The following is a 41,205-nucleotide window of genomic DNA, read 5'->3' on the forward strand; positions in this document are numbered from 1 at the left end:
TCTGCCAAGTGATCAGAATCTGCCTGCAACGCGTCACCCACTACAACAAGTCACCATATAGAGCCGATCTGATCGAACCATGGCAAATGAAAATCAGGCTGGTATAAAAAAATGGGGGAATGCCAGAATGATTTTCCCTTGACATTTTCCTGCCCCAATGGCCTTTGGCATTTTGAGAAGAAAACCATTGAAAAGGAGACAAGATGCTTACCATCGACTGGAAGGAAAGGCTGAAAAAGGACACGGCCGAATATCTGGAAAAGAAGCTGCCAAAAAACGATTTTGACTTTGAAATAATCTTCATCGCCTATCCGGAACGGGTCAATGGCAAGATACCTCCCGAAGTGATCGTGCACGTGGCCAACAGCATCGTGCAGAAGCTGGGCAAGAACCACGAAAAATACCTTCCCTTCTACAAGTATCTTTGGGATAAGAAAGGCGAGAACGGCAGAACGGCCTTCATCGCCATCATGGCCAAGCTGGCCGGGAAAAAACCGGCGGTGTACCTGCCCCTGGTGCAGAGCGCCGTGAACAACGCCCAGGACGCGCAGCTGGCCTCCCTGCTGGAAAAGGTGATGCTGCCCCTGATGCGCAAACAGCCGGACAAGTATCTGGCTTACGCCTACGACTGGGCACGCTCCGGCAAGGAACTGGTGCGCAAGCAGGCTGTGAACCTGCTAATCAAGCTTTTAAGAAAGAATCCCGAACTGGGCGGGGAGGTGGTGCAGCATTTCATCAACCAGTGGCTGCAGCCCCTCGGAGACCTCGCCTCGACCCATGTGGCGCTGCTCAAGGCGGTTTACAAGCTGGACGGGGAACTGTATCTGGACGTCTGGCGCCAGCACGTTCACAGCCGCGATCCCCAAAGCGCGGAGATCCTCTGCGCCTCCCTGCAGGGTTACCATCCGGAGATCGAGGCGATTGTGGATCCCTGGACCAAAAGCGGCAACGCCAGGCTGAAAAAGGCCGCTGTGGCCGCTCAGCGCGTATTGCAAAAGAAGAAGACAGCCTGAATGGATTTGAGCATACTGATCACCCCCGCGGGCATGGAAGCCATCCAGCGCCGCATCCAAACGCTGATGGGCGAACGCCCGGAAGTGGTGAAGGCGATCGTGATCGCCAGGGAATTCGGCGATCTGAGCGAAAACGCTGAATACAAGGCGGCAAGGGAAAAACAGCGCCAGATCGACGGCGAGATCGACCACCTGCGCCGGCGCTGCGCGCACCTGAAAGTGATCGACATCGACGCCATCCCCAAGGACAAGGTGCGCTTCGGCTGCGTCTGCCACACCCGCGACAACGGCAGCGGCGAGGAGATCACCTTCCAGATCGTGGGCGTGGACGAGCTCAATTTCCACGACCGGGAAGGCATCCAGCCGGTTTCGGTGCTTTCGCCGATCGGCCAAGCGCTGCTGGGCAAGCAGGCTGGCGAAATTGCCGTGGTGAAAGCCCCGATGGGCGACCGGGCCCTAAAGATCCTGAAAATATCCTGACAAGCATAAACGGAGTATTGATGAAAGCAAAGAAAGAGACAACCAAAAACGCCCTGATCTATGAGCGGAAGAACTTCTGGAAAGAGGCTCCCGCCGCGCAGATCAAAGCGGCCCTGGCCTTCGCCGGACCCTACAAGGATTTTCTGAACAAAGCCAAAACCGAGCGCGAAACCGTGCTCTGGACGGAAGCGCTGCTCAAGGCGCACAAATTCCAGCCGATATCCGCCGCCAAGGCCGGGAAACGCGTCTATTCCATCTTCCGCGGCAAGACCATCGCCATGGCCGTGATCGGCAGCGAGCCCGTGGGCAACGGCGTGAACATGGTGGCCGCGCACGTGGACGCCCCCAGGGTGGACCTCAAGCAAAACCCTCTCTACGAGGATAAAAACAGCGACATGGCCTGCATGCGCACCCACTACTACGGCGGGATCAAGAAATACCAGTGGGTTTCCACCCCGCTGGCGCTGCACGGCATCATCGTGAAGGCCGACGGCTCCCTGCTGAAAGTAAGCCTGGGCGAGGCAGAGGACGAACCGGTCTTCATCATCCCGGACCTGCTGCCCCATCTGGCCCGCAAGGAGCAGTACACGAAGAATCTCGCCGAAGCGATCGACGCCTCGAAGATGAACCTGATCTTCAGCGGCATGCAGGAACCGAACGGCGAGGAAAAGGAAGCCCTCAAAGCCTACGCGCTGAAGCTTTTGAACCAGAAATACGGGATCAGCGAGCGGGACTTCATCTCCGCCGAACTGCAGCTAGTGCCAGCCACTCCCGCCCGGGACGCGGGCTTGGACGCTTCGATGGTGGTGGGCTACGGCCAGGACGACCGCATCTGCGCCTACGCCGGCCTGCAGGCCATGCTGGCCAATCTGGACGCCAAACCCAAACGCACCATGGTGGTTTATTTTTCGGACAAGGAAGAGGTGGGCAGCCAGGGCAACACCGGCGCCCATTCCGTCTTCATCCAGGATTTCGTGGCCTCCCTGCTGCGGCACAACGGCGAAAAGGACAGCAGCTCGAACCTGCGCCAGACCTTCATGAACTCCATGATCCTCTCCGGCGACGTCACCGCGGCCGTGGACCCCAACTATCCGAACGTGCACGAGCGCCAGAACGCCGTGCTCTTCAACCACGGCATCGGCATCTCCAAATTCACCGGCAGCGGCGGCAAATACAGCTGCAACGACGCCAACGCGGAATTCACCGCCAAGGTGATCCGCATCTTCGCGGAAGCCGGGGTTTTCTGGCAGATGGGCGAGCTGGGCAAGGTGGATGAAGGCGGCGGCGGCACCATCGCCTACATTCTGGCAAACCTGGGCGCGGAAGTGATCGACTGCGGCACCGGCCTGATGGGCATGCACTCGCTCTACGAGCTGTGCAGCAAGGCCGACCTCTGGTCCACCTACGCCGGATACAAAGCTTTTTTGACAGCGAAATAAAACACTATCTCAAAGGAGGAAAAGATGAGAAAAATGTTATTCGCGCTGCTGATCGTGATGCTGGCCTTGTCAGCCTGCGTAAGCAACAAGACCTACAAGGCGCAACAAGCCAAGGTCCAGATTCTGGAGGCCCGGCAGAACAATCAGGATGCCGAACTGGAAATGGCGCGTAAAGACATCATCAACAACCGGGAGAAGCTGGACCAACTGGTCATCCGGGTCAACGGCGTGGACGAGCAACTGCTGGTGCTGGAGCCGATGCAGGACGAGATCGTGACTTCGGCCACGGCCCTGGTGAACCTGCAGGGTGAGGTGGCAGCCATCAACACCCAGCTGAATGAGGCCATCGCGGCCAACGCCAAGCTGGAGCAAAAGCTCACCGCTCTCACCACCGATACCAACGACACCTTCGACGCCTATTCGGATTACCTGAAACAGATGAAGGACTCCCAAACCGGATTCGCCACCAAAGCCGAAGTTGCGCAGTTGGCCGAGGAAAGCACCCAACTGGCCCAGGTTTTGGATGACCTGACCACCGAAGTGGAATCCATCGCCCTCTATCTGGACGAACAGGACGCCATCCTGGAACAACTGGGAGAATTTGCCGAGGACCAGGCCACCTTCAACCAGAACATCGCCCTCGAGAACGAATCCCTGATGGACTTCCAGGCCACCCAGACCGCCCTGAACGAAGAACAGGCCAGGCTCAACGCCGATCAGCTCGCCCTGGTGGACGGCCAGCACAAGAGCGCTGCCCAGGAAAAGGAAGAGCTCTGGACCGAGATCACCCGCATCCGCGGCGAACTCACCACTTCCCAGGAAGAGCTCTACACCATCCGCCAGGCCCTGAGTTCCGACGTGGACGAACTGAAGCAGAACGACGCGGAAGTGCTGACCGAAATGAGCGATCTGCGCGACCGGGTTTACACCGTGAACAGCGACCTCACCAGCCTCACCACGGACCTGCAGGCAGTGATCGTGAAAGAGCGGGCCGCGGCTGAAAAACGCCGTCTGGAAGCCCTCAGAAAGCAGTACAAGGCCGCCCTCACAGAATACAACAAACGCCGGCACGAAAACTCCATCGTGCTGTTCGAGGAGTTCCTGAAAGCAAATCCGGATTGCGAACTCAGCCCCAACGCCTACTACTGGATCGGCGAGAACTATTACAGCGCCGGCAATTTCCCCAAAGCGCTGCGCCAGTTCCAGGAAGTGGTTGACCGCTACCCGGGCCACGCCAAAGCTTGGGACGCCCAGCTGAAGATCGGTCTCACCTATTTTCAGATGAAAGATTACGAATCCACCTACAACGAACTGATGGTGATCAAGAATTACAATCCTGCCTACCCTCAGATGAAGATCGTGGACAAGTATCTGAAGAAGATCTGAACCCACTATGCGAATGATCCTGGTCCTGTTGCTGGCGCTTGCGTGCCTCCACCTCGCGGCGGAGGAGCAATATGCCAGCGCGGAACCGGAATTCATCAGCGAGCGGATCGTGGAACTGATCGACGTTTCCCGGCCGCTCATCCTGAACATTCAAGCCGGGGACCTCACTCCCCGGCTTGACTTTCTGATCCGTGGTCTGCTGCTCTCCCAGGGAGCGGATCTGCGGGAAAGCGATCCCCTGGCGGGATCGGCCTTCTCCGCCGTGGAGGGAGACAGCCTGGACGGCCTTGCCCCCTTCGCGCTGCAAAGCCTCAATCTGGTTAGCATCGGCCTGGAACTTGGCGGCACCACGGTCGAGTATAAGAATTTTCTCTCTTACCGCAGCGAACGGTATCCCCTCTACACGTTCCAGGTGAAGCAGATCAGCTTGCCAGGCTACAAACTGCTGCATATCGACGAACTCAGCTTCACCGGCAGCGAACACGGCAGCGCCGGCCCGTCACTTTCCAGCCTCAAATGGTTCGAACCTGTGCTGGCCACCACCGCCCTGGCCTCGCTGATCTATCTGCTCTGGACGATCGAATAAGGAATCCGCATGAAATTTCCCCTTGCCCTGATGATCCTGATCTTGTTGCTGACTGCCTGCGCGCAAAACCAAACCACGCTCACCACCGAAGAAAAACTGGCCAAGGCCGACGAGCTTTATGAACTGGGCAAATACGCCCGCGCCGCCGACCTCTATGGCGAGGTTTACTTCGAGCGCCAGTCAGCTTCTTCGGCCCGCGCCCTGCTGCGCCAGGCCGATTGCCTCTTCAAGACCAACAAGTTTGCCGAAGCCCGCCTTCTCTATCAGGAGTTTTCGGATTCCTTTCCCACCCATCCCGATGTTCCCACCGCCGTTTTCAGATACGCCGTCTGCCTGTTCGAGGAATCCCTCGGCCCCCAGTATGACCAGACCGAAACCCTGCAGTCCATCGACGCCTTCCGCCGGTTCATCGACAAATATCCAAACAGCGATCGCTACGCCGACGCCATCGGCTACATTCAGAAAGCCCAGTACAAGCTGATCGAAAAGAAATACCTGACCGGCTACATCTACTACAGGATGAAGGACTACAGCTCCGCCCTGATGTACTTCAGGGAGGTCACCGAGCTCGGCAACACCGACCGGCTGGACCGCGAAGCCCTGTATTATTCGGCCCTTTTGCTCTACAAACAGAACCTGCAGGACCAAGCCAGGACCGAGCATGACCGGCTGGTGGCCAAATATCCCGGCTCGAAGGAAGCGAAGAAACTGGCCAAGTACTTGCCATGATCCGCCAGGCCTTGCTCGGAGGCAGCTTCGACCCCGTTCACAACGGACATCTGCACATCGCCCGGGAAATCCTCCGCAGCGGCAGCGCCGAGAGCGTGGTTTTTTTGCCCAACGCCCGCCACAACTTCAAGCGGGACAGCGTGTTGCTGGATTATGAACGGCGCCGGGAGCTGGTGGCCGCCGTGCTGGAGCCGGGCATGGAAGTCTGGGACGATGACGCCCAAGGCAGCGGCTATACTTCCGACCTGCTCAAACGACTTTACCAAAAGCATCCGGACCGCTGCTTCCTTTGGGTGATCGGCTCTGACAATCTGGCCGGACTGCCTCGCTGGCACGACTTCAACTGGCTGAAAGGCCAGGTGCGGTTCCTCATCATCCCCCGTCCGGGCTATCCCGCCGCTGAGGCAGTGCTGAAAAGGATCCGCCGCAAAACCCTGAAGATCACGCCCAGCGAGGTTTCCTCGACCCTTGTCCGGGCCCGGATCAAAACCGGAGAGAGCATCACGGACCTCGTGCCGCAGCGGATCGCGGAACGCGTGAAGCAGCTTTACCTGCCGCTTGTGGCCAGCCATGACAGCTAAGAAAAACATCCCAAAAGAGGAGAAATCCCGCTGGCTGGACCGGGTTCCCCTGGCCGCCAAACAGAGCTTGGGCGAGGAGATCGCCAACAGCATCACCCACGGCACCGGGGTGGGCCTCAGCATTGCCGCGCTGGTGATCCTGCTCGTGTTCGCCGCCCGCCAGGGTGATACCTGGAAGACGGTTTCGTTCAGCATTTATGGCGCCACCCTGATCATCCTCTACCTGGCCTCAACCCTCTACCACGCCATCCCGCATCCAGGTTTCAAACGCTTTTTCCGCGTCCTCGACCACTGTTCCATTTTCCTGTTGATCGCGGGCACCTACACCCCCGTGACCATCGGTGTGATGCGCGGGGCCTGGGGCTGGACGCTGTTCGGTGTGATCTGGGCTTTGGCCATCGTGGGGATCAACCTGAAGGTCTTCGCCCTGGACCGCAGGAAAAAACTCTCCCTGCTGATCTATCTGCTGATGGGCTGGATGATCGTGATCGCCGTGAAACCACTGCTGAGCGTCCTGGAACCCGCCTCCCTGGTCTGGCTGCTCATTGGCGGCGCCTGCTATACTCTGGGCATCATCTTCTTTGTGCTCAAAAAGATGCCCTACGCCCACAGCGTCTGGCATCTCTTCGTGCTGGGGGGCAGCGTCTGCCACTTCTTCGCCATGCTCAAGCTGGTGGCCTGAGCGGAAACATCTAAAGCCACATAAAAATTGGCTCTCATCCAAACTGAGTGGAAACAGCCCGTGAGGGCGACAGAATGATAGCGAGGGTGTGGAGGCGCGGCTTCAGCCGCGACGGAACCCCTCGTACACCGTGCAGATCAAACCTGATTTTCAAGGCCACCAACCCACCCCGAAACGCGGTGCGCTTCGGAGTGGGTTGGTGGCAATTTTCATTAATCCTCGTGCTGTCGCGCAACGAGGGGCTTACGCGCCCTCGCCATGACCTGTCGCCCTCCGGGCTGCCTTATGGTTGATCACTTCCACCCACTCGGCTTGAAGAGAGCCAAAAATTAGGGTGAAAGCCAGTACCTGGCCTTCACCCCGTTTTACTGCTTCTTATTGCAGGATATAATGTTACAGAACTGAAACAGAGCCCTTGAGTTCCCGCAGGCTGATCTTCTGCATCCTGTCGGGGGCGTTGGGATCGGTCTTCACGCGGCCTTGCCCGAACTGCCACCACTGGTGGTCAGCCTTCCCCGGCACACAAAGGTTGAAGGGCTGGGAAGTGTGGTCCAGCGGATCGTTTCCTCCCACCATGGCCCGCGATACCAGCACAAAAACGTCACCTGGGGCCAGGTCCAGCTCAGCCAGCGGGATCACCTGCGTGTACACGCTCTCGCATTGGCTCAAAGTGGCTTTGTACCTGAATTTCTCCGGCTGGGGCAGGCCTTGCCAGTCGGCAGGGATCTCCGCCTCGGAACGGGCAATGTTCAGATCCAGCCCCGCCAGTTGCCAGTTTTCGGAAAGATAGTAAGAAACATAGAGGTTTTGGGCATCGTTGGCCACAAAGATGTAGCCGGGTTCCACCCTGCTCCCCTCCCAGGCAGGAAGATCGATCAAGTCGCCAGATACGGCGCCCTTTACGTCAACTGTCTGAACCGCTTCGTTCTCCGCAGGTTGGGAAACATCCAAAGCGGTGATCTTGTTACCTTCCTGGCAGGCGGTGAGTACCACCAAGGCCAGGACCATCAGCAGGCTTGTCTTTATCGCGTTGTTCATTTTAATCTCCTATGAAAATGGTATGCTATGGCTATAATAATCAGGGGCTCGAGGGAGGCAAATAATATTTCAATGTTTGGGTGATTATTTTTGTAAGCCGGGTCAGCCTGCCAGGCTTATCTATCTCATATTCAAAATGTTAGAGTTCATTGCGCAAACAAGGGCACAGGATTATAGATCAGTGGGGTAGATCAGAAACATTCTTGCGGAGCCCCTCCGGGTGTAATCCTCAGGCTTTGCCGCGCTTTCAAGTATAGGTGCCTTGATCTTTGCAAGATCATTGTGATATCGCGAGATATTCACTGCGCAAACCCCATGTCCCGCCCTGAGCCCTTTCCCCTCCGCCTCTTCTCCGCCTCCCGCATACTTCCCGCCTGACAGGGGGGAAGTATGCGGGAGGCGGAGAAGAGGCGCATCGGAAGTGTGATGAGGGCGGGGCCTGGCCGATCTGCCGGAAAAGTGACGCGGCAACTCCGCACACATCCTCTTGTATAGTGGGTAACGGTTCCGGGCATGAGAAACGAGGCCTCCCTCCACTCCTTTACAAGGCGCAAAAAACCCGCCAGAGGTGGCGGGTTCGAATTCTGGCGGTTTGGTAAAGGAATCTTACTGGTTGAACCAGCTTTCCTTGATCTGCGGCCGGGTACTGGCATTGGGGTCCTCGACGGTGTAGGAATCCCCTTCCACGTCGTAACTGATCTTGACGCCCTCTTTGCCGAATTGCTCGGTTGTGGTCATCACCACCGAGCCGCTTTCCGACCAGTCGAAAGTGTACTCTTCGGTTTTGAGTTTGGCGGGATCCATGTTCAACTCATCGAGGGCAAGGGGCCAGGCGCCAAAGGGATCGTTGGCCTTGTACTGTTTAGCGTTTGCTGCAATTTCCATGAAGGCCGGTTTCAATTCCACGATTTTCTGCTGCATGGCCAGTTCCAGTTCTTTGTCGCGTTTCTGCTGTTGCATTCCAAAGATGAAGATGAAGACCACCCCTGCCAGCAGCAGGAACATTAGGATCTCCACGAGGCCCAGTTTGTGGCGGGGCTTATCGGCTTCCGTTTGGCTAAGCTGGGGTTTGCGCTCGGGTTTCAGCGCGGGTTTGGTCACTTCGGCCTGTTTATCTTTGATCTCTTTATCGGGCATGGTTTCCTCCCTGGTAATTATCGTTTTTTTCATCATTTCCAGATGGCGTATTTTGTCAAAGCTTTTGTTACAAGCCCCAGAATTTGAATGACCTCTGGAGCATGAGTTCGTGGGACAGCTGCTCGTCCCAAGGCACATATTTGAAGGTGTAGGCCAGGCGAAACTGCACCGGCAGATACCAGCGCAGCGAGGCTTCGTGCGAGACCACGATCTCGGTGCGGTTTTGCAGATCGGTGGCTTCCTGCAATCCCAGGGCGTAGTCTAGGAAGAACTTGCGGCCCAGGTATTTGCTCATGTAGATGGAAAGGTTGTTCAACAAGATGGAAGAGCTGAATTGGGAGATGTTGCCGGCGAACTGGTTAAGGTCGGTGTAGCCGGCCAGCTGATTGGGATTGGTGGTGTATTCGGTGAAGAGGTTTTCGATGAAGCCGGCGCGGATACTGAAATCGTCTAGTCGCAGCAGGCGGCGGATGTTGTTTTCCAGCGGATAGAGCAGCGGCGAAAGCAGCGAGGTGTTCAGGTTTTCCGAGATCAGGCCGAGCGCCTCGTCTTGCAGCAGATTTCCCTGCTGGGTGGTGGAAAGCTGTTCGGAACTGGCGTTGTAACGCATGCGGCTGAGGATGCTGGACGCGTTGTCGTCGTCGGGGTTGTCGCTGTCAAGCGTGAATTTGACGCGTTTGAAGATCGACTGGCTGGGGTTTTCCTTGTCTGTATCAACGTTGAGGGTAACGATGGTGCCGTCGGCCGTTTCGTGGGTGAGAACGCCTTCGATGACCACCATTTTTTGCGCGCCGGTGATGCTGAAATCCAGCTCTTCCATGGTGAACTTGGTGCCGAAGAAATCCATCGTGCCCTGTTCGGAGGTGATGGTGGATTCCTGGGGTCGCCAGATGCTGCCGTCGAAAAGGATATGCATGTAGCCGCCGGGCATGAGCACAAAGCTGGTGGGATAGGTGGCGTACTTGACGTTGTCCTGCACGAGCACCTTGAGGTCCAGGTTGAAGGGCAGAGAGATGGGCTCTCCCCGGGGTTCGGAATCCACGCCCAGTGTGCCGCGGAAGCTGTAAATGAGGTTTAGAAGGTTATTGGTTCTGGGCGGATAGACGATGCTGGCTTCGCTCACGAGCGCCTCGGCCGTGATCAGCATATCGTCGAATGGGCCTGTAACGGTCGCGTATTCAGCATTCTGGCCCCGCAGCACGATCCGCGACCGGCTGCGCGGAGTGGTGATATCCGGCACGTAGAGCAGGGCTCCGGGTTCATCCACTTTCACCAGCAGGGTGCCCAGATCGAGCATGGCGGCCTTGAGATGCGCTTCGGGATCGTCGTCAAAGTGGTTGGTGGCGTGCAGCACCCCGTTGCCCATCTGGGCAGTCAGGTTCTGGATCAGCACCCGGTTTTCCTCGATGTCCGCCCTAAGCTCAATGTTGCGGATCTCCTCCGGCTGCTCGTTCAAGACCAGCCGGCCTTCGCTGACGCGCAGCTTTCCGCTCTGCACCATCAACTGGTCATCGAGGGTCCTGATGCTGCATTCCAGGCTGGCCTTTCCGCTGGCATCGCGCACATACTCATAACTGTTGTCCAGCCATTCGAACAGCAAGCCCTCCGCGCGCAGGTCGAGGGTGTGGTTGCCTTCGTAAATGCTGCGGTTCAGCAGGTTGTAATCCAAAGCCCCGGAACCGCTTAAACTGCCGAACTCGGTGGTGTGGACGTAGAGGGTGTCCACGATCAGCAGGTTTTTGGTTTGGGCCACCGAGACGAGCACGTCATCCAGATCGGCGATATCGGGGATCGTAAACCGCGAAGACAGCAATCTGGCATCAAAGGACAGCTCGCGCTCCCTGGTGAGCACATCCGCGATGAAGAGACCGACGTTGCCGGATATCGAACCCTCCGCCGGTGGCGCATACATCAGTTCCGCCATCTTCAGTTCGGTGGCCAGGGCGTTCAAACGCAGATTCCAACCCTGGTCGAGTACGGCATCACCGGCCAGATCGACCAGCCGAGTGGTCTCGTTGCTGATCTTGCCCAGAACATTCACCTGGCGCGGGTCCCCCAGCAGCGTAAGCTCAGCCGACAGGGGCCTCAACCCGGGGATCTTGACCTCCCCGACGCTCAGCATTGCGTCCAGATTATCGTTTCCCCGGCTGGAATAATTGGCAGTGAGGTTCACGCCGCTGATCTGCGGCAACTGCAAGTTGGGGAAAAAAGTGGTGAGCATCTCGCTGCCGATGTCGGCCAAGACCACTTGGAACTGCATGATCTGATTGTCCTTGAGGTCCATCTCACCGCTGGCCATGATCTGATCGTTGAGTTTGAAAGAGCTTATCTTCAGGGCCTGAGCGTGGATCCCGGCCACCAAATCCAGGGTGAAAGGCTGTCCGTTAAGATTGGCAAATGGCGCGTCCAGCACCAGATCGCCCTGTTTGGTTTTTAGGTCGTAAGACGCTACCACATCGAGGTCCGCGTTGAGGTTCATCCCCTTGGTGAAATTAACCGACAAAGCAGAGGAAAGCACGGCCTTGGATCCCGTGAGAAAAGCGGAAATCCCGCCGCTGAGCACAGGTTCGTACTGCTCGATGCTCTTATCCGGATAGGCGGAGGCCAGCCGCACCGAGTTGAGATCGGCTTCCAGCAGGAAGTTTGAATCGTTTACATCTCCCACCAGGCTTAGATCGATGCCCAGGGGCGAGTTTAGCTCCGCGTCCACCAGGAAGTTCTGGCCGGTCTCGGTGATCAGCGGAACGAGGTTCGCGTAGCCGGAAAGACCGCGGTAGTCCAGCTTGTCCTGGGCGAAGTCCAGATCGTGGACCAGGGCCCGGACTTCCGGCACAGGGCCGTAGAAATTCAGTTCCAGATCGGCGGAGGCGGTTACTTTTAGTTCAGCCGGGCCAAGTCGCACCGGCTCTGTGTCCAGTTTACCCAGCAGTTGCCTGTCTTTGGGGCTGAAAGTTCCTGTCAGGTCCACCCTCTGGTTCTGCCAGATCGCGTCCCGCAGGGCCAGATCGACCATCTCGCTTTTGTATGAGGCTGTAAGCGCCAGGTTTTGCACGGTTTGCCCGGAAAAGGAAATCTGGTTCGAACCCGCCACCAGTTGCAGGACGGGGTCGGACAAGGTTCCCTCCGCGTTCAGAGTGCCGTCAACCCAACCGCTGAAACTCGCCCCCAGCATGGCAAGATCAAGCCGGAGGTCCAGTTGGCTGGGGTCTATGATCGTTTCTCCGAAAAGGTCGCGGGCGCGGATGTCGCCGCCGATGCTGCTGGATCCGACCATGCTCTGGGCGAGGCTGGCGTTCAACCTGCTGCCGTCGGTGGTGAGGTCCAGCAGCGGTATGTTCACTGGATACTGCTGCCAAACGAACGCGGATGCTTCTTTAACGGTCAGGTGTGCGTTCAAGACCGGGTTCGCGCCTTTGCCCGGTTGCGAAAAATTCGCCACCAAGTCCAGCTTGCCGCGGAAATCGCGGATCAAGGAATGGCTCAGGTAAAGGGGTTCAAAGTTCCGCAATTCCGCCCGGGAAGAAACGATCCGGCCCTTATCCAGAACGCCTTTCAGGCTTAGGGTGCCCCCGCTTGAGGTGGCGGCGGACAGGCTGAGGTTGGAAACATCGGTGTTGAGCACTGTCAGATTCAGCCTGCTGAGTTCCTCGAGCGCTGTGAGCATACCATCTTCGCCCAGCTGGAGCGGGATGTTCACATCCGCCTGCAACCGGGAGTTGGTGATGATCAGATCGTTGAAAATGGGTTTGAGGTCCGGGATCTCGAACTTCTTTTTGGCTTTTTTGGCCTTGGGCGCCACGGCCAGCCGCACGTCGGCTTGGTCTATCTCGATGTGGTCCATCAGGTTGCGCATCTTGAACCCGGAGAAGATGAAGCGCAGCAGGTTGAAGCGCACCCGGGCGTTGTCCACCGTGAAACTTAAGGAGCTGTCCGCCGCGGCGAAAGTGATCTTTTCAGCGTAAACCTGCTGGTCGCTGATCGTGAAGGAGCCGATCCTGAAATCTCCTTTCAATGCTTTTCCCGCTTCGTTTTCCACTATCCCCTTAACCCTTCCCTGGGCGTCAAAGACGTACCAGGCCACAAAAAACAGGGTGTTGATGACCAGCAGGACAACTATGAAGCTTAGAAATTTGCGGGAACGTCGCATGGGGTCAGATCAGCTTGCCGTCCCTCAGCTCGTAGGTTTTGGGACTTTGTTTGGCCAATTCACGATCGTGGGTGACGATCACGAAAGTTTGTTTCAGCTCGCGGTTGAGTTGTTGGAAAAGGTCCCAAACCTCCGCGCTGTGCTGGGGATCGAGATTGCCGGTGGGTTCGTCCGCCAAAACGATGCGGGGACGGTTGATCAGGGCACGGGCCAGAGCCAGGCGCTGCTGTTCGCCGCCGCTGAGTTGGTTGGGATAGTGGTTGCCCCGGTCCGATAAGCTCAATATTTCCAGCAAGTTGTCGGCTTCCTCCCTTACTTTTTGCTTCGCCGTTCCGGCGATCAGCATGGGCAGGGCAACGTTTTCGCGGGCATTAAGGTCCTCGATCAGGTAGTGAAACTGAAAAACGAAACCGATGTCCCGGTTGCGTATCTGATGGGCGTTGGCGTGCCGGGCGGAGACTTCGGCCCCGTTGATGAACACCTTCCCGCTATCGGGATCGTCCAGCAGTCCCAGAATATGGAGCAGCGTGCTCTTGCCGCAGCCGGATTTCCCCGTGATGCAGACCAGTTCGCCGTCTTCCACTTCCAGGCCGGCATCGATGAGCACGCGGATGTCCTGGCCTTTGTCGGCGTAGGTTTTATGCAGCGAGTAACCAGCAAGACAGATCAATTCTCACCTCCTAGGTATTGCGCAGCAGGTCGATAGTGCGCATCCGGTCGATCCTGCGCAGGGGGATCCGCACGCAGAGGGTCACCAGCAGCGCGGCAACTGCAAAGATCAGGACCTGGTTGAAGGGCGACACGTAAAGCTCGAGCCGGTCGATGAAGTAAACATCTCCCTTGAGTTTATAGATGTTTTGCCTTACGATCAGCCAAGAAAGCAGAAACCCGAACAGCTGCCCCAAAATCACCGAGGCGAGGCAGACCAAAGTAATCTGGTAGCCCAGGATGTTGCGCACCGTGCCAGCTCCAGCCCCCAGGGCCTTGAGCACCGCGATCTCGTTGCGTTTGTCCAGGATCAGGGTCAGTACGCCGCTGATCACGTTTATCCCGGCGATCAGCACCAGAAAGCTGAACACGATGAAGATCAGCCATTTCTGCATCTTCACCATGCTCAACAGGGTGGTGTTCACCACCGGTGCCGCGTAAACGGCGGGACCGATCAACTGGTCGTATTCCGCGGCCAGGCGCTGGGCGTCATCCGCGAAAGCGTTGCCAAGATGCAGTTCGATGTTGCTGAACCCTGAGGCCAGGCCGGAAAGAGCGCGCAGGTCGGCCAGGCTGCCGATCATGAGGCTGCGGTCGTATTCGTAAAAACCCGAGTTGTAGATGCCTGTGACTTTTAGTGAACGCTGGTTGGGATACATGCCCAGCGGAGTGATCAGATCGAGGCGCGGAAAGGATACCAGCACAGTGTCTTCCAAAGCCAGGCCAAGGTCACGGGCCAGATAATGCCCCAGTATCACTTCTCCCGGGGCCACTTGAGCGGAACCCTGGGCCACATATTTGGCATGGATCGCGGCCTCCCCCTTCCCCGTGGCGTAGGCTTGCATCATGCCACCCCGGGCCTTGCCGCCATTTTGGGCCATAAGGTTGCTGCTCAGCACCGGCACGGCTGATCTGATCTCCGGGCGCGGAGACAGTTTTTCGAGGGTGGCGGTGGCCAGCGAATCCGGCAGCGATCCGGCCCCGGCCCCATATACGCGGATGTGGGCGAAAGAATCGAGCAGCACCGATTTCAGGGCCCGTTCGTAACCCTCGAAGAGGTTCAGCGCCGCAGTGAGGATACCCACGGAGATCACTATGCCCAGGATCATGAACAGGAAGCTGAAACGGAGAAGATTCCTCTTGGGATCGCTTATGTAGCGCCCGATGAAGAGCCGTTCAGCAGGATTCACGCAGTTCCTCCGCGCTGACGTTCACGGTCTTTTCCACCGAAACGGGCAATCCCCGCAGGGGCGAGATGCGGTTGACGATGAGCTCAGAGATCAGGCCCAGCGAGATGAACTGCAGGCCACCCAGGATCAGGGTGATACCCAGGAACAGCGGCAGCCGGTTGGAGATCGGCTGACCGTAGAAGATCTTAAGAACAGCCATCCAGAGCATGATCGCCGTACCCAGCAAGGTGGATAATAGTCCTGCCCGGCCAAACAGGTAGAGCGGGCTTTTCACGTATTGGGTGACCATCTTCACGGTGAGTAGATCGAAAAAGCCGCGCAGATAGCGTTCCAGGCCATATTTGGAACGGCCGAACTCCCTTTTGCGGTGCTCCACCGGGATCTCGGTGATGCGGTAGCCGAGGGAGTTGGCCAGGGCGGGGATGTAGCGATGCATTTCCCCATACAGGTTCAGCTCTTTCACCACCTCGCTGCGGTAGGCCTTGAAACCGCAGTTGTAATCCTTGAGTTTGAGGCGGAAAGTGCGTGCGGTTACAAAGTTGAAGAACCGGGAGGGGATCACCTTGTGCAGGGGATCGTGGCGTTTCTGTTTCCAGCCGGAAACCAGGTCCCAGCCCTCATCCAGCCTGGCCAGGAATTTGGGGATCTCCACAGGATTGTCCTGCAGATCGGCGTCGAGGGTGAAAACGACCTCGCCCCGGGCCAGCCTGAAACCATACTGCAGGGCGGCCGCCTTGCCAAAATTGCGGCGAAACTTAACGATCCGGATGTGGGGATCGGACGCGGCCAGTTCCTCCATGACGGCGAAGCCATTATCGCGGCTGCCGTCGTCGATGAAAATGATCTCATGGGCGTGGGGCTGGCAGTTGGCCACGATCTCGGCGGTGAGCCGGCGCAGGGAGTCCTCTTCGTTCAAAACCGGGATCACAAAAGAAAGCAACATACATGCTCCTGTCAGAAGATGATCTTGGCGAGGGTCATCGCCAGCGCCGATACGAGCGGCATTTCCACGTTATCGTCCACCGGCAGGCGGCTCAGTTCGGCCAAGGTGGCAGCCAGTGCCCCGGTGAACGCCACCACCGGGTGCAGATAGAAATCCGGATGGAGACCGAAGAGCAGGGCGTAACTGAAGCAAACCACAAAGCAGGCCAGGCTGCCTTCCAGCGATTTTTTGCCATTGCCAACCTTGCGCCTGCCCATATTTATGCCCACCATGGCGGCGAAAGTATCCCCCAAAGCCAGGAATGACAAGGCAAAGAACACGATCACCGGCTCGAAAAAGGCCACACAAAGCATGGCCGAAAAGAGCAGATAGGTGGCGCCGGTGAAGTCGCGCAGTTCATGGCGGCGCAGCATCAGGCCGAAGATCCACCAGAATGTTTTGCGAAAACTCTTCTGCCAGAAGCGGTAAAATTCTATCACCAGCATTATCGCGAGAGCCGCGAGCATGACGTAGAACATCAGCTTGCGGTTGTCTTTCAGGATAAACCTGTACCCAAAAGGGATCACCAAGGAAAAGAGGTGAATGCTTTTACGCAGGGTTTCCTTTACGTGGAGCATGGTGTCTTTCCGCTTAAGCCTCAAGCGGGGGCAGCGGCTGGATCAAAAGAAAGGATCTTCACCAGCTTGGGACCCCTCCAGTGCAGCAGCGCGTTACCGGTTTGGCCCAGGGGCAGGGAAGCACTGCCGTGTTCAAATAGGAAAAGTTTCTGCAACTCATCCAGCCGGGTGTCCCGCACCAGGATGCGGGGTTCCTGATGCTGCTGGCCGAAGGGGAGCAGCTGTTCCAGGCCACGCCAATTGTCCAGGGTGAACTGGTCCAGGCCCAGGCAGGCATCCGGCTCCTCCTGGGACGGAGTGGGGCCGGAACCCAGGTTCACCGCCAGATAGTGGTTGTAACACTCCAGAAAGGCGTCGTAACGGTCAGGTTCCAGCGTGAAGCCAGCCGCTTTCACGTGACCGCCGAACTGTTTCAGGTGTTCCCTGCAATACGCGAAGGCTTCCACCATGTTGAAACCGTCTCCGCAGCGTCCTTCGCAAACTATGCCGCCGTTGTGCTGCTTGAGCAGGATGGCGGGGATCCCCAACTTACCCAGAACGTAGGTGGCGCCTGTACCCAGCAGGGGATATGGGATCACGCCCTCGTCGTCGAAATAGATGAAAGCGTGGCTGGAGAAACCGGCGGTGACGCTGTCCAGAAAACTGAAGACCCGGTTCAACTCGCCTTCCCATTTCTTTTGCTGGGCTTCCATGGATTGGAACAGCTCGGCCTTGGCATCGCCCATCTGCAAAATAAAGCGCATCGCGGTGTGCTGGCCGTTGCTCTCGCGGCCGTTGGCGATCAGCCGGGAGGTGTATTGCATGAAATTGAACACATCCATGTCGCTTTCGATACGTTTGTGGTTACGCAGCAAAAAGTCGACGCTGGGATCGTTCATTTCGTCCCAATGATCGATCACGTGCCGGATTATGATCCGATTCAGGCCGGTCATCGGAACCTTGTCCGCGATTGAGCCCACGGCCGTCCAGAAGTAGGAGGACAGAGGAACCTTGTGCTCCAAAGAGCGTCCCAGCCAGCGGGCAAGCATCAAGGCGACGCCCACTCCGGCCAGGGCTTTGAAGGGATACTGGCAGCCCGGTAACTGAGGGTTTAGAATGGCATGGGCGTTGGGCAGGGTTTCCGGCTGGATGAGGTGGTGATCGGTGATCACGACCTCACAGCCAAGCTGGTTCAGCTTTTCCACCCCCTGATAGCTGGAAATTCCGTTGTCCACAGTGATTACCAGTTTATAGCCGCCTTCACGCACGAAATTCACGAAGCTGTCCTGGATGCCGTGGGACTCCAGGTTGCGGTTGGGGATGAAGTAATTGTGCCTCTGATACCCGCAGGCATTGAAAAACTGGTACATCACGTAGGTGCTGGTGATGCCGTCCGGATCGTCATGGCCGAAGATCACAGTGGGTTCGTTGTCAAACATAGCCCGGGAGATGCGTTCCGCCACAGGCTTGATGTTTGCCAGCAGAGCCTCGTCGGGCAGGGTTTCCAAGCCGGCGGACAAGCTATCAAGGCTGATGCCGCGCTTCAGGCAGATCTGGCGTAAAAGACTGTTGGGATCCGAGTCTGGATGAGCGTCTACCATGTTCCCAAGTCTTCCTTTTCCGGAATTTCCCGCGGCGCGGTGCGGTCGGGGGCCTTGGAGAGGATGTCGAAGCCGGTGAAACCGAACATCAGCAGGTAGGAATTGTCCAAAAGCTTGTTCTGATCGAGATCGCCGCGGCGGCTGTACTGAAAGCCGATATCAATGCGGTTTACCTCACCTTTGAGAGGCAGGCTCACCCCCAGGCTGAGGGCAAGTTCATTCACCTCGTGGCCGGCTGCCTGGAAAGGCAGATGACGCCAGGAGCCACCCGCGCGCAGCGGCAGGCTGAGAACACCCTGGCGCTCCTCCCGGACTGCAGGCTCATAAGCCAAGCCCAGGGCGGCTTTCCAGCTGTCGGTGTATTTCACGGCGTCGATCGCCTGCCAGGGCTCATAGTGGAAGTCCGCCGCAAGCTTGAACTCCGGATAGGGCAGTGCCGTCACGCTGGCCGAATAAACTGGCGGGATCCTGTGCTCGTAGGGCAGGGGATCTTCAGTGGCGTGGATCGATGTGCGCACCTCCTCGCCCTTCATGTTCACGCCCAGGCTATAGTAAGCCCCCAGCGCGAACCTGTCTTGGCGCCGGATATAGCCCAGAGTGAAACCGGGATTCTTGTAATCCCGCACGATCTCCTCTTCAGTATTGAAATCCTCGAAACCCGCGTCCTGCTGGAAATTGCGGATCTCATGCCCCAGATAGTAGTTGCCGCTGATCCCCACGCTGTTGCGTCCCCAGGCGAAACTGTAGATCAAGTCCGCGCGGTAGATGTAGCGGTCCATCGAATGCTTTTCCGTAACCGTTAGCGTATCAGGCGCTTCTATGATGGCGAACTCGCGCTGGTTGGCCACCACTCCCGAGGAGTGGGCACTGAACTGAAATCCCAGCCGATGTTGCTTGATCGGGATGCTCAGGCTGAAATAGGGAAAGTCCAGCGAATTGTCCAGATGGCTGTACTTGTTGCCCAGCGAGTCTTTGGAGCTGTAATGGTTGTAGCCCGGTATCAGGCCGGTGGAAAATAGGCTGCGGTTGTTCAGATTGTGCATGGCGGGGTTGCCATAGCCGGAGTTGAGCCGAAACACGTCGCTGGCCCCGGTATCCCCCATGCCCAGGCTGTAGATGTCGTTGCCGTAATAGCGGAGAGCGTTGCCCTCGAAGGCGAAGGCGGAGTTCCCAGCCAGCAGCGGCAGGCTGATCAGAAGCAGCAGAGGTAGCAGAAGCTTGGTCTTCAAGATATCACTTGTCCTTTTTCTTGTCTTTGGCTTTGGCTGTGGTTTTGCCCGTTTTGGCCGTCTTGGATGACTTGCCGCCTTTGGAACCGCTTTTTTTGGACAGCGGACGCACTGGATCTGGAGGCACCCGGAAAAAGCGGAAGGCGTTGTCGTAGGCGGCTTGGGCCACTTCCAGCGGGGTGATGCCCCTGATCTCGGCGATCTTATCCGCCACCAGATGCAGATAGAGCGGGCTGTTGCGCTTGCCGCGGTGCGGATGCGGAGTCAGGTAGGGACAGTCGGTCTCGATCATGAACTGGTCCATCGGCATCATGCGTACCACATCTTCCAGATTGGCGTTCGGGTAGGTCACGTTGCCGGTGAAGGAGATCAGCCAGCCCTCATCCAGCACCTGCTGGGCAAAGATGATGTCGCCCGAAAAGCAGTGAAAGACCACATCTTTGGCCTGCACTTCCTTGAGGATGCTGTAGCATTCCTGGTGCGCTTCGCGGTTGTGGATCACCATGGGTTTGTCATAATCCACGGCCAGGTAGGCTTGATTGCGAAAAACCTCGCGCTGGACAGGAAAGGGCGAGTAGTTGCGGAAAAAATCCAGCCCGATCTCTCCGATGGCCAGCACGTTCTTGTCCCGCACCAGACGCTTGATCAGTTCAGCGTCAAAATCCGTGGCGTCGTGGGGATGAAAGCCCACCGTGGCGAAGACGTGCAAGTGTTTTTTGGCCAGTTCCAGCGAGTTGAGCGAGGTCTCTTTGTTGAAACCGATGTTGATGATATATTCGATCCCGCTATCGAAGCATTTATGGATCAGGCTCTCCCGGTCGGCGTCAAACTCCGGCAGATCGAGATGGGCATGCGTTTCGAACAGTTTCATTTACAGCGTTTTATCCCTGATTTAGATTTAAAACAAGAAAAACAAGACACCGCTTTCTTGTCAATTGAAAAGAAATCCCGGCCCGGTTTGATGCCGGGGCATCATTAACCGTGCAGACCCAAGCGGTCTTACAAACCCCGGGAGCGCCCCGGCCCGTCTTGTAAGAATGCGCGAAACAGGGCAACGATCCCGTACCCGGGCAGGGCTTGATTAAGTGGCCTTAAACCGGCTTGCAGAATGCCTTGCACAGACCACCTAAAATGTCGAAAGAAAAAATTTGGTTGACAGAAAAGCGAGTTTGGGGGAGGAAGATTCGATATTTAAAACACTACGAGGTACAAAATGAAAAACACCAGCAAGATTCTATTAATAGCCCTTGCATTGATGGCCTTCTCCACGGCCATGTTCGCCCTTGAACAAACTGTCGGCCTGCGTTTTGGCTGCAGCCACCCGCTGAACGATTACAATGACACAAACAACAGCCATGATAAAGACGTCCATTTCATGGCCGGCTTGAACTACGAAGCCTGGCTGAAAGACTACGTCAGCATGGGTATTTACCCCTACTACACGAGATTGGAAGCCACTGGAACTACTCCTGTGTTGCCTCCTTACGCAACCGACATCGTCGGCGCAGAGATCCAGGCCCGTTTCCGTCCCACCAAGGGTGCCGTCATCAATTTCAAAGATGGCGCTCTCCATCGCATCGCCCCCTATGCACAAATCGGCGTTGGTGCGGCTTATGTTGACAACAATGACGCAGTACAGGGCATCGATGGCGGATTCGCCTTTTTGGCCCCCACAGCCGGTCTTGGCCTTTCCTTCCAAACCAAATGGAATATCGACCTGGATCTCGGCGTGCAGCTTGATCACGCTGTCAGTGACAAAGTTGACACTTGGACTGAACCGGACCCTATATTCCAGGATGCCCATTTCATGCCCTACCTGGGCATTGGCTACACCTTCGGCAAGAAGGGCGGCAGCAGCAATGCCATCGTTTCCCGCCTGCTGCGCAACGTGGTGAGCATGGAACAGGACTTCACCCTCGACGGAGTGCAGTTCGAGTTTGACAGCTCCAAGTTAACCAGCGACGCCAAAGTGGTGCTGCAGGAAGTTATCGAAGCCATGAAAAAACACCCGAACGTGCGACTGGAGATCCAGGGCCACACCGACAACGTTGGCGATCCCTCCTACAACATCACCCTGTCTCAGGAACGCGCCCAGGCTGTTAAAGACCACATGGTCGAAAACGGCATCTCCGCCACCCGCCTTACCACCAATGGCTTTGGCGAAAACAAGCCGATCGCCAGCAACGCCACTGCTGAAGGCCGCGCTCTCAACCGCCGCATCGAGTTCGTGATCGTTAAGTAAGCTGTTTAAACCCCAGCTTCACAGAGGCCCCCTGATCCGGGGCCTCTTTTTTTTCGTCCTCGCCCAGACCGTCTGCAAATGGCCTGGAGGCACGTTCACACGCAAGCCTGATAAAAAAATCCTTGACGTCAAATTCATCCTCTGTTAGTTTGCCGGCTGTCATGAAATGATAGTGGAGGATACCATGAACAAGCGTGTCTTGATTTTTCTGGCGGCTGCGTTGGCCGTGGTTTCGCTGGCGGGGCAGGCTGTTGCCGCCGAGGCAACAGAACCTCTGATGAAGACCCGGATGGAGGCGCGCGAGCCCTTCATCGTGATGGGGCTGGAGGCGCAAAACGCCTTGGAAGGCGAGGCCATGATGGAGCTCTGGACCAAGTTTTTCTCCCTGCACGAAAAATTGCCGGAGCCAGTGAACAACAGCTTCTACGGGATCTATTATCCCGGCGAGAAGTTCGATCCTGCCACCATGCAGGGCTACAACTATTTTGTGGGTCTGGAGGTGAAGGAGCAGGTGGAACTGCCGGAAGGCTTGCAAATGCACAAGGTCCCGGGCGGAAACTACGCCGTGTTCGAATACGTGGGGCCCGTCCAGGAGATCGGCAAAGCCTATGAATACATCTACGGCGAATGGCTGGCCACCACCAATTACAAACCGGCGTCACTGGAAATGTTTGAAGTCTATGATGAACGCTTCCAGGAAGATTCCAAGGAATCAGTGGTGGAGATCTGGGTCCCCGTGCAAAAACCCGAGCTGGAGGAAGCTCCGCGGGATGCTGAGCTCCGGGAACTGAAACAGATCCAGGAGTAACAGCCCGGCCTGGCGTTCAAGCCTGCCCGGATGGCGCCAAACCGTTTGTGGCAGACAGGGGATGGGTGCATCAAAATTCAGCACAGGAGTAACAGATGAATATAAACCCGGGGTTCCGGATAAGGGATTACATCGTCGTCAGGCAGCTGGGCAAGGGCGGCATGGGAGAGGTTTGGCTGGCCCGGGACATCTATCTGGACCGGGAGGTGGCGATCAAATTTCTGGATCCCGCCCTTACCGGCGACCCCAGATTTTCCGAGCGTTTCAAACACGAAGCGCAGATCCAGAATCTGCTCACCCACACCAACATCGTGGGTTTCAAAGACTTTTTCCAGGAAGACGGAAATTGGTTCCTGGTGCAGGAGTACGCCCGCGGGATCACTCTGCGTGAGCTGATCAACGCCACCGGCCCCATCCGCGAGGAACGGGCCCTGAACATCTTCCACCAGATCACTGACGCCCTGTCCCATGCCCACGCCAAAGGCATCATCCACCGCGACGTGAAGCCCTCCAACATCATGGTGGACACACAAAACGGCGATACCGTGAAGGTGATGGATTTCGGCATCGCCCGCCTCATGAACGACATCCACCTCACCCAAACCGGCGACACCATCGGCACAGTTTATTACATGAGCCCGGAGCAGGTGATCGCCGCCAAGGACATCGACCACCGCAGCGACATCTATTCCGCCGGCATCGTCCTCTACGAAATGCTCAGCGGCAAGCTGCCCTTCAATGTGGACACCTCCAGCACTTTTCACATCCAGGATGCCATCGTCAACAAGGATGTTCCCGACCCCCGCGATGTTTATCCCAACATCAGCGAACGCGCCGTGGCCCTGCTGCGCCGCCTCACCGCAAAGGACAGGGAACAGCGTCCGCACACTTTTTCGGACCCGAACACTTTCCAGGCTCCCAATCCCGCCAGCCAGCCCCAGCCCCTGTACCCGCAACCGGAGCCAATTCCCAGCGAGCCCGAAGCCGCTTTCACCGAAAAGAGGAAAGGTGGCAAAACCGGTTTGTGGATAACGCTCGGGTTGGTTCTGGCCGTCGGTTTGGCAGTGTTTTTCGCGCTCAGAGACCAATCTGGCGCCCGTGAACTGGAGCGGGTGCGCCAAACATCAACTTTCGTGGCCGTGCAGGGCGGCGAGTTCGAGATGGGCTCGGAACAGGGCGATCTGGACGAACTGCCGGTGCACAGCGTTTTGGTTTCCGGTTTCCACATCGCCAATTATGAGGTCACCCAGGACCTTTGGGAAACCGTGATGGGTAACAATCCCTCCCAGAATCAGGGAGGGGCGCTGCCTGTGGAAAACGTCTCCTGGGAGGATGCGCTGGAGTTTTGCAACGCCCTCAGCGAGCGTGAAGACCGCGAACCTTGCTACAGGATCAAAGGCGCCAGCACCACCTGCGACTGGAAGGCCAACGGCTACCGGCTGCCCACTGAAGCGGAATGGGAATTCGCCGCCCGCGGCGGAAACTACAGCCAGGGTTACATCTACAGCGGCTCCAATGATATCAGCGAAGTGGCTTTCTCCAACTCCTCAGACGCCGGCCGCACCCGTCCCGTGGGCAAAAAGAGCCCCAATGAGCTTGGCCTCCACGACATGAGCGGAAACGTTTGGGAATGGTGCTGGGACAGCTACGGTGAGGATTATTACAGCGCCAGCCCCTACGAAAACCCCCGCGGGACCAAAGCGGATCATATACGTTGCATGCGCGGCGGAGCCTGGAACAGAAATGAAGGACGTTGTCGCACATCAGACCGCGGTAAAGGTTCATATGATTACAAAAACTCCAACCTGGGCTTCAGACTGGTACGCTCCAGCATATAAAGCTGTAAGCCCCTCGGAGAAAAGTTTTCGGGAGTTGTGGCCCGGTGCGGTAGGCCCGGCCAATCCCGCGGTGGATTTAAAATTCCAGGCTTAGTTTGATCCCCTTCAGATCGGGGGCGGGCGTCAACGCCATGCGGGGAGTGCTGTTCAAGGTCAGCCGCGCGGAGAGGTAACCGATCACGGCACCGCAAAAAACATCGCTGGCCCAGTGCTCATCCCCGTTCACCCGGGACCAGGATGCCAAAACTGCCAGACCATAGACCAAAGGGGCAACCCAGGCTTGTTCGGAATACTGCTCCGCCAGTACCGGCGCCACGCTCCAAACCAACGTGCTGTGGCCGGAGGGAAAGGAATCGTGGCGCAGGGAAAAACCACCTTCGGGCCAGAAATCTCCGTCACTGGCCCCGCCAGGACGCTGCCTCTGGCTGGCCAGCTTCAGGCCCTCACTGGCCGCGGAGGCCAGGAGCATGCTTTTCAGGCAGAGCAAACCGGTGTCCACGCTTTTGTCGGAACCGGCCAGACAGCCGGCCAAAGCCGTTACCCCCGCCGCGGGGAAGAGGATCCACTTGTCGCCCGCGTAGCCCAAGCCGTGCAAGGCGGCGTCGTTCCAGCCGATCCTGTGGTTCTGGGTGAAATCCCTGATCTGGGGGTCGGCCCAAACCAGGCTTCCTGCCACCAAGACCACTCCGCCCGCCGTGAGCCAATCCTGGGTTTGCCAGCGCGCCGGGGCCGTTGCAGCCTCTTTCACGCTGAACGGATATGAGGCCAGATACCGCCGGAAATGGCCGCTCTCCGCCTCCCCGCTCAAAGCGGAAGCGCAGAGCAAGTTCACAGCCAGGACCACGATCCATCTTCTTGTCATGCCCCACCCCTTTTCCACCTCTGCTATTTCGTCAAGCAATAATCCTGCCGAAGGAGGCACAAAACGTTTTAACTTGATATTTAGCAATAATATCCCGCCCTAAGCCCCATCCCCCTCACTTCCCCTTGACTTCCCGCTTACTTCCCGCCTGACAAGCGGGAAGTAAGCGGGAGGCGAGTGAGAGGCGAATGGGACAGGGCAAAGGAGGGGGACGGCAAAGAGCCGGTGAAGATCCCGCGGCGCTTGCGACCACCCCTCATCCATAGTGGGTAACAAATTCCCGGAAACCCAGGCCTTGACAAGCTGGGAAGGATCGGGAACCCGGGAGGGCGCGTAAACCATTATGGGATTGACAAAATACCCCCTTTGAAAAGACTGGCGCCAAAAGCAACCGGGAAGTAAACCGCCGAATGAGGAAATACATCGTATCGATCGTGGGTCGTCCGAATGTGGGCAAATCCACGCTGTTCAACCGCCTTTGCAGAAAGCGCTCCGCCATCGTTGACCCGGAAGCGGGGATCACCCGCGACCGCAAATACGAGGACGTGGAGTGGAACGGCAAAGTGTTCAAACTTGTGGACACTGGCGGGATCATATTCGACAGCAGCGAAGCCATGGACAAGATGATCCGCCACCAAGCCCAGCTCGCGATCGACGAATCTGACCTGATCATCTTCATGGTGGACGCCCAGACCGGCACCACGGACATCGACAAGGCCATCGCCAAGATCCTCTTCCCGCACCGCGACAAGGTGATGCTGGTGGCGAACAAGGCCGACAACGAGAAATTCGAGTGGGAACTATACGATTTTCTGCAGCTGGGTTTCGGCGATCCCTTCCCCATTTCCGCCTCGCAGGCCCGCAACACGGGAAATTTCAAGGATGAACTGCTGGCCCTGATCCCGGAAACGCAGAACGCTTACGACAACGACGAGCCTCACAACACCCGCATCGCCGTGGTGGGCAAGCCGAACGTGGGCAAATCCTCGATCGTGAACCTGCTGCTGGGCAACGAAAAACAGATCGTCACCGATGTTCCCGGCACCACCCGCGACGCGGTGGACAGCGTTTTTCGCTATCACGGCAAGGAATACGTGCTGGTGGACACCGCCGGCCTGCGCCGCAAGACCAAGGTCAATTACGGCGTGGAATACTACAGCGTGATGCGCACCATCGAAGCCGTGGACAGATGCGACGTGGTGGTGCTGGTGCTCACCGCGGACGAGGCCATCTCCGATCAGGACGTGAAGATCGCCTCCTATGCCAAACGCCGCATGAAGGAGATCCTGGTGGTTTTCAACAAGTGGGACCTGGTGGACAAAGACAACAAGACCACAGGCAGGTTCATCGCGGACCTGCACGAAATGATGCCCTTTCTGCAATTCGCGCCGGTGCAGTTCATTTCCGCCAAAACGGGCCAGCGCATCAACCGGATCATGGAGATGGTGGTGAAGATCGAGGAGGAGAGCGAAAAACGCATCTCCACCAGCGAGCTGAACCGCTTCATGGAAACCGTGGTTGAACATCGCCCCCCCACCCACAGCACCGGCAAGCATGTGAAAATTTATTACCTCACCCAGGTGGCCGTGAAACCTCCAACCTTCGTCTTTTTCTGCAACCAGCCCGCTTTGATCAGCGAAAACTACCGGCGTTTTCTGCACAATCAGATCCGGGAAATGTTCACCTTCGAGGGCGTGAGCATCAAGCTCATCTTTCGCGGCCGGAAGGAAGGAGAGGTGGAGCAGTGACGTCGATCGTGGCGTGGACGCTGATTTGCCTGCTGGCCTATCTGATCGGCAGCATCCCCTTTGGCTGGCTGGCCGGAAAGCTGTTGCACAAAAAAGACATCCGCGCCGGCGGCAGCGGCAATATCGGCGCCACCAACGCCCTGCGCCAATATGGTGTGAAGACCGGTGTGCTGGTGCTGCTGCTGGACCTGCTGAAGGGTTTTGCCGTGGCCTGGCTGCTTCTGAACGTTGTCCCCGGCCTGCTGGGCAATTTTGTGCCCGCGCTGCCCACCGAACGCAATGTGTTTCTGCTGCCTGCTTTGGCGGTGATCCTGGGACACATGTTCCCCGTGTGGCTGAATTTCAAAGGCGGCAAGGGCGTTGCCACCGCCGCGGGAGTCTATCTGGCGCTGGCACCGGTGCCGCTGTTGGCGGCACTGCTGGTTTTTCTGCTGGTCACGGCGCTCAGCCGCTATGTGTCGTTGGGCTCGATCCTGGCCGCGGCCTTTCTGTTTGCGGCAGAGCTTTTGTGGAACATCTTTGTGCTCCGCGAACCGGAATTTCCCTGGCTGACGCTGATCGTGGCCTTGCTGGTGATCTACAAACACAGCCCGAACATCCTGCGCCTGCTGGAAGGCAGGGAAAACAGGCTGAGTTTCGGCAATAGGAGCAAAGCCTGATGTGCGGGATCATGGGAGTTTTCGGCAGCCCGGAAGCCGCCAGCCTGGCCGCTTTGGGGATGTTCGCCGAGCAGCACCGAGGCCAGGAAAGCTGCGGCATGGCGGTTTGCGACGGCAAGGTTTTGCGGCTGCACAAGAGCATGGGACTGGTGAAGGAAGTGTTCACCCCTGAAGTGCTTCAAACCCTGCCGGGAAACATCGCCATCGGCCATGTGCGCTATCCCACCAAGGGTTCCGCCACCGCCTTCAATTCCCAGCCCCATCTGGTGGAGACGCTGTTCGGCCCTTCCTACGCGCTGGCCAGCAACGGCGACCTGGTGAACTACGCCTCCGTCCGGGCCGGTCTGGAAGCTGAAAACGTTTATTTCAAGAGCGACAACGACGGCGAGCTGCTGGTTAAATTCATCGCCTGGCGGATCGCCCAGGGCGACGATCCGGCCGATGCCATCCGGGCCCTGATGCGCGGGATCAGGGGAGCTTATTCGTGCGTATTCGTCACCAGGAGTGAACTTTACCTCTTCCGCGATCCGCTCTCCATGCGTCCCATGGTTTGGGGCAAAACCGCGGAGGGAGCTGTGGTGGTGGCCTCCGAAAGCTGCGCGCTGGACACTTTGCGGGTGAGCGAACGCCGGGAAGTGCCGCCCGCCGGGATCATCCGCGTAAGCCAGGCCGGGATCACGATCCTGGAAAATGACCCCAACCTCTACCGGACCCGGCGCCACAACAGCTACTGCGTTTTCGAACACATCTATTTTTCCCGGCCGGACAGCTTTCACTTCGGCGAAAACGTCTTTGCCGTGCGCGAAAAGATCGGCGCCCTGCTGGCCAAGGAAGACGCAGGCCTTGAAGCGGATTGCGTGGTGCCAGTGCCGGACTCCTCGAATTTCATGGCCGTGGGCTACGCCGCCGCCAGCGGGATACCGCTGTCGCTGGGCCTGATCCGTAACCACTACATCGGCCGCACCTTCATCAAACCGGAACAGACCATCCGCGACGAGAGCGTGCGCCAGAAATTCAACCCCCTGTCCAACTTCTTCGATGGCAAAAAGGTGGTACTGGTGGACGATTCGATCGTGCGCGGGACAACCATCCGCAAGATCGTGCGGATGATCAAGGACGCCGGGGCGAAAGAGATCCATCTGCGCATCGGCTCACCCCAAGTGAAGTTTTCCTGCTATTTCGGGATCGACACACCTCATCCCGAGGAACTGGCCGCCAACCGCTATTCCCTGGACGAGATCCGCGAACGGACCGGGGTGGACAGCCTGAAACACCTGTCTTTGGCCAGCCTGGCCATGTGTTTGAACAAACCTGAAGAATACTGCTACGCCTGCTTTGACGGGCATTATCCCCTGGAGAAGGAATGATCGGCGAACTGCTTGAAAAGTTTGGCGGACAGCGCGTGCTGGTGTTGGGTGACGTGATGCTGGACCAGTATGTGTGGGGACGGGTGGACCGCATCTCGCCGGAAGCGCCGGTTCCCGTTCTGGAAGCGCAAAGCGAGGAGCTGCGTCTGGGCGGCGCGGCCAATGTGGCCCTGAACATCCGTTCCCTGGGCGGGATCCCCCTGCTGGTGGGAGTTACGGGCGCGGACAATGCCGCCGCGGAACTCAAACGGCTGCTGGAGGCCAGAGGCATCTCAGCCGACGGACTGCTGAGCGACCCGGAGCGCTCCACCACTCGCAAAATGCGGATCGGGGCAGCCAATCAGCAGATCGTGCGGATCGATTATGAAAACGAGGACGAGGTGGGCAACGCGCTGCGGGAAAAGGTTTTGGCCAAGGTAAAAGCGCTTCTGGAGGATTGCCGGGCGCTGATCATCGAGGATTACGACAAGGGCCTGCTGACCGGCGAACTGATCAGCCAGGTCTTACGGCTGGCCCTCGATCAGGGTGTTCCCGTGTCCGTGGACCCCAAACTGAAGCATTTTCAGGCCTACGCCGGAGTGGACATTTTCAAGCCCAACTACAAAGAACTTCAGGCGGTGAGCGGCACGGTCTTCAGCTCCGACGAGGAATTTTTCCAGGCCGCCCGGAACCTGCGGCGGGAGATGCGGATCAGACATCTGATCGTAACCCGGAGCAGCCTGGGAATGTACATCTTCAGCGGCGATGACGCCCCGCGGCGCATCCCCACTTTCGCCAGAGAGGTTTTTGACCCCTCCGGCGCCGGCGACACCGTGATCTCCGCCCTCACGCTGGCTTGGATCAGCGGAGCGGACATCGATCTGGCCGCCGAACTGGCCAACCACGCCGCCGGTGTTGTCTGCGGCATCAAAGGAACGGCTAGCGTAACGCCGGCTCAGGTTTTGCAAAGCTACCATGAGCAAAGATAAGATCAAAAGTTGGGAGGAGGCAGCCTTCCTGGCCGGCGAGCTGAAAGCGCAGCAAGCCCGGATCGTTTTCACCAATGGCTGTTTCGATCTTCTCCACGTGGGCCACGCCCAGTATCTGGAACAGGCCAAAGCCCTGGGAGACATCCTGATCGTTGGCCTGAACAGCGATGCCAGCGTGAGCCGCCTGAAAGGCGAGGGACGCCCGGTGATCGCTGAAGCCGACCGGGCCCTGCTGCTGGCGGCCCTCGAAAGCGTGGACATGGTGGTGATCTTCAGCCAGCCCACGCCCCTGGATCTGATCGAGCTGCTCAGACCGGACGTTTTGGTGAAGGGCGGCGACTGGAAACCTGAAGCCATTGTGGGCGCGGACATCGTTTTGGCCGGAGGCGGCGAAGTGCAAAGCCTGCCTTTCAAGGAAGGATTTTCCACCAGCATGCTGATCCGGCGGATCGGGGAACTGCCCCGGGAGCGGAAATTATGAGCGAAGAAACGAAGACAGCCCAGGAAGACGTGGGCACCGTCGTAACGGTGAACGGAACCAGCGTGAAAGTGGAATTGGTTCGCGGCGCCAGCTGCAAATCCTGCTCCATGCGGGGTATGTGCTTCGGGCGCAACACCCCGGCGGTTTTCGACCTGGAAAGCGACTTGGACCTGAGTCCCGGCGACAGGGTGCAGTTGGAAATATCTCCCTCAACCCGGGTGCTGACGTCATTAATGGTGTTTGGGCTGCCTTTGCTCAGCCTCTTCGCCGGATATCTGATCGGGAGCCGCTGGCTGGCGGAGCTTCCCGCCATCGGAATTGCTTTTGGCGCCACGGCGCTTAGTTTTTTACTAATGAAACAGATAGACAAGAAATATGGCAACCGGCTGCAGGTGCGGATCGGGAGAAAGCTATGATCATCAGACTGAACGAGATGGTTTTTTATGGCTATCACGGCGTTCACGACGAGGAACGCAAACTGGGACAGCGCTTCATAGTGAGCCTGGAAATGCAGACCCGTCCGGAAACCGACGCCGCCATCAGGCAGTTGGAAGACACGGTGGACTACACCAAGGTCTATGCCCAGATCCGTGAGATCATGGAATCTCACCAATTCCAGTTGTTGGAAGCCTGCGCCAACATGCTGGCAGACAAGCTGCTGGCGGATTTTCCGCTGATCTGGCAGCTAACCCTGCGCATCCAGAAACCCTCTGTACCGATCCGGGGGATCTTGCGCAGCGTGGAAGTTGAACTAACAAGGAGTCGCTCATGATCGCCTGGCTATGCCTCGGATCAAATCAGTTGAAACCCCGCACCCAAGTGCAAAAAGCGGTGAGGATACTTGCCGCCGATCCCAAGATCCGCGTACTTCGCAAATCGTCGATGGTGCGCACGGAAGCCTATGGCAACGAAGACCAACCGGATTTTCGCAACCAAGTGATCGAGATCGATACCAAATATTCGCCTCTGGACCTTTTGCAGAAAGGCCTCACCGTGGAAATGGAGATGGGCCGGGCGCGCAAGGAACGCTGGGGGCCCCGGGTGATCGATATCGACATTTTGCTCTACGAGGACGAGGTGATGCAGACAATGTCCCTCACCCTGCCTCATCCGGATTTTCATAACCGCCGCTTCGTGCTGGAACTGCTCTGCGAGGTGGACCCAGAACTGAAACATCCGGTGCTGGACAAAACCATGGCCGAACTGCTCGAAGACCTTGGCCCCGCCGAGGAACAGCAATGACGGAACCAGCCGCGCTCATCCTGGCCGCCGGCAAAGGCACCAGGATGAAATCCAACCGGGCCAAGGTGACCTTCCCCATCGCGGATAAACCCATGGTCCAAAGAGTGGCGGACAGCGCTTCAAAGGCAGGCTGCGCAAGGATATGCGTGGTGGTTGGCTATCAAAAGGAAAGCGTGATCGCCTGCCTGGAAAATGACAAGCGCCTGGAATTTGTGGAACAAACCGAGCAACTGGGCACCGGCCACGCCGTGATGATGGCCCGGCCCCTGTTCACAGACCCGGACCAGGACGTGCTGATCCTCAGCGGCGACGTGCCCCTGCTCAGCGCGCAAACTCTGCAGCGGATGCATCAGGAACATCTGGCCTCGGGCTCAGTTTGCACGGTACTCACCGCAGTCCTGGACGATCCGGGCAAATACGGCCGCATCCTGCGCGACGCGGACGGCCGGATCAGGGGGATAATGGAGTTCAAAGATGCCTCGGAGTCGCAACGCTCCATCCGGGAATGGAATACGGGCATCTACTGCTTCCGCTCCGGCGATCTTTTCCACGCCCTGGACCAGATCTCGAACGCCAACCAGCAACAGGAATACTATCTCACTGACGTGGTGGCCATCCTTCACCAGGCCGGGAAAAAAGTGGCCGGGGTGGAGCTGGAAAATCTGGTGGAAGTGGCTGGGGTTAACTCCCAGGAACAGCTGGCCGCCTTGGAAGACCAGTTCGTGGATGCCATCCGCAAGCGCTGGCTGAACAACGGGGTGATGATCCACAATCCGCAAACCGTGTTCATCGGTGACGACGTCGTCCTGGAACAGGACGCGGAGGTCTGCCAGAACACCGTGATCAAAGGCCACAGCCAAATCTGCGCCGGCGCCCACATCGGCCCCGGTTGCTTTCTGGCAGATAGTTACGTGAGTGACAACGCCATTCTGGAAGGGCACAACGTCTTGGTGGACGCCCATATCCCGGAAGGCCACATTTTGGAATTTGGCGAGCAAGTGATCGAAGAGACCTTCAATGACTGACGGTTATCTCTACTCCCCCTGGCGGCTGGATTACATTCAGGGCGAAAAACCTGAGGACTGTGTCCTTTGCCGCTTTCGGGAAACGGGGCGGGACACCGAAAACCTGATCGTTTTCCGCGGGGAGCACTGCTACGTGATGCTTAACCGCTATCCCTACAACAACGGCCACATCATGCTGGTGCCCTACCTGCACGCGAAAACCCTGGGCGAACTGCCGCCCGCAGTGATGACCGAGCTGGGGCGACTGCTCCAGAGCAGCGAACAGGCTCTTACCCAAGCCTACAACTGTGACGGCATCAACATCGGCATAAATCTGGGCCGCGCGGCAGGCGCCGGGATCGATGAACACCTGCACATCCATCTGGTGCCGCGCTGGAACGGGGATTGCAACTTCATGAGCGTTGTGGGCGGAAAACGCGTGATCCCGGAAGCCTTCGAGATCACTTGCGAGCGCCTGCGCCAAGCCTTCGCGAATCTGCCGGGACAGGAATAAATTGGCCGGTTCACGCAAGCGCTTGCGAACCCATTCCCTGAAAATGCCCCTGCTGTGGCTGGCGGTGGTTTTGCTCAGCCTGGTGCTGGCTTATCTGATCTATGTCCAGATCATAGTTCCGGGCAGAAATTCAGCCAGCCTTCAGGAAGAAAACCTGCCCGCCCTCAAAGTGGTGGTGAAAAACGGCTGCGGAGTGGAAAACCTGGCCACCGACTATTCTGACTACGTCAAAGACAAAAACATGGATGTGGTAAGCATGGGCGACACGCCTCAACCCATCTGGAACAAAAGCGTGATCGAGGTGAAAACGGACGATAAACAGGACCTCGCCCGCCTGCAGAAAATGACCGGCATCAAGCGCTACACGCTGGCTGTGGATCCTGATGCCCCCGCCCCCTTCGTGATCATTTTGGGGGACGATTTTGAAGAGTACATGAAACCATGAACAAGGAGACAAATTTGGCGGAAAACGCTAAACTCGAAGCCGTGCTCACCTGGCTCGCGGAAAAACAAGCGGAGAACATCCGGGTCTATGATGTAGCCAAAAACAGCGCTTACACCGATTTCATCGTTGTCTGTGAAGGCTCCGCGGACCTGCACAACAGGGCCATTGCCAACCACGTTTTGGACATGGCCAAAGAAAACAAGCTCCAGGTGCTGGGCAAGGCCGGCCTGGATTTCGGCGTTTGGGTGCTGTTGGACCTCGGTGACGTGGTGATCCACATTTTCCTGCCCCAGAAAAGAGAATACTACAAGATCGACGAGTTCTTCACCGAGCTGGCCGGTCTCAGCGATAAAGAGAAGCCACATGATCAAGCACCTACTGCATGACAACATCCGGGAAATCCTGACAGCTCTGGAACTTATCTGCAGCCGCGATTTCACGGTGGAAGTGCCCAACAATCCAGAGAACGGAGATTATTCCACCAACGCCGCCATGGTTTTGGCCAAGGAAAACAAAACTGCGCCAAAAAAGCTGGCGGAAAAGCTGGTGAAAGAACTGCGCAAGAATAAGTTTTACAAATCGGTCGAGATCGCCGGACCCGGTTTCATCAATTTCCGGCTCTCCACTTCCCTGTTCCAGAAGATGCTGTGGGACGTTCACGAGTCCGGCGCGGAGTTTGGCGGCTCGGAATATGGCCAGGGCGCCAAGGTGCTGCTGGAATTCGTGAGCGCCAATCCCACCGGTCCGCTCAATATCGTCAGTGCCAGGGCCGCTGCTTACGGCGACACCCTCTACCGGGTGATGAAAAAGGTGGGGTACCAGCCCGCGCGGGAGTTTTACATCAACGACGCCGGCAATCAGGTGGACATCCTGGCGGAAAGCCTGGAGCTCCGTCTGCGCGAGATCCACGGCGAGAACATCGGCGAATTCCCTTATGAAGCCTATCACGGCGAATACGTGAAGCACCTGGCCCACAAGCTGAACGCGGCCGAAGGCGTGCGCATCTTCATGCTGCCGGAAAAAGAACGCACGGAACGCCTGAAGGAATTCGCGCTCAACGAACTGCTGGAAATGCAGCGTCTCAGCCTGGAAAAATTCGACGTCTTCTTCGAAAGTTGGGTCTCGGAAAAGACCCTGCGCGCGGAAGGCGTGGTGGAAGAGGTGCTCAGCTACCTCACGGAGGCTGATTGCACCTATGAAAAGGAAGACGCCATCTGGTTTTCCTCCACCAAATTCGGCGATGACAAGGACCGCGTGCTGATGAAAAGCGACGGCTCCATCACCTATTTCGTGCCGGACCTGGCCTACCACCTCACCAAGATCCAGCGCGGCTACACCCAGTTGATCGACGTTTTCGGCCCCGACCACCACGGCTATGTGCCCCGGCTCAAAGCCGCCTTCCGGGCCCTCAAATACGACGAGGACATGCTGGAGATCATCTTCCTGCAGCAGGTGAATCTCTTCGAGAGTGGCGAGCGCGTGAAAATGAGCAAGCGCGCCGGCAAGATCGTAACCATGGACGACCTGCTGAACGTGGTGGGCAAAGACGCCGCCCGCTATTTCTTCATCGCCCGCAAAGCCAACGCCCATCTGAATTTCGACCTCGAGCTGGCCTTGCAGCAGAACAATGAAAACCCGGTTTACTACTGCCAGTATGCCCACGCCCGCATCTGCTCCATCCTCAAAAAAGCGCGCAAGGATAAAGTCTATCCCCGCTCTTACAAACCGGAGCTCACCCACAAGCTGAACAAACCGGACGAACTGGCCCTGATCCAGAAACTCACCGATCTGCCCGAACTGCTGCAGCTGATCGCCCAGCATCGCGAACCCCACCGCCTGGCAACCTACACTGAGGAACTCTGCGGCCTCTTCCACCGTTTCTACAACAAATACCAGGTGGTGAGCGCCAAGAATAAGGAACTCTCACAGGCCCGCCTGCTGCTCATCGAAACAGTTAAAGACGTTCTGGCCCTTTGCCTCGACCTGATGGGCATCAGCGCACCGGAAAAAATGTAATGCCCGAACCGCCCATCATCCGGCCCCTGCGGGAATCCGACCTTCCCGCCATCCTGCGGATCGAAAACCTGGTGTTTCGCCCGCCCTGGCCGGAAGAGGCTTTTCAGGCCTCCGAATGCACTCAAAGCTGGGTGATAAGCGCCGGGGATGACTTGCGCGGCTACATCATTTACCACGTGGTGCCGGATGAGGCCGTGATCGTCAATTTCGCCATCGCCCCGGAGTTCTGGCAGCAGGGGCTGGGCGCGCAATTGCTGGAACACACGCTGAACATAATGCAGGAAAGCGGCATCAGCGCGGTATATTTGGATGTGCGCCGTTCCAATCTCGCCGCCTTGGTGCTTTACGCCAAGTACGGCTTCAGAACCCTGGGCGTGAGGAAAAACTATTATTCCGAGCCAGTGGAAGACGCTCTGGTGATGGTGCGGCACACCCATGGATGAAAGAATGAGAGATTACGATTTTCTGGTGTTGGGCAGCGGGATCGCCGGTCTGGTTTACGCCCTGCAGGTCTCCCGGCTGGGCCGGGTGGCTGTGGTCACCAAACGCGGGTTGTTCGATTGCAACACCGACTACGCCCAAGGCGGCATCGCGGCTGTTCTGGATGCCCAGGATTCTTTTGTGAAGCACTGCGAGGACACTTTCGCCGCAGGCGCCGAACTGGGCAAAAAACAGGTGATCCGCCAGATCATCACAGAAGGCCCCAAACTGATCCAGTACCTCATCGACCTGGGCACCGATTTCACCCTGCGCGACGAAAGTTACGACAACCGCCTGGAAAACCTCTCCCTCACCCTCGAAGGCGGCCACACCCACCGCCGGGTGGCCTACGCGGCCGATTCCACGGGTCATCAGATCATGGAAGCCCTGATCGAGCGTTGCCGCGAAAATTCAAATATTGACATCTTTGAGAACAGCATCGCCATCGACCTCATCACTCAGCACCATGTGGTGCAAACCCACGGCTTCGTGCCCGGCATTTCCTGCTGGGGTGCCTACGTGCTGGACGAAACAACCAACGCTGTGCACATCTTCCGCGCCCGCAAGACCATGCTGGCCACCGGCGGCGCTTCCCAGATCTATGCCCACAACACCAATCCGGCGGTCTCCACCGGCGACGGCATGGCCATGGCCCGCCTGGCCGGGGCACGGCTGGCAAACATGGAATTCGTGCAGTTTCACCCCACCGCCTTTTGGAGTCCTGGCGGCGAAACCTTCCTCATCAGCGAAGCCGTGCGCGGAGAAGGGGCCATCCTGCGCCTTCAGGACGGTACCGCCTTCATGGAAAACTACCATCCCAAGGGCAATCTGGCCCCCAGGGACATCGTTTCCCGGGCGATCGACGCCGAGCTCAAAAAGCGCGGCGAGAAATTCTGCTGGCTGGACGCCACCGGCATCCCGGCCGAAAAACTCCACACCCATTTTCCCTACATCGAAAAACGCCTCCAGGATAATGGGATCGATTTCACCCGTGACCCCATCCCCGTGGCCCCGGCCGCCCACTATTTCTGCGGCGGAGTGCTTTCCACCATCGACGGCATCACCGACATCCACAACCTCTTTGCCGCCGGTGAAGTGGCCTGCACCGGGCTGCACGGCGCCAACCGCCTGGCCTCGAACTCGCTGCTGGAAGCCCTGGTGATCGGCTGGCGCGCCGGCAACCATCCCTCAAACCTGGACACCGTGGTCTTTCCGGAGCTGCCGCCCTGGAAACTGATGGATGTCTTCAATGAAAATGAGTGGGTGGTGATCTCCCACAACCGCGAGATCATCGGCACCATCATGGACGGATATGTGGGCATCCGCCGCTCCCGGCGCCTGCTCAAATATGCCCTTTCCCGCATCGAGAACATCTACAACGAAGTGAACAACTTTTACCAGCACAATGCCGTCCGCCGGGAAGTGGTGGAAACGCGCAACCTGGCCATCATCGCCATCGCCGTGATCCGCAGCGCCCTCTCGCGCCGGGAAAGCCGCGGCGCCCACTTTCTAATCGACAATCCCGGGCGCGACGACGCCCTCTACAAGATCGACACCATCATTTAAGGGATATCATGAGAGGTCTTTTCATCACATTTGAAGGCATCGAGGGCAGCGGCAAAAGCACCCAGATGGTGCTGCTGGGCCAAAAACTCACGCAGCGCGGGCTGCCTGTGCTGCTTTCCCGCGAGCCTGGCGGACCGCCCATCGCCGAAGCCATCCGCTCTTTGCTGCTGGATCCCCAGCGCCGCGAGATGCTGCCCGAAACAGAACTGCTGCTCTACTGCGCCAGCCGCGCCCAGCATACCGGCGAGTGGATCCTGCCCGCCCTCAAAGAGGGAAAAACCGTGCTCTGCGATCGCTATTACGATTCCACCTTTGCCTATCAGGGCGCCGCCCGCGCCCAAAACCTCGAATTCATCCGCCTCCTCACAGATTTTGCCACCTTCAGCACCGTTCCCCAGCTCACTTTTCTCATCGACCTGCCCGTGGCCGCAGGGCTGGCCCGCATCAACCACCGCCAGCTCGACCGCCTCGAACAGGAGGACATCTCTTTCCACGAACGGGTCCGCGCCCAGTATCTGGACCTCGCCAGGATCCATTCCGACCGCTTTGTGGTGCTGGATGGCTCCCTCCCCATAGCGGATATCCATACCTCTGTAATCACAACTGTTTTAAGCCACTTAGGAGAATCCAGTGAACAATAAAAAACAAAAAACCGCCCTGATCACCATCGCCGCCGTGTGGCTGCTCTCCGCGGTGATGCTCTTCACCGCCACCAGCGTCTTTGCCCAAACCCAAACCAACGGCACCGACCTCTATTCCCAACTGGGGCTCTTCAGCGAAGTGCTCAGCAAACTGAAGCAAAGCTACGTCACCGAGCTCAGCGACGAAGAACTGATCAAGGCCGCCATCATCGGCATGCTGGGTTCCACCGACCCCCACACGAACTACTTCACCAAAAGCGAATACGATGATTTCACCACCTCCACCAAGGGTTCTTTTGGGGGACTCGGCATCCAGATCGACAAGATCGGCGACTACGTTACCGTGATCTCGCCCATCGAGGGTACCCCCGCTTTCAAGATGGGCATCACCGCCGGCGACAAGATCATCCGCGTGGACGACAAGAACATCGTGGGCGTCACCACCGACGAGGCCATCAAATACATGCGCGGCGAGGTGGGCACCAATGTGACCATCACCATCAGCCGCCCCGGAGTCGCCAAGCCCCTGGAATTCCGCATCACTCGCGAAACCATCAAGATCAAAAGCGTGCCCTACAGCTTCAAGCTGGATAGCGGCGCCGGCTATCTGCGCCTCAGCCAGTTCAACGAAAACACCGCCCAGGAACTCCGCGCCGCCCTCACCGCCCTCGAAGCCGAAGGCATCAACGGCCTTATCATCGATCTGCGCTGGAATCCCGGCGGCCTGCTCGACCAGGCGGTGGACACCGTGAACGAATTCATCGGCGCCAACAAACTGGTGGTGGAAACCAAGGGACGCATGCCCTCGGCCAACCGCCAATACCTCACCCGCAACCCCACCAAGACCCGCGACTACCCCATCATCGTGCTGGTGAACGAAGCTTCCGCCAGCGCCTCCGAGATCTTCGCCGGTTCCCTGCAGGATTGGGACAAGGGCCTGGTGCTGGGCAAAACCACCTTCGGCAAAGGCAGCGTGCAGCAATTGATCCCGCTGATCAACGGCAACGGCATCAAGATCACCACCGCCTATTACTACATCAAATCAGGCCGCTGCATCCACAAGAAGAGCAACGACAAGATCCTGCTGGGCAAAGAGATCTCCGCCTCGGACATCAGCGCCGAGGAAGAGCTCAACCTCAAGCAGATCTACAAAACCGTGAACAACCGCGAAGTTTACGGCGGCGGCGGCATCACCCCGGACATCGAGGTCGAGGGCGAGCCCATGACCAATTTCGCCGTGGAACTGCGCCGCCAGAACACTTTCTTCAATTTCGCCGTGGACTACATGGTGGAGAAAGACCACAGCATCAGCCGCAACTTTGTGGTGGACGACGCCCTCCTGAACCGCTTCCTCTCCTACGCCTCAGCCCACGACATCAAATACACCGAAGCCGATCTGGACAGCACCCGCGCCTACATCCGCACCGTGCTGAAAAGCGAGCTGCTGCGCAACGTCTACGGCGACCTTGAGGCCTACAAAACCACCATCCAGCTTGACAAGCAGTTCCAGGAGGCCGTGGCCTTGCTGAACCGGTTCCGCTCCATGGAGGATCTTTTCGCCCACGCCACGGAGATAAACAAAAACTGATGCAGGCTTCGCCCTCCGGGGCGGTATAACCTGTGGAGTTACATAGAGTGATACATATATGGAATGGCCTGTCCAGGCCTTACAACGGCCAACCGGGCCATTCCATGCTTTAACAGCCAGTTACATGAAACATACAAGGAGTTTGAAGCCATGAAACATCTGCTCATCAGCATCGCCCTTCTGGCCCTCAGTTTCGGCGCTTTCGCCCATCCCGCCAGCGAACTGCAGGCCTCCTACACCGCTTCCACGCAAACTTTGAAGCTCAGCTTCGAACACAGCGTGAAAAACCCCCTGGACCACTACATCCAAAGTATCGAGATCCGCCACAACGGCACCATGATCATCTCGCAGGTGGCCAGCGCCCAGGATACGGCCTCCGGGGGCGAATACATCTACAAGATCCCCAACCTGAAAAAGAACGACAAGATCGACATCACCCTCATCTGCAACAAAAGCGGCAGGAAAACCGCTTCCATGGTTTTAAAGTAATCAATTCCCATCCATCTCCCCATTCAAAATCCGGGACGGCCTCCCCAAGGCCGTCTTTTTTTGCTCTTTTTCAAACCGAGGGGGCGGATGGATCGGCTGGATACGTAACTTTCAACCACCCGCTCCCGCTCCGCTGGAGTCGAGCGACGCGGGAGCATCGACTACAGCGGTCAAAGGAAGTGGCAGACGTCCCCGCCAGCCATGGCCATGGCTGGTTATTCCCGCCAGGCCTGGATTCCGTCACTGCGTTCCAAAATGACGCGGGTTGGGGGCGAGGCGGTGATGGCCTGGATTCCGGGGCCCCGGCGTTGAAACGCCACCCCGGAATGACAGTCAGTTTGGAACCCTGTAACCAGTCCGCGTGAACCATTTCCATCCGTGGAATCTGTGCGAGCCCCTTCTATATCCGCGTGAATCATGATGATCCGCGTCATCCGCGTTCAATTGATACCGCGTGCTTCCACGCTAAACATTTTCATCTGTGAAATCCGTGGGATCTGTGCGAGACTCCCTTCCCCTTCCTGCTTCCACTCCAGTTTCAGCCTTTTGCGCCGCCCGGAAGCCGCCCGCACTCGGCGCGGGGATCATGCGGGAGCGATGTGGGGCACATATTCACGCGCTTAAACATAACCCTCTAGATAAGACCTTTGCACATAATCCTCAGGGTCTGGTTAAAAAGTAAGAGCATTTAGGATCAAAAAGTAGTTTTTGAAATCTGCAAATAATTCTTGACAAAATAGATAGGCTCATATTTTGTCACTC

General features: G+C 57.6%; 40 protein-coding genes. 29 read left to right on the forward strand and 11 right to left on the reverse strand.

Features of this window, described 5'->3' with window-relative positions; genetic code table 11:
* The first annotated feature begins 203 nt into the window (after window positions 1-203).
* The 8 genes from LHW45_07595 to LHW45_07630 are packed head-to-tail and all read left to right on the forward strand — an operon-like array spanning window position 204 to window position 6,896.
* Window positions 204-1,013: a hypothetical protein gene (locus tag LHW45_07595; protein MCB5285435.1), complete on the forward strand. Its 810-nt coding sequence runs from the start codon at window positions 204-206 to the stop codon at window positions 1,011-1,013.
* Complete coding sequence (locus tag LHW45_07600) at window positions 1,014-1,493, forward strand: transcription elongation factor GreA (GenBank protein ID MCB5285436.1); 480 nt, start codon at window positions 1,014-1,016, stop codon at window positions 1,491-1,493. It abuts the gene before it with no gap.
* A 20-nt stretch (window positions 1,494-1,513) separates the two neighbouring features.
* A complete protein-coding gene (locus LHW45_07605; protein MCB5285437.1) occupies window positions 1,514-2,932 on the forward strand; it encodes an aminopeptidase in 1,419 nt (472 codons plus the stop codon).
* A gap of 24 nt (window positions 2,933-2,956) precedes the next feature.
* Window positions 2,957-4,318: a tetratricopeptide repeat protein gene (locus LHW45_07610; protein MCB5285438.1), complete on the forward strand. Its 1,362-nt coding sequence runs from the start codon at window positions 2,957-2,959 to the stop codon at window positions 4,316-4,318.
* A gap of 7 nt (window positions 4,319-4,325) precedes the next feature.
* Entirely contained in the window at window positions 4,326-4,904 is a 579-nt protein-coding gene (locus LHW45_07615; protein ID MCB5285439.1) for a hypothetical protein, read from the forward strand.
* A gap of 9 nt (window positions 4,905-4,913) precedes the next feature.
* Window positions 4,914-5,633, forward strand: coding sequence for an outer membrane protein assembly factor BamD (bamD, locus tag LHW45_07620; GenBank protein MCB5285440.1), 720 nt, complete (start codon window positions 4,914-4,916; stop codon window positions 5,631-5,633).
* Window positions 5,630-6,214 carry a nicotinate (nicotinamide) nucleotide adenylyltransferase gene (gene nadD, locus LHW45_07625; protein ID MCB5285441.1) on the forward strand — a complete coding sequence of 195 codons (585 nt, stop codon included), beginning with the start codon at window positions 5,630-5,632 and terminating at the stop codon, window positions 6,212-6,214. The genes bamD and nadD overlap by 4 nt, the downstream gene beginning before the upstream one ends.
* On the forward strand, window positions 6,204-6,896 hold the full coding sequence (locus LHW45_07630) for a hemolysin III family protein (protein MCB5285442.1): 693 nt from the start codon (window positions 6,204-6,206) through the stop codon (window positions 6,894-6,896). Before nadD ends, LHW45_07630 begins: the two co-directional genes overlap by 11 nt.
* 393 nt (window positions 6,897-7,289) lie before the next feature.
* On the opposite strand, the gene LHW45_07635 is transcribed toward LHW45_07630, so the two are convergent.
* The 10 genes from LHW45_07635 to LHW45_07680 all read right to left on the reverse strand — a co-directional run bounded on the left by LHW45_07635 (window position 7,290) and on the right by LHW45_07680 (window position 20,356).
* On the reverse strand, window positions 7,290-7,934 hold the full coding sequence (locus tag LHW45_07635; GenBank protein ID MCB5285443.1) for a hypothetical protein: 645 nt from the start codon (window positions 7,932-7,934) through the stop codon (window positions 7,290-7,292).
* A 606-nt stretch (window positions 7,935-8,540) separates the two neighbouring features.
* Window positions 8,541-9,071: a hypothetical protein gene (locus LHW45_07640; protein MCB5285444.1), complete on the reverse strand. Its 531-nt coding sequence runs from the start codon at window positions 9,069-9,071 to the stop codon at window positions 8,541-8,543.
* 67 nt (window positions 9,072-9,138) lie between these two features.
* Complete coding sequence (locus LHW45_07645; GenBank protein ID MCB5285445.1) at window positions 9,139-13,218, reverse strand: hypothetical protein; 4,080 nt, start codon at window positions 13,216-13,218, stop codon at window positions 9,139-9,141.
* Between the two features lie 4 nt (window positions 13,219-13,222).
* Complete coding sequence (locus LHW45_07650) at window positions 13,223-13,888, reverse strand: ABC transporter ATP-binding protein (protein ID MCB5285446.1); 666 nt, start codon at window positions 13,886-13,888, stop codon at window positions 13,223-13,225.
* A gap of 10 nt (window positions 13,889-13,898) precedes the next feature.
* Window positions 13,899-15,116, reverse strand: a complete 1,218-nt coding sequence (locus LHW45_07655; GenBank protein ID MCB5285447.1) for an ABC transporter permease — start codon at window positions 15,114-15,116, stop codon at window positions 13,899-13,901.
* Window positions 15,103-16,059: a glycosyltransferase family 2 protein gene (locus tag LHW45_07660; GenBank protein MCB5285448.1), complete on the reverse strand. Its 957-nt coding sequence runs from the start codon at window positions 16,057-16,059 to the stop codon at window positions 15,103-15,105. Before LHW45_07660 ends, LHW45_07655 begins: the two co-directional genes overlap by 14 nt.
* An 11-nt stretch (window positions 16,060-16,070) precedes the next feature.
* The gene (locus LHW45_07665; GenBank protein ID MCB5285449.1) at window positions 16,071-16,676 is read right to left on the reverse strand and encodes a phosphatidate cytidylyltransferase; all 606 of its coding nucleotides are present in this window, start codon (window positions 16,674-16,676) and stop codon (window positions 16,071-16,073) included.
* Window positions 16,677-16,696: 20 nt separating this feature from the next.
* A complete protein-coding gene (locus LHW45_07670) occupies window positions 16,697-18,256 on the reverse strand; it encodes a DHH family phosphoesterase (GenBank protein ID MCB5285450.1) in 1,560 nt (519 codons plus the stop codon).
* Complete coding sequence (locus tag LHW45_07675) at window positions 18,250-19,485, reverse strand: hypothetical protein (GenBank protein MCB5285451.1); 1,236 nt, start codon at window positions 19,483-19,485, stop codon at window positions 18,250-18,252. The genes LHW45_07670 and LHW45_07675 overlap by 7 nt, the downstream gene beginning before the upstream one ends.
* A gap of 4 nt (window positions 19,486-19,489) precedes the next feature.
* The gene (locus LHW45_07680) at window positions 19,490-20,356 is read right to left on the reverse strand and encodes a TatD family hydrolase (protein ID MCB5285452.1); all 867 of its coding nucleotides are present in this window, start codon (window positions 20,354-20,356) and stop codon (window positions 19,490-19,492) included.
* 342 nt (window positions 20,357-20,698) lie between these two features.
* Here LHW45_07680 and LHW45_07685 point away from each other — a divergent pair, with 342 nt between their 5' ends.
* From LHW45_07685 to LHW45_07695, 3 genes are all read left to right on the forward strand, one after another.
* Entirely contained in the window at window positions 20,699-21,727 is a 1,029-nt protein-coding gene (locus LHW45_07685; GenBank protein MCB5285453.1) for an OmpA family protein, read from the forward strand.
* 184 nt (window positions 21,728-21,911) lie between these two features.
* A complete protein-coding gene (locus tag LHW45_07690) occupies window positions 21,912-22,535 on the forward strand; it encodes a GyrI-like domain-containing protein (protein ID MCB5285454.1) in 624 nt (207 codons plus the stop codon).
* Window positions 22,536-22,630: 95 nt separating this feature from the next.
* Window positions 22,631-24,373: an SUMF1/EgtB/PvdO family nonheme iron enzyme gene (locus LHW45_07695; GenBank protein ID MCB5285455.1), complete on the forward strand. Its 1,743-nt coding sequence runs from the start codon at window positions 22,631-22,633 to the stop codon at window positions 24,371-24,373.
* 76 nt (window positions 24,374-24,449) lie between these two features.
* Here the strand turns inward: LHW45_07695 and LHW45_07700 are convergent, their stop codons facing one another.
* On the reverse strand, window positions 24,450-25,235 hold the full coding sequence (locus LHW45_07700) for a phosphatase PAP2 family protein (GenBank protein ID MCB5285456.1): 786 nt from the start codon (window positions 25,233-25,235) through the stop codon (window positions 24,450-24,452).
* A 410-nt stretch (window positions 25,236-25,645) separates the two neighbouring features.
* Between LHW45_07700 and der the strand changes: the two genes are divergently transcribed.
* The 18 genes from der to LHW45_07790 all read left to right on the forward strand — a co-directional run bounded on the left by der (window position 25,646) and on the right by LHW45_07790 (window position 40,443).
* Window positions 25,646-26,983, forward strand: a complete 1,338-nt coding sequence (gene der, locus LHW45_07705) for a ribosome biogenesis GTPase Der (GenBank protein ID MCB5285457.1) — start codon at window positions 25,646-25,648, stop codon at window positions 26,981-26,983.
* Complete coding sequence (gene plsY / locus LHW45_07710; protein MCB5285458.1) at window positions 26,980-27,642, forward strand: glycerol-3-phosphate 1-O-acyltransferase PlsY; 663 nt, start codon at window positions 26,980-26,982, stop codon at window positions 27,640-27,642. The genes der and plsY overlap by 4 nt, the downstream gene beginning before the upstream one ends.
* A complete protein-coding gene (gene purF / locus LHW45_07715) occupies window positions 27,642-29,009 on the forward strand; it encodes an amidophosphoribosyltransferase (protein MCB5285459.1) in 1,368 nt (455 codons plus the stop codon). The genes plsY and purF overlap by 1 nt, the downstream gene beginning before the upstream one ends.
* Window positions 29,006-29,977 (forward strand): D-glycero-beta-D-manno-heptose-7-phosphate kinase, encoded by a 972-nt coding sequence (gene rfaE1 / locus LHW45_07720; protein MCB5285460.1) that lies wholly within the window; start codon window positions 29,006-29,008, stop codon window positions 29,975-29,977. Before purF ends, rfaE1 begins: the two co-directional genes overlap by 4 nt.
* The gene (gene rfaE2 / locus LHW45_07725) at window positions 29,964-30,458 is read left to right on the forward strand and encodes a D-glycero-beta-D-manno-heptose 1-phosphate adenylyltransferase (GenBank protein MCB5285461.1); all 495 of its coding nucleotides are present in this window, start codon (window positions 29,964-29,966) and stop codon (window positions 30,456-30,458) included. The genes rfaE1 and rfaE2 overlap by 14 nt, the downstream gene beginning before the upstream one ends.
* Window positions 30,455-30,874, forward strand: a complete 420-nt coding sequence (locus tag LHW45_07730) for a SoxR reducing system RseC family protein (GenBank protein ID MCB5285462.1) — start codon at window positions 30,455-30,457, stop codon at window positions 30,872-30,874. The genes rfaE2 and LHW45_07730 overlap by 4 nt, the downstream gene beginning before the upstream one ends.
* Window positions 30,871-31,230 carry a dihydroneopterin aldolase gene (gene folB / locus LHW45_07735; protein MCB5285463.1) on the forward strand — a complete coding sequence of 120 codons (360 nt, stop codon included), beginning with the start codon at window positions 30,871-30,873 and terminating at the stop codon, window positions 31,228-31,230. The genes LHW45_07730 and folB overlap by 4 nt, the downstream gene beginning before the upstream one ends.
* Complete coding sequence (gene folK, locus LHW45_07740; GenBank protein ID MCB5285464.1) at window positions 31,227-31,700, forward strand: 2-amino-4-hydroxy-6-hydroxymethyldihydropteridine diphosphokinase; 474 nt, start codon at window positions 31,227-31,229, stop codon at window positions 31,698-31,700. Before folB ends, folK begins: the two co-directional genes overlap by 4 nt.
* Entirely contained in the window at window positions 31,697-32,725 is a 1,029-nt protein-coding gene (locus tag LHW45_07745; GenBank protein ID MCB5285465.1) for an NTP transferase domain-containing protein, read from the forward strand. The genes folK and LHW45_07745 overlap by 4 nt, the downstream gene beginning before the upstream one ends.
* Entirely contained in the window at window positions 32,718-33,218 is a 501-nt protein-coding gene (locus LHW45_07750) for an HIT domain-containing protein (GenBank protein MCB5285466.1), read from the forward strand. The genes LHW45_07745 and LHW45_07750 overlap by 8 nt, the downstream gene beginning before the upstream one ends.
* A 22-nt stretch (window positions 33,219-33,240) precedes the next feature.
* Complete coding sequence (locus tag LHW45_07755; GenBank protein MCB5285467.1) at window positions 33,241-33,663, forward strand: LytR C-terminal domain-containing protein; 423 nt, start codon at window positions 33,241-33,243, stop codon at window positions 33,661-33,663.
* Between the two features lie 14 nt (window positions 33,664-33,677).
* Window positions 33,678-34,049: a ribosome silencing factor gene (gene rsfS, locus LHW45_07760; protein MCB5285468.1), complete on the forward strand. Its 372-nt coding sequence runs from the start codon at window positions 33,678-33,680 to the stop codon at window positions 34,047-34,049.
* Window positions 34,027-35,679 (forward strand): arginine--tRNA ligase, encoded by a 1,653-nt coding sequence (gene argS / locus LHW45_07765; GenBank protein ID MCB5285469.1) that lies wholly within the window; start codon window positions 34,027-34,029, stop codon window positions 35,677-35,679. The genes rsfS and argS overlap by 23 nt, the downstream gene beginning before the upstream one ends.
* The gene (gene rimI, locus LHW45_07770) at window positions 35,679-36,122 is read left to right on the forward strand and encodes a ribosomal protein S18-alanine N-acetyltransferase (GenBank protein MCB5285470.1); all 444 of its coding nucleotides are present in this window, start codon (window positions 35,679-35,681) and stop codon (window positions 36,120-36,122) included. Before argS ends, rimI begins: the two co-directional genes overlap by 1 nt.
* A 4-nt stretch (window positions 36,123-36,126) precedes the next feature.
* Entirely contained in the window at window positions 36,127-37,725 is a 1,599-nt protein-coding gene (nadB, locus tag LHW45_07775) for an L-aspartate oxidase (GenBank protein MCB5285471.1), read from the forward strand.
* A gap of 8 nt (window positions 37,726-37,733) precedes the next feature.
* Window positions 37,734-38,366 carry a dTMP kinase gene (gene tmk / locus LHW45_07780; GenBank protein MCB5285472.1) on the forward strand — a complete coding sequence of 211 codons (633 nt, stop codon included), beginning with the start codon at window positions 37,734-37,736 and terminating at the stop codon, window positions 38,364-38,366.
* Window positions 38,356-39,954, forward strand: coding sequence for a S41 family peptidase (locus tag LHW45_07785; GenBank protein ID MCB5285473.1), 1,599 nt, complete (start codon window positions 38,356-38,358; stop codon window positions 39,952-39,954). The genes tmk and LHW45_07785 overlap by 11 nt, the downstream gene beginning before the upstream one ends.
* A 150-nt stretch (window positions 39,955-40,104) precedes the next feature.
* Complete coding sequence (locus LHW45_07790; GenBank protein MCB5285474.1) at window positions 40,105-40,443, forward strand: thiosulfate oxidation carrier complex protein SoxZ; 339 nt, start codon at window positions 40,105-40,107, stop codon at window positions 40,441-40,443.
* Window positions 40,444-41,205: the final 762 nt, after the last annotated feature.

Source organism: Candidatus Cloacimonadota bacterium (assembly GCA_020532085.1).
In the GTDB taxonomy this organism is placed as follows: Bacteria; Cloacimonadota; Cloacimonadia; order Cloacimonadales; family Cloacimonadaceae; genus Syntrophosphaera.

Excerpts from the sequence above, each read along its gene's own strand:
- LHW45_07595 (MCB5285435.1), top strand. The coding sequence starts at position 204 with ATGCTTACCATCGACTGGAAGGAAAGGCTGAAAAAGGACACGGCCGAA.
- LHW45_07600 (MCB5285436.1), top strand. The coding sequence starts at position 1,014 with ATGGATTTGAGCATACTGATCACCCCCGCGGGCATGGAAGCCATCCAG.
- LHW45_07605 (MCB5285437.1), top strand. The coding sequence starts at position 1,514 with ATGAAAGCAAAGAAAGAGACAACCAAAAACGCCCTGATCTATGAGCGG.
- LHW45_07610 (MCB5285438.1), top strand. The coding sequence starts at position 2,957 with ATGAGAAAAATGTTATTCGCGCTGCTGATCGTGATGCTGGCCTTGTCA.
- LHW45_07615 (MCB5285439.1), top strand. The coding sequence starts at position 4,326 with ATGCGAATGATCCTGGTCCTGTTGCTGGCGCTTGCGTGCCTCCACCTC.
- bamD (MCB5285440.1), top strand. The coding sequence starts at position 4,914 with ATGAAATTTCCCCTTGCCCTGATGATCCTGATCTTGTTGCTGACTGCC.
- nadD (MCB5285441.1), top strand. The coding sequence starts at position 5,630 with ATGATCCGCCAGGCCTTGCTCGGAGGCAGCTTCGACCCCGTTCACAAC.
- LHW45_07630 (MCB5285442.1), top strand. The coding sequence starts at position 6,204 with ATGACAGCTAAGAAAAACATCCCAAAAGAGGAGAAATCCCGCTGGCTG.
- LHW45_07635 (MCB5285443.1), bottom strand. The coding sequence starts at position 7,934 with ATGAACAACGCGATAAAGACAAGCCTGCTGATGGTCCTGGCCTTGGTG.
- LHW45_07640 (MCB5285444.1), bottom strand. The coding sequence starts at position 9,071 with ATGCCCGATAAAGAGATCAAAGATAAACAGGCCGAAGTGACCAAACCC.
- LHW45_07645 (MCB5285445.1), bottom strand. The coding sequence starts at position 13,218 with ATGCGACGTTCCCGCAAATTTCTAAGCTTCATAGTTGTCCTGCTGGTC.
- LHW45_07660 (MCB5285448.1), bottom strand. The coding sequence starts at position 16,059 with ATGTTGCTTTCTTTTGTGATCCCGGTTTTGAACGAAGAGGACTCCCTG.
- LHW45_07665 (MCB5285449.1), bottom strand. The coding sequence starts at position 16,676 with ATGCTCCACGTAAAGGAAACCCTGCGTAAAAGCATTCACCTCTTTTCC.
- LHW45_07670 (MCB5285450.1), bottom strand. The coding sequence starts at position 18,256 with ATGGTAGACGCTCATCCAGACTCGGATCCCAACAGTCTTTTACGCCAG.
- LHW45_07680 (MCB5285452.1), bottom strand. The coding sequence starts at position 20,356 with ATGAAACTGTTCGAAACGCATGCCCATCTCGATCTGCCGGAGTTTGAC.
- LHW45_07685 (MCB5285453.1), top strand. The coding sequence starts at position 20,699 with ATGAAAAACACCAGCAAGATTCTATTAATAGCCCTTGCATTGATGGCC.
- LHW45_07690 (MCB5285454.1), top strand. The coding sequence starts at position 21,912 with ATGAACAAGCGTGTCTTGATTTTTCTGGCGGCTGCGTTGGCCGTGGTT.
- LHW45_07695 (MCB5285455.1), top strand. The coding sequence starts at position 22,631 with ATGAATATAAACCCGGGGTTCCGGATAAGGGATTACATCGTCGTCAGG.
- LHW45_07700 (MCB5285456.1), bottom strand. The coding sequence starts at position 25,235 with ATGACAAGAAGATGGATCGTGGTCCTGGCTGTGAACTTGCTCTGCGCT.
- der (MCB5285457.1), top strand. The coding sequence starts at position 25,646 with ATGAGGAAATACATCGTATCGATCGTGGGTCGTCCGAATGTGGGCAAA.
- purF (MCB5285459.1), top strand. The coding sequence starts at position 27,642 with ATGTGCGGGATCATGGGAGTTTTCGGCAGCCCGGAAGCCGCCAGCCTG.
- rfaE1 (MCB5285460.1), top strand. The coding sequence starts at position 29,006 with ATGATCGGCGAACTGCTTGAAAAGTTTGGCGGACAGCGCGTGCTGGTG.
- rfaE2 (MCB5285461.1), top strand. The coding sequence starts at position 29,964 with ATGAGCAAAGATAAGATCAAAAGTTGGGAGGAGGCAGCCTTCCTGGCC.
- LHW45_07730 (MCB5285462.1), top strand. The coding sequence starts at position 30,455 with ATGAGCGAAGAAACGAAGACAGCCCAGGAAGACGTGGGCACCGTCGTA.
- folB (MCB5285463.1), top strand. The coding sequence starts at position 30,871 with ATGATCATCAGACTGAACGAGATGGTTTTTTATGGCTATCACGGCGTT.
- folK (MCB5285464.1), top strand. The coding sequence starts at position 31,227 with ATGATCGCCTGGCTATGCCTCGGATCAAATCAGTTGAAACCCCGCACC.
- LHW45_07745 (MCB5285465.1), top strand. The coding sequence starts at position 31,697 with ATGACGGAACCAGCCGCGCTCATCCTGGCCGCCGGCAAAGGCACCAGG.
- LHW45_07750 (MCB5285466.1), top strand. The coding sequence starts at position 32,718 with ATGACTGACGGTTATCTCTACTCCCCCTGGCGGCTGGATTACATTCAG.
- argS (MCB5285469.1), top strand. The coding sequence starts at position 34,027 with ATGATCAAGCACCTACTGCATGACAACATCCGGGAAATCCTGACAGCT.
- rimI (MCB5285470.1), top strand. The coding sequence starts at position 35,679 with ATGCCCGAACCGCCCATCATCCGGCCCCTGCGGGAATCCGACCTTCCC.
- nadB (MCB5285471.1), top strand. The coding sequence starts at position 36,127 with ATGAGAGATTACGATTTTCTGGTGTTGGGCAGCGGGATCGCCGGTCTG.
- tmk (MCB5285472.1), top strand. The coding sequence starts at position 37,734 with ATGAGAGGTCTTTTCATCACATTTGAAGGCATCGAGGGCAGCGGCAAA.
- LHW45_07790 (MCB5285474.1), top strand. The coding sequence starts at position 40,105 with ATGAAACATCTGCTCATCAGCATCGCCCTTCTGGCCCTCAGTTTCGGC.